This is a genomic window from Lysinibacillus sp. NPDC097287 (genome assembly GCF_044761695.1).
Classification (GTDB): Bacteria; Bacillota; Bacilli; order Bacillales_A; family Planococcaceae; genus Lysinibacillus.
The window spans coordinates 57672-115342 of the sequence record NZ_JBIWCX010000006.1 but is presented as its reverse complement, the minus strand read 5'-3'; the positions used below and the strand labels follow the sequence as shown (position 1 = coordinate 115342).

The following is a 57671-nucleotide window of genomic DNA, read 5'->3' as shown; positions in this document are numbered from 1 at the left end:
AGAGGATTTCCCAATTGGTGCTATTAAAACGGGCATGCTATTTTCATCGGACATTATTCAGAAAATCGCCAGTTTGATTACTGATTTGGAAGTCCCTCTTATTGTTGATCCCGTAATGATTGCAAAAGGCGGCGAAAACTTATTACAGCAAGAAGCCGTCCAAGCATTACGCACTCATTTACTACCAATAGCGACTGTACTTACGCCAAATATTCCAGAAGCAGAAGTGCTAACGGGCAGTAAAATTGAAAATGTTACTGATATACAGCAAGCTGCACAAGCACTTTTACAATTAGGCGTGCAATGTGTTGTTATTAAAGGTGGGCATTTAAGTGATGAAAAATACGCTACCGATTATGTATTTTTTAATGATGGACGAACATTTACAATGCAATCAAAGCGTATAAACACTAAAAATACACATGGTACAGGCTGTACATTTTCAGCAGCATTAACAGCTTTTATTGCACAAGAGTTGCCATTAGAACAAGCCATTGTAGAAGCAAAGAAATTTATTCAAATGGCAATTACACATGATCTGTATATTGGCAATGGTCACGGACCAACAAATCATTTTGCTTATAAAAAAAATATTGAAGCTTGTGAGGTGACCGTGCTTGAAGCGTGAGAATTTACAGCTTTACTTCATCATGGGTTCTGATAATGCTAAACAACGCGAACCATTAGCCATACTTGAAGAAGCCTTACAAGCTGGGATTACGATGTTTCAATTCCGTGAAAAAGGGCTCAATGCCTTCACTGGCTATACTTATGAAAAATTTGCGCGTGATTGTCAAAAATTATGTCAGCAATATCACGTGCCGTTTATCATCAATGATGATGTAGATCTTGCTATAAAATTAAACGCAAATGGCATTCATATAGGGCAAGATGATTTACACATTTCAATTGTTCGAGAAAAAATTGGCAACATGCTTCTCGGCATTTCTGTACATTCGGATGCTGAACTACAAGTAGCCTTACAATACGGCGCAGATTACGTTGGGATAGGACCAATTTTTGCAACTCGTTCTAAACATGATGCAAATGCGCCAAGTGGTACAGCTTTTTTACAGAAAGTGCGTTCACAGCATCCTGAATTACCCATTGTCGCCATTGGTGGCATAGATAACTCCAATGCACACACAGTAATCGAAGCTGGCTCTGATGGAGTAGCTGTTATTTCTGCGATTAGTGAAAGCAATGACATTCAACATACGGTTGTAAATTTTAAAAAAACTTTTCATTCATAAAATTGAGCCATTTAAGCAAACTAAAAACCAGTGCCTAAAAGGTCACTGGTCTTTAGCCAAATAATTACTCATAATTTGAGTTTTTATTTGTTATTGTTTTGGCATCCCTTTTAATTGAGATTCAGCCATTTGTACAAGACGTTTAGTGATTTCACCGCCGACGGAACCGTTAGCACGGGCTGACGCGTCAGCACCTAATTGAACACCAAATTCTTGTGCAATTTCGTATTTCATTTGATCAAGTGCTTGTTGTACACCAGGTACTGCAAGTTTGTTTGAACTGTTGTTGTTCGATGTCATGTTGCTCACCTCCTTTGTGAATATAGAATGTGCTTTATTAGATTTTTAATACGAAATAAATCAGAGGTAATATATGACTGCAAAGGAAAGTTTGATTTCATAAGAAAAGAACCGTCTCAATATTGCTTTTGAGACGGTTCTTTTCTTACTTATAGAAGATCTGCGAATTTATCGACTGGCTGTTCTTTTTTCGGGAAGATGTACACTTCACGGTTTTTGACAGCGCGTTCGATTAATTCATCGAAATCAGAGAAGCTTTCGTAGTGCTCGACTTTTTCAAGCTTCGGTTTTGTTTTAGGACTTGCTGGAGTAAATATTGTACAGCAATCTTCAAAAGGCTGTATTGATGTTTCATATGTGCCGATTTTTTCAGCAATATCAATAATTTCTAATTTATCACTTGCAATTAACGGGCGTAAAATCGGTGTATTCGTTACTGCATTAATAGCAGTTAAGCTTTCAAGTGTTTGACTTGCCACTTGCCCAAGACTTTCACCAGTAACAATTGCAAGTGCATCTATTTCTTCGCGAACTTGATCTGCAATTTTTAACATCATACGACGAGTCGTTGTCATAGAAACGTTTGACGGTACTTTATCTTTAATGAGTACTTGAATTTCTGTAAAAGGAATGACGTGTAGACGAATATTTGCACCGAACTTTGTTAATTCATTTGCTAATACCTTTACTTTTTCAAGTGAATTTTGACTTGTATATGGTGGGCTGAAGAAATGAATGGCTTCTAAGCGTACACCACGTTTCATCATTAAATAGCCAGCAACAGGGCTATCAATACCGCCTGATAACATTAGTAATGATTTACCATTCGAGCCGACTGGCATACCGCCAGCGCCAGGAATTACTTGTGCCATCATATATGTTGCATCATGACGCACTTCTACACGAAGTTCAACATCTGGTTTTTTTACTTTTACCGATAAATTTTGATACTGTGGTAACACGTGACCACCAATTTCACGTTGAATCCCATGAGAATCCAATGGGAAATTTTTATCTGTACGTTTAACTTCCACTTTAAATGTTAATTGTTCATCTTTAAATGTATCCATTATCGTAATTGCTAGAGCCTTCATTTCGTCCATATCTTTTTCACAAGCTGCTACTGGACTGAATGATTGAATCCCAAAAATTTTCGGTAACCCTTCAAGTAATACATCCATTTGTGCCTCATCTTGAATCGCGATAAACATACGATCGCGCTCTGTGCGGATGTGTAATTGACCTAAATCAGCAAAAGCATGGCGGATATTTTCACGTAGGCGACGGATAAAGTCCATTTTGTTGCGCCCTTTAGTCGATAACTCACCGTATCGAATTAAAATTTCTTTCCAAATCATTGTAAAAGCTCTCCTTTTAGTTCCATTAGTACTTCGTTTATTACAAGTTTAAACTTTACGATTTCTTCATTTGTAACATGTGCACCGAAGCTTACACGAATGACGCCATTTTTATAATGCTCATCCATATGTAAAGCTTCAACAACATGACTTGTTTTCGTTTGTTTCGATGAACAAGCACTTGATGTAGATACAATAACACCACGCTTTTGGAGGGCATTAATGATTATTTCACCTTTTAAATCACGCACGCTAAACGATAAAATATGTGCTGCACCTTCATTTGTTGATATAATATGCACCTCGTCACCATAACTTCTTAACGTTGCACAAATTTCATCATTCCACTCACGGAATTTTGCTGCATGTACAGCCATCGTTTCTACTGCCATACGTGCTGCTTTTGCTAGTGCTACTGCTTGTGGTACAGCAACTGTTCCACTACGTAAACCGAATTCCTGTCCTCCGCCAAGTGCATACGGTTCCCACTGCATCTTTTTGCGGAATGCTAGTACACCCGAACCTTTAAAGCCATGAATTTTATGACCAGAAATAGTGATGCAGTCTGGACCATCTTCATCGTTAAAGGCAATCGGTAATTTGCCGAAGCTTTGTACTGCATCGACATGGAAAGCTGCGCGACTCATCCCATGCACAATTTTTGCAGCTTCAAAAATTGGCTGAATTGCACCCATTTCGTTATTAACATGCATTATACTCACTAACACTGTATCTTTACGTACTTTTGCACGCAACTCTTCTAATGAAATAACGCCATTTTTCCCAACGTGTAAATACTCCACTTCAAAGCCTTCTTTTTCAAGTTGCTTCACTGATTCTAACACAGATGGGTGTTCAATGACTGTTGTTAATATATGTTTACCTTTATTTGTATTACCTCGTGCCAAACCAAGAATGGCTGTATTATTAGATTCTGTGCCACCTGATGTAAAAAGTATATTTTTTGCATCCGTATGCAAAATATCTGCAACTTGCTCTCGCGCACGCATCAATAGTTCATTTGATTCTACACCCATTGCATGTATTGAAGCAGGGTTGGCATAATATTGTTCATTGACCGCCAAAAATGTTTGCATCACTTCTTTATGCGGCTTTGTCGTTGCACTATTATCAAGATAAATCATTGTTCAACCTACTCACTTTTTATCGTAAATTTTTTATCTTCTCGTTTTTCATAAGAAAACCACCAACACGAATACAGTGTGGTGGTTGCTCTTTTTCTATACCATTATAACGTTTTTATGCATTTACGTATACTGTCTTGTTCCAGCTTAGCGCGAAAACAATTCTTCTGCAACAAGGGCTTGAATACGTTTTAATGCACCCGGCTCCATTTCTTCTACAGCCGTCCCTGCATCTTCTAACGCTTTAGCATAGCGGAATTGATGGAAAGCTTCTTCTGCTTCTTTTAAGCGCTCATTGAGTTTAGGATTCGTCGCTCTATGGCGATTACCGTATTGAATAATACGTTCAATCAGCATAACATTTTCAATCATTTCACGTGCTTTAGCATGTACTTCTTCAATACATAATTCAGTAGCAGCTAAATTACTATGTACAACGCCCATATTTAATGGTACTTCTTGCAGGCTTTGAATAACCACATAAATATGTTCTGCCGCCTCATCTAAACGCGCGTCCATTTCTTTTGGAATACCAGGCATATTCGCCTTGTTCAGTATTCGATCTGTTTCTTGTAACATTTTTTTCAGCTCTTCTACTTTTGCACGTGCTTTATTTTCATCGATACGCAAGTTCTTCATCGTATTCGATAAACGCTCTTGTTCCTCATGAATACGCTCTAGCTCTTCACTAATTTCCGTTAACTCTTCCTGCAAACTAGAATAAGCAGATTTTTCGTCTGCTACACGCATCGAAAGTAATTCATAACGTCGTTGCAATGCCTCTAAGCGCTTTAACGCCACTTTAGGTATTTCGACGTCCTTTTCATTTAAATGATAGCTTTGTTGTACGAATGACGCTTCATCACTGACAACTCTTGTCGAGCTAATAACATTAGTAATCGTACTAAGTAGTCGTTCACAATTTTGATCGACGTAATTTTTCGCAATTACTTCTTTTTCAAGTAAGTCATAGAAATTATCAATTTCTTCATTTATTTCAACGACTCGTGGCTTAACAACTGCTAAATTAAGTTGTGCAAGCTCTCCTTTTAATGTTACAAACTCTTTTTCTAATTCGTCGAGTGCCTCTGTCAGTTCTAGATGACGTAAATAGTAAGATTGTTCTTCCATTTCACGTTGACCACTACGTAATTCTTGGATAGCACCCGGTAATTTTACTTGTAGTTCTGTCAAAAGTGTTGGTACATCGTTGATATAATTAAATGTTTCTTGTGACTCATTGTTTAAGTTAATGACAATTTCACGTGCCTGTAAGTAATTTCCGTCTTTCGTTAATGTATCAAATTCTTCAAATTTCTGAACGAATACTTCTAATCTCTGCTCAAGTGCTGGCAACGCCACCCCAAATGAATGTTGGTGTGCAAGTAAAGTTTTACGAGCAGAGCGGTAATACTCTTTTAATTGTTCGATTTCAATACGGTTTTTTTCTTCACTACCAATTAGTTCATTTAGTTCATCTAATATCTTATTTTTTTCTTGCTCACATTTTACAATATAATCTTCAATTTCACGCTCGATTAACGTTGCTTTTTTAAAGCGCAGATGATTAATTTGATCCTCTGCATCAAAAAGTAAGGAATCGATTTTTGTCATATGGACATCAATGACTTCATCCCAGCTGTTACGCCAACGCTCAAACATTTCCTCTGTTTCACCGTTCATATTTAAAGATTTCACTTTTGAAATCTCTTCATTGATTGGATTATTTTGTATTTGTAATTTTTCATTTTCAAGTTGCTCAATGACTGCAGTATGTTTTCTTCTCATAGTAAATCCCACTATCACTAAAATTAATAGTAAGATAATCGGAATGATGATATACTCCATCGTAAGCCTCCTATTCCACAATAAACGAATTGGCTATTTATACTCATTATATACTATGTTTTCTCATTTGTACTAGATTTTAAGTGTTTTCACGAAAGAGTTATGGAAGAAAAGTACATTTTTACTCATCTACCCTTAATAAATTGCTTGCACTTTCGAGGTGAAGACACACTTTTGAGCCTTCACCAGACCCTTAAGTGGATAAGGCAAAAGCCTCGACACAAATAGGAAAGAATATACTTTCCTTTATATCGAAAAGATAAAGGAGAGTACACTTTATGAAAAGAGATGGGCATATACATACCCCCTACTGTCCGCATGGCTCAACCGATACATTGACACAATATATCGAAAAATCTATTGCTGATAATTTTACTGATATTACTTTTACTGAGCATGCTCCGTTACCTCAAGGCTTCATAGACCCAACACCTGATCAGGATAGCGGCATGAACCCTGATTATTTAATGCCCTATTTTAAAGAATTAAAACAACTACAAAAGAAATATGAGCAGGCTATCCGAATCCGTATTGGACTTGAGGTAGATTACATTACAGGCTTTGAAAAGGAAACAACACTATTTTTAGATAAATATGGCCAATTTTTAGATGATGCAATTCTTTCTGTCCACTTTTTACAATGGCAGGACACCTATGTATGTATTGATTATTCAGCAGAAACCTTTATAGAATTCGCAGAAAAGCTTGGTTCTGTTGAAGATGTGTATAATTTATATTATAACACTGTACAACAATCTATCCATGCTAACCTGGGACAGTTCAAACCAAAGCGTATTGGTCATCCTTCCCTTGTTCATAAGTTTCAACTAGCGCATAATGTAAAAATTGACGATACGGCACGTATTCAACAAGTTTTAGATGATATGAAAGAATTAGGGTATGAACTGGATTTAAATAGTGCAGGTTTAAGTAAAACTTTTTGTAAAGAACCTTACCCGCCATTTCCGTTAATTGACTATGCCAAGTCGATTCTCCTTCCTTGTGTATTTGGCTCTGATGCACATGCAGTAGTAGATTTACATCAACATTATAACGTTATACTTACAAAATAAACAGTTTTATCTGAGGTGTTTACTATGTTCACACAAATTAATTATAATGGTTCTGTTTCTGCTCAATATGATACATTAACAAAACAATTAGATGCTTTATTGTTAGGAGAAAATGATCGTATTGCGAATTTAAGCAATGCATCCGCTCTACTCAATCAATTTTTAACGAATATTAACTGGGTTGGTTTTTATATTATGCAGGATGGGGAGCTTGTATTAGGTCCATTCCAAGGTTTACCTGCTTGCGTTAGAATTCCAGTAGGACGTGGCGTTTGTGGAACTGCTGTTGCACGAAAGGAAACGCTTGTGATTGAAGACGTACATGCATTTCCTGGGCATATAGCATGTGATGCTGCTTCACAATCTGAAATTGTCATTCCACTTATCATTGACAATACCGTCATCGGTGTTCTTGATATTGATAGCCCGCTAAAAAACCGTTTTACTCCCGAAGACAAAATTGGTTTAGAACAATTTGTACAAAAGCTTTTATCTCATATTGCATAAAAAAACTGCCCCCTAATTGTTAGACATTCTAACAGTTACAGGGCAGTTTTAAATTTCCAGCTACTCTATGCATTTGTTTGTAATGTATGGTCATGCATACAAAAGCGATTTTTCCCACTATTCTTTGCTTCATATAAGGCATTATCAGCATGAAGAAATACAGATTGAAATGCAGGTCTATACTTCTGATTCCACGTGATTAGTCCAGCAGATATTGTTACCTGTGGGTTTGTCTTCATCGGAATAAGCTCTACTAGATCCTTAGCCAATTGTATAGCTTCCTCGTCATTAATATTCGGTACGTAGACAGACATTTCTTCTCCGCCCCATCGCGCACAAATACCTTTTGAACCTACAGTCTTTTTTAACTGTGAAGCAATTTGAACAAGAACTCTATCTCCTATTTGATGACCATATGTATCATTCACACGTTTAAAATTATCGATGTCGATGAGTAAAAACATACCGGAGTCATCTTTTTCAAGTGATTTTTCTACATATCGATCTAAGTAGTTACGCGCAAATAGTTTTGTTAAATGGTCTCGGTCCACCATTTCTTGCAATTGATCGCGTAAAATTGAGTTGGCTATTGCCAATGAGGAATGATGGATTAAAGATTGCATTAATTTAAAACTATCAAATGAGAAGAAATACGGTTCCTTGTGCAATACAATACTAAAGCCATTTATAGACTCTTCCATCAATAGCGGAATTGCCATAACCGAGCGATATTCTATCTTATCTGAAGCTAATCGGCTAAAATCCGCGATAAACAATGGATCAAATGTATTTTCAAAATGCTGCTCTACATGTCTAATATAAACGGATCCTTCATCTGTCTTGAAAAATGAAGTACTTGCTTCAGTTACTTCAAATTTATCATTATTTTTAAAAACAAAGCATACTTCCATCGGCTGGAAAGATTTCATCAATTGTTTTTGTAAAAATAATAGCATCTCTCTAATATCGATTCTCATGTTTAGACGATGTGACGTTTCATTGATTAGTTGTAAATCCCTTACTAGACGATGTGATTGATGATAGAGCTTTGCATTTTCAAGTGCATTTCCTGACGCTTGCGCGAGCATACGCACAAAATCTTTTTCACTTGATGAAAAAATATACGTCATCGGTGCATTTACTTGTAAAATCCCATAAATTGCCTGTCTACCTTTTATAGGAACATTTAGTAATCTACAACCTAAATCATTAGCTAGTTCCACTGTAAGCTCACCAGATACAAAGGCCTCTATTGTGGCGGGCCTTTCAGATAAATAATCGAAAAGCTTAATATCAATTGTGGTATGTCGGTCTTGATCATTTGACAAAATAAGCTCTACATTAAACTCCGGGAAGTTATCTTTAATATTTTTTAAGACATTTTCTAAAATTAAATCTATATCCATTGTTGAATGGAATAGATCAGTCATATTGTAAAGTTTCTTATATTGGTCTTCATTCAATTTCACTTTCAAATTTTCGCTAATCATTTGAATGATTTTTGTAAGTATTTCTACAAAATCTTCACCTGCATCAGAATTTATAAAATCAGTCCATAAATCTGTCGCTTCCACTAATAAAATTCCAAATGGGTCTTTATTCTCTATTTGAAATAGTGCCATATCAGTCATATCTTTAAAAGACTCAATTTCCTTTAGCATATAGGGAAGTTTCACTACCTTTTGCTGATAGAAGCTGGCTTCTATCATAGGCCATGGGATTGATTTTTGTCTTGCTTCTATTGTAATAGCCGTTGCATCCTCTAAAGGAACTAAAAGATTCTCCTCATAACTAAGGAAGATAGCATTTGAAACATTTAAGTGCTCCTTTAGACACTGCTTAAGTAAAAAAAAGTATTCACTAAAACTAGCCAGTTCCCCATTCGAACTCACCCAAAGGCTCAATACATCAGATTTTATATATTTTAGCGTTTGTAAATGGTCTGTCATGAAATCACCTTTTCTTTATAACGTCACAAATCAATTACTATTAACTTATATTTTATTATACATATTTTGAGTCATTTTGACTATGTAATTCTTCTTTATTTTTACAATTTACAATCATTACCTCAACTTTAACTATTGTAAATATGGAAATTTATATCTAAAGGACCTTTTCAACTATTTTTCATACAAAATTTTCATTATTTTTCGACTTCAAAATTTATATTAAAAGAACTACCCTTTGCAGAAAAATATCAGTTGTTATAATTGACGTATACGTAATAAAAAGTTACAATGATGGTTGTGTAAAATGAACGCAGCAGTGGTATGATCTTATCATTGTATTTTATTCCTCTATTATACTAAATGTTGTTGAACAATTTCTAAACATCCAATTAATAGATGGTGTATTACGTAACCTAAGGGCTGCATAGGCGAACATACATGAAAATAAAATGCTTATAAGAACGGGTACTACTGGTTTTTGTTTTACAACAAAAAAACCAAATTTAAAGGAGGAGACAACAATATGTCTCGTTATACAGGTCCATCTTGGAAAATTTCACGTCGTCTTGGTATCTCACTAAGCGGTACTGGTAAAGAAATCGAAAAACGCCCTTACGCACCAGGTCAACACGGCCCGAACCAACGTAAAAAATTATCAGAATACGGTTTACAATTACAAGAGAAACAAAAACTTCGTCATATGTATGGTATGACTGAACGTCAATTCCGTACTGTATTTGACCGCGCTGGTAAAATGAAAGGTGTTCACGGTGAAAACTTCATGATCCTTCTTGAAACTCGCCTTGACAACTTAGTTTACCGTTTAGGTTTAGCTCGCACTCGTCGTGGAGCTCGTCAATTAGTAAACCACGGTCACGTTATGGTAGACGGTAAACGCGTTGATATTCCATCATACAGCGTTAAACCAGGTCAAACGATTTCTCTTCGTGAAAAATCTCAAAACCTATCTGTAGTTGGCGAAGCTATCGAAGTAAACAACTTCGTACCTGACTACTTAGCATTTGATGCAGACAAAAAAGAAGGTACATTCACTCGCCTTCCAGAACGTTCTGAACTATCTGCTGAAATCAACGAAGCATTCATCGTAGAATTCTACTCTCGTTAATTTTTTAACGTTAGATTGTTTTGTTTTCTCAAGCCCCGCAACCTTGTTAATCAAGTGTTTGCGGGGTTTTTGCATTATTTGTAGGCTTTTCATTAATTTGAAATTGAAGATAAATTAAACCCTGGCAACATTAAATAATTTTTAAAAAATAGAGTTTATTTTGAAAGTTAATCACGTGTCTAGTAAGCTATTCCGACACGAGATTTCAAAAATTTCGTACTTTTAATTTGCTGATATGTAAATTCCGCAGTATCTCCGACAGTTATTACACTACCACCCTCAGGCAAAAAACTACGTTCTACCCGGTAATTACCCTTACATTCACCATCAGGTAAATATGTAGGACAAACAATCGTCCACTCAACTTCAGAGCGAGTAAGCATCTCAAAAACTCTATGATGTTCTTGTGCGGCGTGTGTTGACTTCCGTTTCGATTCACTTGACTGATAACGCAGTAAACTAGGCGTCACCCTACTTTGTAGAATGCCAGCGGTACCTACTGTTATTATTCGTTTAACATTTTCATTTTTCATCGCTTCTAAAATCAGTTGCATACTTTCAGATAGAGTATTGGTTCCGTCCGTATTTAATGTACTAATAACTATATCAACCCCTGACATCACAGATTCAATGTCATCCTTGTTCAAGACATCACCTTGAATAATATGTAAATTTTTATCATTTACTTGTATTTTATCTGGGGTACGAACTAATACTGTAACAACGTGCTCGTCAGCTAATGCATGTGAAACTATTCGGCTTCCAACCCTACCTGTTGCACCTAAAACTAAGATATCCAGAAGAATCACCTCTTTTTCAAACGATTATAACACATGTGATTTTTTAACTTTCGCCTCAGATAATACAGTGATTGAGCGTTTACAAGAATAAATTAAAGATCTTGTTTAATTAATTTCTCATTTATAACATCCTCCTAAATTTGTTTCTTCAAGAGAACCCTCACTTATCTCAATAAATACAAAATATATAATCCCCCTTTTACTTGTTAACCCAAAGATAGTTTAATGAAAAATCGCTACGTGATGTAAATTGATAATTTTATCATTCAACATCGTATCTTTTCACATATAATTACAATATATAAAAGATTTACACTATCTTTATAGTAGAAAAAAACTATATATATTTTTTTATTTTCATAAAAAAATGATTTCTTGCTATAAATAAATCCGCAATCGCATTTCTATTATAAATTTTGCATAAAATAAAATTAATAACCTTTTAGTACAATAATATCTACTAAAAATTTACATTTTTTTAGTAGAAAATGGTTGCACTTTTACAATAAATAGAATAATATGAATTTCGAAAGGTGATTCATCGCCATTCAAGCAATAACTAACATTGAAAAAGGGGTTGGAAACATGTCAGACGTTCTAAAGCAATTTGTAATGCCGACAACAAACTTATTTGGACCTGGTGCAATTCAAGAAGTTGGTAACCGCTTAAATGATTTAGAAGTGAAAAAGACATTGATCGTAACAGATGAGGGCTTACACAAATTAGGTCTCTCTGAACAAATTGCTAACATCATTACAGCTGCTGGAATTGAAGTTGCAATTTTCCCGAAAGCAGAACCAAATCCAACGGACAAGAACATTGAAGATGGTATCGCGGTGTATCATGCCGAGAACTGTGATTCAATCGTATCACTTGGAGGCGGGAGTGCACACGATGCAGCAAAAGGTATCGGAATTATTGCTTCGAATGGTGGACGCATTCATGATTATGAAGGCGTTGATCAATCGCAAAACCCATTAGTTCCATTAATCGCAGTTAATACGACAGCTGGTACAGCGAGTGAAATGACACGCTTTACAATTATTACAGATACAGCTCGTAGAGTAAAAATGGCGATTGTGGACAAACATGTTACTCCTCTTGTATCTATTAATGATCCAGAGTTAATGATTGGTTTACCACCGGCACTAACAGCAGCAACTGGTTTAGATGCATTAACACATGCAATCGAAGCATTTGTATCAACAAATGCAACACCAATTACAGATGCTTGTGGAGAAAAAGTACTTCAACTAATCCCTGAGTTTTTACCACGCGCTTATGCTAATGGTGCAGACTTAGAAGCACGTGAGCAAATGGTTTATGCTCAATTCTTAGCAGGGATGGCATTCAACAATGCATCTTTAGGTTACGTGCATGCGATTGCCCATCAATTAGGTGGCTTCTATAACTTGCCACACGGTGTATGTAACGCGATTTTACTACCACATGTATGCCGCTTCAACTTAACAGCACGCCAAGAACGCTTTGCTAAAATCGCTGAACTATTAGGCGCAAACATAGAGGGTCTAAGCAAACGCGATGCTGCAGAAAAAGCAATTTCAGTTATCGAAGGTCTATCAAAAGACCTAAACATTCCAAGTGGCTTCCGTGAATTAGGTGCGAAAGACGAAGACATCGAAATTTTAGCTAAAAATGCGATGTTAGATGTTTGCGCAGCTACAAATCCACGAAAAGCTACGCTTGAAGACATTAAACAAATTATCACTAATGCAATGGGACCTGTTGTTGAAGCAGCTAATCAACGCGAAACAGTAACCGTTTCATAGTATTCTAAGCATAAAAACCTTTGGAGATATTATCCTCCAAAGGTTTTTTGATTTGTTTGCATGACTAGTAAAAGCTATACTTTTCTTAAAAAGAATAGAGGAAACAATAATGCGCCTAATCTCAATTTGTCCAAGTAATACAGAACTAGTTGAATATCTTGGCTTAACTGATCACCTTGTCGGTGTCGATGATTTCTCCGATTGGCCTACATCTGTGCAGGATCTGCCGAAACTCGGACCAGACCTGTCCATCGATATGGATGCGCTAGAGTCCCTACAGCCAGATCTTGTGCTCGCATCACTTAGCGTGCCTGGTATGGAGAAAAATATTGCAGCGCTACAGGAAAGGAAAATCCCACATCTCGTCTTTAACGCCAACTCGCTACAGGAAATCGCAGAGGATTTACATACGCTCGGTATTGCCTGTGAAGTCGAAAACCGTGCGAAAGAAATTTCACAAGAATATTTACATTGTATTGAGCAGCTACGCAATATTGCACAAACCATCTCGTATAAACCCACACTTTATTGGGAATGGTGGCCTAATCCGATTTTCACACCCGGGATGACCAATTGGCTCACTGAAATTAGCCATATTGCTGGAGGACGTAATGCATTTCAAGATGTTGAGCTAGCAAGCGTCCAAACGGATTGGTCAGATATCATTAAGCGCAATCCAGATTATATTTTTATGGCATGGGTTGGTGTAGCTTATGAACGCATTAAGCCAGCACATTTATTGAAGCGACCAAATGCTCATGCTCTACGCGCAGTCAAGCATAACCAGCTTCACGTTATGGAAGAATGGCTTTACTGTCGCCCATCCCCACGTCTATTAGAGGGTGCGTTAAAGCTCGCGCAGTTACTCCACCCTGAAAAATATCGCCATATAAAGCTTCCCCATTTTCTAAAACAATAGAAAACGGGCTAATGAAAAATACAAAAATCCGGATCATCACCAAAAGTCAGGGATATCATTTGTTTAAAGAGCCGATTGATTTTAGATTACTGGTTGATTGGAGTGGAGGCCGGGCGAGAGTAGCTGACGGCATTCGCCTTTCGCTACACAAAACAGCTGTTGCCCCATAGCGGCTCATCGGACGCCCCCCGGAAAGCGCCCAGCCGGAACGGAAATCCACCCCACGTTATGGTGATGAGCCAAAAATCCCCTCGAAATGAAAATTCAAGGGGATTTTCGTATTTATAGAATTAGTTGAATTTCACCATATGGTATTTTTTCTTACCACGACGTACAATGCTAAATGCATCCTCAAGACGATCTTTTTCATCTACTGTATATGCAAGGTCTGTTACCTTTTCACCGTTTACACTGATTGCTCCGTTTGTAACATCTTCACGTGCTTGACGTTTAGAAGATGAGATTCCCGCTTCAACAAGTAGATCCACGATGTTTTTACTTTCTTTCACCATTTCAATAGAAGGAACGTCTTTAAAAGCATCTTTCATTTCTTCTGCTGAAAGTGCCTTTAAGTCACCTGAGAATAATGCAGCAGTAATACGGATCGCTTGGTCTAATGCTTCCTGACCATGGATAAGGCGAGTCATTTCTTCTGCAAGTGCTTTTTGTGCTTTACGTAAATGTGGCTCTTCCTCTACAGATACAGCTAACGCTTCAATTTCTTCACGCGTTAAGAATGTGAAGATTTTTAAGTATTTTATAACGTCTGCATCCGCCGCATTAATCCAGAATTGGTAGAATTCATATGGAGATGTTTTCTTACTATCTAACCATACTGCTCCACCAGCTGTTTTACCGAATTTAGTGCCATCAGCTTTTGTTACTAACGGAATTGTAATACCAAATGCTTTTGTTTCTTCTTTATGTGTTTTACGAATTACTTCAAGACCAGTAGTAATGTTACCCCATTGGTCTGATCCACCAACTTGAATACGGCAGTTGTAGTGGTTGTATAAGTGATTGTAGTCAATACCTTGGATTAATGTGTACGCAAATTCAGTAAACGAAATCCCTGTATCCAAACGTGACGCAATTGTATCTTTTGCTAGCATGTAATTGACATTGATTAATTTACCGTAGTCGCGTAAAAATTCGATTGTGTTTATTTCACCAATCCAGTCACGGTTGTTCACTAGCTGTGCACCATTACCATCTTCAGCGAATTCGAAAATACGCTCTAATTGTCCACGAATACCTTGTACATTTTTATCGATTTGTTCTACTGTTTGTAATTGACGCTCTTCAGAACGACCAGATGGATCCCCGATCATTCCTGTTGCACCACCCACAAGTAAGATTGGACGATGCCCTGCTTTTTGGAAACGACGCAGCGTTAAAAGTGGCACGATATGACCAATATGCATAGAGTCCGCAGTTGGGTCAACACCACAGTATAAAGAAACTGATTGTTCTTCTAATAATTTTGCCATACCTTCAGCATCAGTTTGTTGGTACAGCAGGCCACGCCATTCTAAATCTTGTAATAATTCGTTTGTCATCTTAATTCCTCCTAGTAATGTTTGTTATCTGTTACGTGCAAGGGTAATCTCTACAATAAAAAAGTCCCTACACGCAACAAGTTGCATGCAGGGACGTTAAAGTTCACTTAACGCGGTACCACCCGGCTTGAAGATGTCATCCATCTTCCTCTTCATTGACCGCCTTTATCGCAGGCGCGCACGTCTAAGCTCCAAGTACGTAATTCATCTCTACATTATGACTAGCTTTCACCAACCGCTAGCTCTCTAAACAGGGAATATAGAAACTACTTCAAACTTTTCATCACTAGAAAACTATAAACATTATTCTAAACGATTCTATTGCAAAGTCAATATCTATGTTCTAGTCAAAACAAAATATGCTATAATAGACCATGATTTTAGGAGGTCGATTACGTGAAAGATTGGATTGAAAAAATCAACGCAAAGATCGATAAGCTACTCGAACAAAAATGGATGAAGACATTACGTTTTTCAGGCAGTGTGACCTGGAACTTATTTTTACTATTTTTAATCTTTGTACTTGTTGGTGTAGTTTTTGTTGGCTCGGTAGGTGCAGGCTATTTTGCCTCCCTTGTTAAAGATGAGCCTCTTCGTTCGAAAGAAGAGTTACGTGAACTCATTTTCAATTATGAGGAAACGAGTGAAATTTACTTTGCCAATGATATTTACATTGGAAAATTGAGAACAGATTTAGATCGTCGTGAAACTTCACTAGGCTCAGTTTCGCCTTATGTGATTAATGCCGTTCTGGCAACTGAAGATGAGTATTTCCGCGAGCATAAAGGTATTGTGCCGAAAGCAGTGTTTCGAGGACTACTACAAGATGTCACAAACTCTTCGACACAAACAGGTGGCTCAACACTGACTCAACAGCTTATTAAAAACCAAGTGTTAACAAATGAAGTATCCTATGAGCGAAAAGCGAAAGAATTATTACTTGCGATGCGCTTAGAGCATTTCATGACTAAAGAAGAAATTTTAGAAGCCTACCTCAATATTATCCCTTATGGCCGTAATTCATCAGGACGTAATATTGCAGGTATTGAAACTGCAGCAGAGGGAATTTTCGGAGTGAAAGCGAAAGATTTAACACTTCCGCAAGCTGCCTATATCGCTGGTATTCCACAAGCGCCTTATGCATATACACCATTTACGAATACAGGTGTTTTAAAAAGTGAAAAAGCACTACAACCTGGGATTGATCGTATGAAGACGGTTCTATATCGTATGAAGGAAGCTGGGTATATTGATGAAACGCAGTACGAAGCTTCATTAGAATATGATATTACAGCTGATTTCCGTGCACCTGAATTACGTCCGGAAGACAAGTATCCATGGTTAACATATGAACTGGAAAATCGCGCTAAAAAAATCATTGCTGAAATTTTAGCAAAAAAAGATGGAATCGATCCTGAACGATTGAAAACCGAAGAAAAGCTTAATGAAAAATATATGATTTTAGCAGACCGTGATGTACGTTCAAAAGGCTATCGTATTTACTCGACTATCAATAAAGACATGTACGATGCAATGCGTAAAGCAGCGGATAACTTTAAATACTACGGTCATACGTATACTAGTAAAGGAAAAGACCCAGTGACTGGAGAAGAGATTGATATACAAATGCCTGTTCAAGCCGGCAGTATTTTAATCGAAAACAGCACTGGAAGAATTTTAAGCTTCCTTGGCGGTCGTGACTTCCAAACGACTGAATTAAACCATGCAACACAAGCTTATCGTTCAAATGGTTCAACGATGAAACCTTTACTCGTTTATGCACCAGCAATTGAATACGGTACAATTGGTGCAGGTAGCCCAGTAGTAGACGTTAAATTTTCTCTTGGTGGATGGAGCCCAAATAACTATTCCGCTAATGATGAACGTGGACTGATCCCTGCTCGCGAAGCATTAGCAAGCTCACAAAACTTATCTGCATTACGTCTATATCATAGTATTTTAAACAAACGTCCAGCACAGTTTTTAGAAAAAATGGATTTCTCAAAGTTACAGGCCCCTGACTATGAAAACTTATCGACAGGGATTGGAGCTTTAGAAGTTGGAACAACTGTCGAAGAAAATACAAATGCATTTGCAACATTTGCAAATGGTGGGCAGTTTATTGATGCTTATATGATTGAAAAAATTGTAGACCTTGATGGCAATATAATTTATCAACATGAAGTAGAACCTGTTCAAGTATATAGTCCTGAAACATCGTATATCATTACTGATATGATGCGTGATGTATTAAAATCAGGAACAGGGACAGAAGCCAATAGAACATTAAAATTCTCTTCTGATTTCGCTGCGAAAACAGGGACATCTCAAGAATATAAAGATGTTTGGTTTGTTGGCTATAACCCAAATGTTTCACTTGGTGTCTGGATGGGCTATGACAAACCGCGCTCACTTTATACATTTAATAACACGTACCTACAACCAAGTACACGTGTTAATAAATTATGGGGTACATTAATGAATGCTATGTATGATGTAGATGCTGAATTGATTGATGCTAAAACTAGCTTTAAAGCACCGAAAAATGTTGTTACTGCATCATTCTGTGGTATTTCTGGGTTAGCTCCTTCTGCAGCATGCCAAAGTGCTGGACTTGTACGTTCAGATTTATTTAATGCCAGCGTATTTTTACCTTCACAACCAGATGATAGCTTAACTGCATCGAGTGTGGTTACTATCCAAGGTAAAACGTACAATGCACATCCCAATACACCTACAGAATTCGTCAAAATGAGTGGAGCAGGGCTGAACCAAGCCTTTATCAAACGGATGCTTGGTCCACTTGGTGGTAATCCATCAAGTTTACTACCTAAAAACTCATCACTGTCCAAATCATCAGTAGCAGCGGTTGATTTCCCTGCTGATGGAAGTGCACCAGTAGCAGTAAATGCATCTCTTAATGGAAATACGCTATCTTGGACAGGTTCTTCAAATGATGTTGTTGGCTATCGCATTTATAACGTCGCAAATGGAAGTAACACGCTGATCAATTCAGTACTCGAATCGACGCAAAGTGTTACAGTTCCAAGTGGTGGATCATATGTTGTAGTCGCTGTAGATATTACTGGTTTATCATCCGCACAGTCTAATGTTGTAACTAACGCTGAGGTAACAGAACCAGATAATGAGCTAGAAGAAACACCACTACCTCCTACAGATGGTAGTGACTCAAGCGGAGAAAATGGATCTAACAATGGGAATTCAAATGGATCAAATAATGGAAACTCCAATGGGAATAGCAATTCTGGTGGCAATGGCTCCAATGGAGAAAATAATAACGGTGGTGGCGTAGTTCCAACTCCTCCTCCTACCGATGTACCCACCGAATAATTACTAAGTCATTCTCGCGTAAGACGCAGCCGACAAGCTTCCTGCAATCACTTTAGGATTGTAGGAAGCTTGTTTTTTTGTCATGATAGAGAAGACAAAAAATGGCTCATCATCAAAAGTCGGGGATGACATTTGGTAAAAGAGTATAACAATATTAGAATGCTTGTTGATTGGAGTGGAGGCTGGACGCCCCCCGGAAAGCATCCAGCCGGAACGGAAACAAACCCCGAGTCATGGTGAATAGCCCAAAAAAATGTTAGAGGTGGGAAGATGAATGAAAGTTTTAATATTAGGTGGGACACGCTTTTTCGGAAAAAAACTAGTAGAGCTGTGCATTGAAAATGGGCATGAAGTGACAATTTTAACACGTGGTCTAAGCACTAACCCTTTTGACAATCAGGTACAACAGCTTATTGTTGACCGCAACAATACTAAGGCTCTCGCTCAAATACTAGACGGGATGACGTGGGATATTGTCTATGATAATATTTGCTATTCCCCCAATGAAGCTCGTGATCTTGTAGAAATTTTACGAGGTAAAACAAAAAAACTAGTTTTCACCTCAACCCTTGCTACGTATGAGGCAGACGGCGTTATAAAAACAGAAACTGATTTCGATCCATATACGTATGAAATTCGCATGAGCAACAGAGAGGATTTCACATATGGTGAAGGTAAAAAACAAGCTGAAGCTGTCTTCTTTAAACATGCAACATTCCCAGTAGTTACTGTGCGTTTCCCTATCGTCGTTGGTGAGCATGACTACACGCGCCGTCTACATTTCCACGTTGAAAGAATTTTAAATGAGGAGCCCATTTCATTACCAAATGTTGAAGCGAAAATGAGCTTTATTAGAGATGTTGAAGCTGCTGCATTTTTATATTTTGCTGGCGTTTCTGATATTGAAGGTCCATTTAATGCAACAGCAACAGGTGCTATCTCTTTGAAAGATTTACTTGGATTAATTGAAGCAGCAAGTGGTAAGCTAGCGAAGATGGCACTTATCGGTGGGGATGACAACTCTCGTTCACCATATGGTATTCCTGCAGATTGGTATATGGCAACAACTAAAGCCGAAAAAGTAGGCTTTACGTTTAGCCAATTACATGATTGGTTACCTAGTTTAGTGCAAACACTAGTGAAACAAGTACAAAACGAAGCGTAATTAAAAGAGTTCATCCCGTCTTTCATAGACAGATGAACTCTTTTTTAGAAGCATACCTTTTACAGTAAAATTGTTTTCAAAATGGCAACAGCTTCGTCAATTTCTTTTTTTGTCACAGTTAGCGGTGGTAACAAACGAATAACATTTGGCCCTGCACCAACTAATAACAAGCCTTTCTCTTCCGCGGCTGCAATGTAAGTTGCCACTTCTGTGTCTCCACAACCTACACCAAGTAACAAGCCTTGCCCTTGTACTGTATAAGTAGCTGGTAAATGTACTTTTAATTGCTCAACAAAATATGTTGATAACTCTTGGACGTTTTGTAAAAATGTTGGCTCAAAAACATGATTCAGCACTGCTTCAGCTACACTCATTGCAAGTGGATTGCCACCAAAAGTTGTACCATGTGTACCTGGACCAAATGTATCGTAAAACTCAGCTGTACCAAGCATAGCCCCCACAGGGAATCCTCCGCCTAGACCTTTCGCTAATGTCACGATATTTGGCTTTAATACAGTTTGTTCATATGCATAACGAGTACCTGTACGAGCAATACCTGTTTGCACTTCATCAATGATTAGTAGAATGCCCTTATCTTCACAAATAGTAGCAATTGCTTGTGCAAATTCAGGTGTCACCGAATTGACGCCGCCTTCACCTTGAATCATTTCAAGCATGATCGCCGCTACCGAATCATCAATAGCTGCTTCAAGTGGTGCTACATCATTGAATGGCAATATCGTAAATTTATCCACTAGTGGGCCAAAACCGTTATGAATCTTGCCCTGCCCTGTTGCAGACATCGCTCCAAATGTACGCCCATGGAAAGACTTTTCAAAAGTGATGATATGATTTTTCCCTGTATGTTTACGTACTAATTTGATGGCAGCTTCATTCGCTTCCGCCCCACTATTACAGAAAAACGCATGGGAGAAATGTGTTTCAGCCATTAATTTCTCTGCAACCTTCTCTTGCCCTGGACTATCAAATAAATTTGAAATATGCCAAAGCTTCTCACTTTGCTCCTGCAAAGCTTTCACAATCGCTGGATGCGCGTGTCCAAGACTGACAACCGCAATCCCACTCGTAAAATCTAAATATTTTTTTCCTGAAGAATCTTCTACAATTGTCCCTTGACCTTTTACGATTTGCGCACGACGTTTCCCGTAGTTTCCAAATAACGCACTCATCTCACTAGCTCCTCACTTAAAATTGTCGTTCCCACTAGCGTATCTCCGACAATTTGTACTGTTGGGATGCCCGCATTTAAGCAATCCATTGCCCCTTGCACCTTTGGAATCATCCCACCGTAGATATGCCCTTCCTCAATCCACTTTCCAATTAAGGAAGGCGTTACTTCTGTTTGATATTCATCATCAATGCGAATACCTTTAACATCTGTTACAAGTAATAAGCTATCTGCGCCAACAGCAAGTGCAATTTCACTTGCCACTGTGTCGCCATTAATATTTAAAGCTTGACCTTCTGCATTCGCACCCACACAAGCGATAACCGGGACAAGCTTAGCACTAATTAATGCTTCTAGTAACGACGTATTCACCGCTTTTACTTCCCCGACAAAACCATAAACATCCTTGTCTAAAAAGTCAGCAGCAATCAACTGCCCATCAAAACCATTTAAGCCAACTGCTGCTATGCCTGCTGTTGTTAACTCATGCACAAGTGCTGGATTAACCTTCCCGATTAACGTTGACTGTACAATATCAATAGCTACCTCACTCGTAACACGAATACCATTTAATGCATGTGACTCCACTTGACGAGCAGCAAGTTCACGATTAATCGCAGGCCCACCACCATGAGTAATGATGAGCTCCACACCTTCATCTTGCAGCTTTTTAAAATTCACAAAAAACTCCTCATTTAAGCCTTCAAGCGTACTGCCACCCAGCTTAATAACCATACGCTTACGAGCGGTATGATGCGTTGATTTGAACGTAGTCATAAGTTAAGTCACATCCCCAAGCGTGCCCGTGGCCTTCCCCAACGCCAAGTGACACGTAGATTTTTACTTCGTGCATTTTTAAAATTTGAATTAATTCATCTTCAGAGAATTTAATTGGCTCGCCATTTTCAACCATTGTCGCGCCACCAATTTGAATCGTAATTTTATCTGGATCAACAGTAGCACCACTATAACCGACAGCGGCAATAATACGGCCCCAGTTTGCATCACAACCAAATACCGCTGTTTTTACAAGTGGTGACCCTACTACTGTTTTTGCTATTTTACGAGCCTCTTCATCTGAAATAGCACCTTCCACCTCTACCTCAATAAGCTTCGTCGCACCTTCTCCATCTTTCGCAATCATTTTTGCTAAGTCCTGCGAAACTGTTTTTAATGTGTAGTAGAAGTTTTGCCAATCTGGATGTGCTGGCGTTAACGGTTCATTGCCAGCTAACCCATTTGCCATTACAACTACTGTATCATTTGTAGATGTATCGCCATCTACTGTAATAGCATTAAACGTTAGATTCGTAATATCCGATAATGCGGCTTGTAATACGTCTGATTCGATATTTGCATCCGTTGTAATGAAGCCAAGCATTGTTGCCATGTTTGGCTCAATCATACCTGAACCCTTCGCTACACCTGCCATCACCACTTCTTTGCCATCAATAATTGTGCTGTAACTTGTATTTTTCATCACTGTATCAGTTGTCATAATGGCCTGTGCAAAATCAATCGCACTTTCTAAGCTATCTAACGGCTCTAATTGTGCAATTCCGCTTGATACAGGTGCCATGTTTATAATTTCGCCGATGACACCCGTAGAACAAACACCTACTAAATTAGCATCAATGCCTAATTTCTCAGCTGTTAAAAATTGCATTGCCTGAGCATCCTTAACACCTTGTTTCCCTGTACACGCATTAGCATTTCCAGAGTTCACGATCATCGCCTGCATTTTTTTCGTTGTGTAGACAACTTCTTTTGTTACTTTTAGTGGCGCTGCCTGTACAGCATTGGTCGTAAAAACTCCCGCAACACTCGCAGGGACATCACTCACTAATACAGCTAAATCTTTTTTCTTATGCTTTAAGCCACAATGCATACCTGCTGCTTTAAAGCCTTTTGGTGAAACAATATTTTTACTTGATAATTTTTTCATAATATTCGTTGATGCTGTTAATGTCATAATAATACTCCTCCTTGGGTTATATGAGATAAGAGAAGCACACAGCAATTTGCGGCGTGCTTACCAATTTTTTTAGATGAAAAATGGAACGACGTCTAGCCCTGTCGTTTGTGGTAAATCAAATTGAACGTTCATATTTTGAATCGCCTGCCCCGCTGCCCCTTTGACTAAGTTGTCAATGACACTAACGATCGTAGCCCGATTTGTACGGCTATCTACTTTGACAAAAATATCACAATAGTTAGAACCTTTTACACGGTTTGTTGCTAAGCCATTCACATCTGTCACAACTCGAACAAATGGATGTTCCTCATACTTCGCTTGTAAACAAGCAACTAATTGTGCCTCGGTCACTCCTGACATAACTGGTGCATAAGCTGTTGATAAAATACCACGCGTCATCGGCACTAAATGCGTATTAAAAGTAATCGTTGTATCAATACCAGCAAACATAGAAATCGCTTGCTCAATTTCTGGAATATGTTGATGTGTATTCGTTTTATATATTGAAAAATTATCGTTTGCCTCACTGTAATGCGTTGCTTGTGATGGCTTATTTCCCGCGCCAGAAATACCGCTTTTCGCATCAACCACTAAAAAATTCGGATCAATTAATCTTTCTTTTAATAATGGTAACAATGAAAGCAGGACAGCCGTTGGATAACAACCAGGATTCGCGATTAATGGTGCATGCTTTACGTTTTCAGCATTCCATTCTGTTAAACCATAGACACTTTTAGCAATAGCCTCAGCAGGTGCCGCTTCTTTTCCATACCATTGTTCGTAGCTTGCTGGGTCCTTTAATCGGAAATCTCCTGATAAATCAATAAGCTTCGGCCTTTTACCTACAAGTGGTGGTAACAGCTTGCTTGTCACACCTGATGGGGTACTTGTAAAAACTACATCAAATTTCTCTAATGCCTCATAATCGATTTTTTGTAGTGGCGTATCTGCAATATTGATTAGATGCCCAAACTTAGAAGAAAACACAACACCTTCTTCTGAAGATGTAAATAAATCAATTTGCTCCACTACTTTATGATTATGTAAAAAACGAATTAGCTCTAATCCGCCGTATCCTGTTGCGCCAATAATTCCTACTTTCATTGCATTCACCTCAAAAGTAATAAGTTCAAATTCGCCTCACCACCTATAGAAGTGAGAAAGTTCTGCCGAATTAAGTTAAAAATAGTATACTTCTGCATAATTATTAAGTCAACTGTATTTTTATTTAATTTTATTATTTTCTTAATAATCTATCAAAACCATTATTGTTCTCAACGATAAAAACGGTCTACTCTTTCATTTCATGTGAAATCAAAAAATAAGGTAGAAACTCTTTCGTTAAACGAATGAATATCTACCTTATTTTTATAAATTTTTTGTATAAATGAAATTAATCTTCCATTGTAGAAAGGTCACCTGTTGGTAAATCTAGCTCCCAAGCTTTTAACACGCGGCGCATAATTTTACCACTTCTAGTTTTTGGCAACTTCTCTTTAAACTCGATTTCACGTGGTGCTGCATGTGCTGATAAGCCTGTTTTCACGAAGTTACGAATGTCTTCAATTAGTTCATCTGATGGCTCAACATCCTCACGTAATGATACGAACGCTTTTATAATTTCACCACGTACAGGGTCAGGCTTACCAATTACACCCGCTTCAATTACATCTGGATGCTCTAGTAATTTGCTCTCAACCTCGAATGGACCAACACGTTCACCAGCCGTCATAATTACATCATCTACACGGCCTTGGAACCAGAAGTACCCTTCATCGTCCATATAAGCCGAGTCACCAGATACATACCATTCACCTTTTAAGAAATATGATTCATAACGGTCTGGATTACCCCAGATTTGGCGCATCATAGAAGGCCAGCCACGACGTACAGCTAAGTTCCCCATCGTAAATGGCGCTACTTCATTACCCGAATCATCAACAATTGTCGCATGCACACCCGGTAATGGTTTACCCATCGAACCAGGTTTAATGTCCATACTTGGATAGTTACAAATCATATGCGCACCTGTTTCTGTCATCCACCATGTATCATGAATACGATGTCCTAGCTCCTCAAAGCCCCAACGAATTACTTCAGGATTTAATGGCTCTCCAACAGATAATACGTGTCGTAATGAAGAAAGATCATAGTTTTCTAAAATACCGCTACCTGCGCCCATTAGCATACGGAATGCAGTTGGTGCACTATACCAAACCGTTACACTATAGTCTTCTATTGCTTGATACCAAGCTTGTGGAGAGAAACGTCCACCGACAATTAACATTGTAACGCCGTTTAACCACGGACCAAAAATACCATAAGATGTACCAGTTACCCAACCTGGGTCTGCTGTACACCAATAAATATCTTCATCACGTAAGTCAAGTACCCATTGTGTAGACTGATATTGTTGTAACATTGCATTATGAACATGTAGAACGCCCTTTGGTGCACCTGTAGAACCTGAAGTATAGTGAAGAATCATACCATCTTCACGGTCTACCCATTCAATGTCAAACTCCGGTGATGCTTCCTCTAGATGTTTATTGAAATCTAAAATTTGCTCTGACTCTTCGATGTTATCCCCCACAAGGAAAACTCTTTGCAAATTCGGTAATTTGTCTAGTGGCACACGACCGATAAGCTCTGGTGTTGTCACCAATACTTTCGCATTACTATCCGATAAACGGTCATATACTGCGCCTTCCATAAATGCTTCAAATAGCGGTCCTACAATAACACCCATTTTTAATGCGCCTAATAATGAGAAATAAAGCTCAGGAGACCGTGGCATGAAAATAAACATGCGGTCACCTTTTTCTAAATCTGTTGCTGATTTTAAAACATTAGCTGCTTTATTTGTGAATTTTTTCATTTCATTGAATGTATAGGACTCTTTACGTACCCCATCATTATAGTAAAGTGCAACTTTGTTTTTACGGTATGTCTCAGTATGACGGTCAATTGCCTCGTATGCCATATTGACATTTCCTGTCTCGTGCCAGCTAAATGCTTTCTCTGTTTCCGCCCAATCGTGAGTTGCAGCTGCATCCTCATAATTTGGTAAATTGTACTGCTCTGGTAAAGCTCTTAATCTCTCCATTGTTTTCATCCCCATGAAACTACCCCTTTCTTTACATTCGCCTTAACATTTGAAAAAAACATGTCTTCTATCGTCCTCAGTAGGACGTAATCCCCAATAGAACCTGTTTTTTCTGTTAACAGCATTCACGTTATTTCACCATTGTTATAGAACAGCAAAAACAATACGAATCAAGTGTTTACTGAATAATTCTATAAACTCTGTTAAATAACAGATACAATATAAAATCTATTTTACACGAATTCTCACAGAATGTCTCAATGTTTTTATTTTTCTAACAATTTAGTTATATTTCGTAAAATTAAGCGTATTTTCGCATAAAATCCGTTATAATGGAAATATAAAAGTCAGGTGGTGTATATATGGAACATAAAAAAACTTTTTTTTCTGTTACAAAGGAAACAAAGCATGGTACTGTGTATGTGGAAGGACCTGTTTCTCCAGAAAAATTAGCTGAGTATTCATTCCATGAGGACTTAGTTGCATTTAGGCCCCCAAACCAACAACATCAAGCCATCATTGAAATTGCTGGACTTCCAGAGGGACGAATAATTATTATTCGTAAAGACAATATCGTCGTGGGCTATGTCACCTATCTATATCCAGATCCACTTGAAAGATGGTCTGAAGATCCAATCGAAAATATGATTGAGCTTGGTGCTATCGAGGTAATCCCAGCATATAGGGGGACAGGAGCTGGTAAAGCTCTACTAGCCGTTTCATTTATGGGAGACGAAATGGAAGATTATCTTGTACTTACTACAGAATACTATTGGCATTGGGATTTAAAGGGGACGGGCTTAAATGTATGGGACTATAGAAAAATGATGGAACGTATGATGAGTTCTGCTGGCTTCGTGTATTTTGCAACTGATGACCCAGAAATCACATCGCATCCAGCAAACTGCCTGATGGCGCGCGAAGGGAAACGAGTTCTACCCGAAACAATGGAAAGATTCGATAGGCTGCGCTTTAGAAGCAGGTTCATGTATTAAAACCAACACAAAGGGGAAGAGTATATGATCGTTGAAGAAATTATGAATCACGAGCCATACACATTGGCTCCAACAAATACAGTGCGCGAAGCACTTAAAATGATGCGTGAGAAAAAAGTACGTCATTTACCAATCGTAGATGAAGAGTGTCATGTTCTTGGCGTTATCACTGAACGAGATATTAAAGAAGCATTACCATCTTCATTACAAGAAGAACCAAACTCACCTGTTTTTGAGGCAACAGTCGATGAAGTTATGGTGAAGAATCCACTCATTGGACATCCGCTAGATTTTGTCGAGGAAGTAGCACTTACTTTTTATGAATCTAAAGTAGGCTGTTTACCAATTGTGTCTGCTGGAAAATTAGTTGGCATCGTGACAACAACAGATTTGCTGTATACATATATCGAGCTAACTGGTGCTACCAAACCCGGTTCTAAAATCGAAATTCGTGTAACTGATACACCAGGAGTTTTATTTGAAATCACAAAAATTTTCTCTGATCACCATGTAAATGTTCAAAGCGTCTTAGTTTATCCAGATTCTGAAAATACTCATAATAAAATTTTGAGTGTCCGTGTTCAAACGTTAAACCCACTGGCTATGATTGAAGGTCTGCGCAAAGCAGGTTTTGATGTATTATGGCCAAACTTACCAGGCGTTCCGCTATGACGAAAAAATCCGTTTTTATCTATTCACCAGAGCAACTCGGATATAAATTTTCAGAGTCACATCCTTTTAATCATAAACGTTTGACGCTAACAATGGATTTACTAAAAAATATCGGTGCATTGGATGATGTTGATATCGTACCAGCACGGGTAGCAACCGATGAAGAACTACTGCTCGCTCACGACCCCAAATATATAGAAATCGTCAAAAAAGCTGGACGGGGCGAGATCACAGAAGCACAAGGTGAAAGCTACGGCATTGGAACAGAGGATACACCAATCTTTGAGAATATGCATGAAGCAAGTGCACAGCTAGTTGGTGGTACGTTAACAGCTGTCGACTATGTAATGGAAGGAAAGGCTGAACACGCACTTAATCTTGGAGGAGGTCTTCATCACGGCTTCCGCGGGCGTGCTTCTGGTTTCTGTATTTACAATGATAGTAATGTAGCAATTCGCTACTTGCAGGAAAAATATAGTGCACGTGTGCTATACGTTGACACAGATGCGCATCATGGGGATGGTGTACAATGGAGTTTTTATGACGACCCTAACGTATGCACATTATCCATTCATGAAACGGGGCGTTATTTATTCCCTGGGACAGGCAATATTACTGAACGAGGAAATGGTCAAGGCTATGGTACTTCGTTTAATTTTCCAATCGATGCTTTCACAGAGGATGAAAGTTTCCTAGATATATATGAAAAATCAATGCGTGAAATTTTCGAATTTTTCAAACCAGATGTCGTACTAACACAAAACGGTGCCGATGCACATTACTTTGATCCGCTTACGCACTTATATGGAACAATGAACCTCTATAAAGAAATACCAAAACTTGCTCATAAGCTTGCTCATGAGTACTGTGGAGGTAAATGGATTGCCGTAGGTGGCGGTGGCTATGATATTTGGCGCGTTGTTCCACGTGCCTGGTCTATGATATGGCTAGAAATGACTGACCAGCCTATGCCTACAGGATCATTACCACAAGCTTGGTTAGATCGCTGGCAATCTGAAGCTCCAGTGCCTTTTATTCCAACATGGGAGGATCCTAGTCCACTCTATGAGCCAATTCCTCGTAAAGCTGAAATTGAGGAAAAAAATGCTCAAATGCTCAGCAAAGCGCTACATATTATTCGCAACGAGACACGAGCATAAACGCAACAAAAACCACGTTACTCACACAAATTGGAGTAACGTGGTTTTTTGTTTATTTACATTTTACAGATTGTCGTTGTTCAATACGATACGGTAAAATTACCGCTTCTTCCTCAACCATTTCTTTGTTCATCAACTTTGTTAGTAATCGCATCGCTACAGCACCAATGTCATAAAGCGGCAATACGACACTTGTCAGTTCTGGACGTACCATGCGTGCCAGTTTCGAATTTTCAAAGCTAATTACTTCGATATCTTCTGGGACGTTTTTACCTGCATCTTGTGCACCATGAATAAGACCAATAGCTAGCTCATCACTCCCAGCAAAAAACGCTGTAGGCGGATTATCTAATAATGCTAAAGTCTCCCACGCTTCTAAGCCCGAATCATAGCTAGATTCCTCAGCCACAATCAAAGATTCATCCAATGTTAGACCTGCATCATGTAAAGCTTTTTTATATGCCTCTAATTTGAATTTACCATTAATTGTGTAAGATAGTGGTCCTGTCACGAAGCCAATTCGAGTATGCCCATTTTTTATAAGTAACGTAACCGCTTCATACGCGGCCTCAAAATAATCAATATTAACTGTCGCAATTGTTTGGGATTCATCCACTGAACCCGCTAACACAATCGGTACAGGTGAATGTTCCATCGATTGTTGCAATTTATCTGTTACTTCATCACTCATCATGACAATGCCATCTACTTGTTTTCCAAGCATTGTATCAAGAAGTTGTAACTCTTTATCTTCATTTTGGTCTGAATTGGCTAAAATGATATTGTAGCGATACATCGTCGCAATATCCTCCACACCACGTGCCAGCTCCGCGTAAACATTGTTTGCAATATCGGGAATGATCACGCCAACTGTTGTTGTTTTCTTACTTGCAAGCCCTCGCGCTACTGCGTTAGGACGGTATTCTAATCGTTCAATTACTTCTAATACTTTTTTTCTCGTTGCTGGCTTTACATTTTGATTGCCATTGACTACACGAGAAACCGTTGCCATCGAAACATTCGCTTCTCGTGCAACATCATAAATTGTAACAGTCATAGTACGCGCCTCCCTTTTTTCCTTATATAGCCTTATCATACGATAATATTTATATTACTTTCAATAATAAGTACGTATAGGACTTGAATTTTCGAACACCATTAGCCTTATTCTAGACATTTTTTTGTCACTTAACACAGAAAAGGACACTATTTCACTCCCACCTCAAAGAATTGAAAACTGTATGAAGAAATGTCGTCCAAATTTAGCTTTAATAATCTTTTCTTCTTTAAATAAATTAAAAAACCGCCTACCTAATTGGCAAGCGGTTCAAAATATTATTATGCGTGAATTTCATAATTTTTCATGAATTTTTGTAAAGTTTCGTAGAATGCATCGAATGTTGGAATATCCATTTGTTGTTGTGAATCTGAAAGTGCTACAGACGGATCTGGATGCACTTCAGCCATTACGCCATCAGCACCAATAGCAATTGCTGCTTTCGCACATGGTAGTAGTAAATCACGACGACCAGTAGAGTGCGTAACATCTACGAATACTGGTAAATGTGTTTCTTGTTTTAAAATCGGAACAGCTGAGATGTCTAGTGTATTACGTGTCGCTTTTTCGTAAGTACGAATTCCGCGTTCGCAAAGGATAATATTTTCATTACCTTTAGACATGATATACTCTGCGGCATGAATGAACTCATCAATCGTTGCTGCTAAACCACGTTTTAATAGAACTGGTTTGTTCGTAGCACCTGCTGCTTTTAATAATTCAAAGTTTTGCATATTACGAGCACCGATTTGAATAACATCAATGTAATCAAGTGCTTCTTCTAAATGACCTGGTGTCACGATTTCAGTAATAACACCTAGACCGAACTCATCAGATACACGTTTTAAAATTTTCAGACCTTCTAAACCAAGACCTTGGAAATCATATGGGGAAGTACGCGGTTTGTAAGCTCCGCCACGAATTAGTTTTTCGCCTTTAGCTTTAATTGATGCTGCTACGGCTGCAACTTGCTCGTAAGATTCAACTGCACATGGACCGAATACGAAAGATGGTTTTCCTTGGCCAATTAGCTCGCCATTGATGTTAATTACAGTATCTTCTGATTTTTTCTTACGTGATACAAGTAATTCTTTCTTTTTATCAGCCTCTAATTGTTTTAGTGCTGTTTTGAAGATTTGTTTAAAAATATAATCAACCGTCATTTGGTTTAACGGACCGTTGTTATGTTCTTTAATAAGGTCAAGCATGTGACGCTCACGCATTGGATCATAACGATTGACACCTTGTTTTTCTTTAATCTTACCGATTTCATCTACTACTGCTGCACGCTCGTTAATTAGACGCAAAATTTCTAAGTTCAATCCGTCAATTTGACTACGTAAGCTTTCTAAATCTTTTTGGCTCATACTTCTTGCTCCTCTCCCCTATGACAGACACTTTCAGAACTCTGAAATGTATGTTACATTTTTAGATATTAGCATTATTATAATCAATGTTGTTCAGAATGTCACGCATTTTTAATTTAGCGCTTCAACTCGCTAAATTATATTAAGCTATTTCGAGGAAGGAAGCGATTACATTGGGTTCAAAATTATTTGCGCTTGATATCGGTACACGTTCTGTTGTCGGCATTATTTTAGAGGAAAATCAGGATCATTTCCATGTCCAAGATATTTTAGTAAAAGAACATAAAGAGCGCGCGATGGTAGATGGTCAAATACATAATGTGCTGTATGTAGCCGAACTAATTAAAGAAATAAAACAAGAACTTGAAGATAAACACGGTACTTTAACAAAGGTAAGTGTCGCAGCAGCAGGTCGTTCTTTAAAAACCGAACAAGCTAGTGTGACAGTTAATATCCGGAATCGACCGATTTTCACTGAAGAAGATATTAGCCGATTAGAACTACAAGCTGTTCAACAGGCACAACAACAACTATTACAACAAAAAGAAGATGCCAAGACTAGCCACTATTACTGCGTGGGTTATTCTGTCTTATATTACCGCTTAGATGGTGAGGAAATTGGAAGCTTACTCGATCAACAGGGTGACGAAGCACAAATTGAGGTTATCGCAACGTTTTTACCACGTGTCGTAGTAGAATCATTGATTGCAGCTTTAAAACGTGCTGACTTAGAGATGGAAGCACTAACATTAGAGCCAATTGCGGCGATTAATGTACTTATTCCTCCTACAATGCGCCGCCTCAACGTTGCATTAGTGGATATTGGCGCAGGTACGTCAGATATCGCTATTACCGATAAAAGTACAATTGTAGCTTATGGTATGGTGCCAACAGCAGGCGATGAAATTACTGAAGCACTGAGTGACCACTATTTACTCGACTTTCCAGTAGCAGAAACCGCAAAGCGTCAACTACAAAAGGACGAGGAAATCTTAATTCAAGATATTTTGGGCTTCGACCAACACTTTCCGAAAACTGAGGTACTTGAAGCAATTGAACCTGCTGTGAAGCAACTTGCAAAAGCGATTGGTGAGGAAATTTTACGTTTAAATAATCAACATGCACCAAAAGCCGTTATGCTTGTAGGTGGTGGTAGTTTGACACCTAATCTGAGTGAAAAGCTTGGTGAGGTACTTGGTTTGCCAGCAAATCGTATTGCAGTACGTGGTGTCGATGCCATTCAAAACTTAACAAGAGAAGAGCATATAAAAGCGTCGCCAGAGCTTGTCACACCAATCGGTATCGCTATTGCCGCAAAAAAAATGCCTATTCAATACATGAGTTTAACTGTCAACGAACAAGTCGTAAGGCTATTTGAGCTAAAAGAAATGACAGTCGGCGATGCTTTCTTAGCTGCAAATATTCGTGCCAAACAATTGTATGGTAAGCCTGGACACGGTTTATCTGTCAGTGTGAATGGACAAGATATTTTCATTCCTGGCGGACACGGACAACCGGCACAGATTTTAGTAAATGGGCAACCAGCTTCAACAAAATCCGTAATCCAATCAGGCGCTACCATTCAATTAATTGAAGGTCAAGATGGACAAACAGCTACTGCGACTGTACGGGATTTAATTGATGGTGCGGCGGTAAAGAAAGTAACACTCCAAGATACAATGTATGTTGTCGAACCGAAAATTGTCTTGAATGGTAAGCCAGCTTCACTTGATACAGCACTGAAGGATCGTGACACTATTTTATTTGAACCTGCTGAAGCAATTGAAGATATTTTCAAGTTAACTAATAATATGGATTTACTGAAGAGACTCGAGTCATACTTTATTCATGTCGATGGCAAACCGTTATATTTACAAGAGCTTTCTGCATCGCTCTCTATAAATGGAAAGCCTTGCAAGCTTCAATATGCAGTACAAGATGGTGATATCATATCTTTCCAACAAGCTGCTTTACCATCTGTTCAAATAATCGCTAACCATATGAATATCCTGCTTGAAGATAAAATTATCGTGCACTTCCAAAACGAAATTTTAGAGCTAACAAAAATGGCGAATGAAATCTTGATTAACCAAGTTGTTATGTCACCATTATCTACAGTGCCAAACGGAGCAACAGTTTCTGTTAAAGAAAAAGAACAAAGCCGTTGGATTTATCAAGATGTTTTCCGCTTCTCTAATTGGCAACTACCTACAACTTTTAAAGGTAATTTCACAATTTTGCGTAATAACCAGCCAGCTAGCTTTGATACGGAAATATTCGGAGGAGACAAATTAGAAATTTTATTAGTAGAAACACCGATTTCGATTTAGAGCACCATTAAAAAAGGATGCGGTACGTCGTATACGACGTACCGCATCCTTTTTTCTATTGCATCATTAAGCACGAACTTCCTCGGCTTTTTCTTCCACTACCTCTTCTACACTATCTACTATCGCTTCGATAATATCATCAAGAGGTTCTTCGCCTTCTGAAGAAACTGTCCCATCATCAAAAACAGCTGGTGCCTTTGGTGATTTTAATGTTTTTACTTTCTCTACTAATTGAGTAGATTGCTCTTGAATTTGTTTTGATAGTTGTAACGTTTTATCTTTTGCTGTTGAAGAAAGATCTGCACTCTTATCTTTCAAATTAACAGCTTGCACAGCCACGTCACTTCGTAATTCTTTACCTGGTTTCGGTGCTAATAATAAGCCTGCAGCAGCCCCTACAATTCCTCCAACTAATGCGCCAATGACAAAATCTTTCATGTTCACATGCTCCTCTTCATAAATCGCTTCTTGCGGATTGTAAAGCTGTGGTAATGAACTTTCAAATTGTTGTTCTTTCACTTCATTAAAATTCGGTTTTTGTGATGTCATGCTACAATTCCTCCCCATTCTTAATTTCGTCTTGGTGTATTTGCCGCTGACGCATGCTTTTACGCAGACTGACAAGGCGTTTAAATATTGACTAGCTTAAGCACATGTCAACATCCGAGACACCACCCAAAGACATTTATTTTAATCAGCTAACGCTCTTTACGTAGCTGATTAAAGTTAAAAATTACTTTTTACGGCCCCATCTTCTCTTCTCTGTTATTGGTGTTGCTGTATCACAAGCATTTAAGTCATCTTCCACGGCTTCAAGAGCACGCTCGATAACTTTGCGCTGTTTCCACTTATCTGCAATTCCCATCGCAACATTACTCCATTGTACGACTTGAGCAATTTTATCTTCATTTTGCTCTACACTAGACGATATCGATGTAGTAATACGTTGAACAGATGTATTTAGACCATTTACAGAATCGCCAATCCCTTTGACTGCTTGTACAACAGTATTTAGCTGTTCAGATTTCCCTTGAATATCCTCAGCTAAGCTATTCGTTTTTGTCAATAATGAAGTGGTTTCACGTGTGATACCTTCCATTTGACCTTCAATCCCAGCCAATGTGCCGGCTAAGCTATTTAGAATCGATTTAAGCGAAAATAACGTCATACCGATGCTAATACAAAGCACTAAAAATCCAATTGCCGCAATAATCGCAGCAATGTATAAAATTAACTCCATAAATAGTCCTCCTACTAGTAAGAATTCACATTACTATTACTTAATAATTTCGACAAAAGACACTGAATCCCTTCTTTACTTTGAGAAAAAACAGCTTATCCCTTTCGGATTAAGCTGTTTCGTTGTCTCTTAATACATTCTCAAAAGCATCTTGGAATTTGTGAACATCGCCTGCACCCATGAATAAAAATACTGCACTTTCATGTTTTGTAAGTTCTGCAATACCTTCAGTCGTAACCACAGCGCTACCTTCGATAAGTGAGGCTAAATCATCAATCGATAAAGCTCCTTGTTGTTCCCTAGCAGAACCAAAAATATCACATAAATAAGCAGTATCAGCAAGACTCAAGCTTTCAGCAAAGTCTTGTAAAAATGCTTGAGTACGTGTAAATGTATGCGGTTGGAAAATTGCCACTAGTTCACGCTCAGGATACTTTTGTCTAGCCGATTGAATTGTTGCACGAATTTCCGTTGGATGGTGTGCATAGTCGTCGATTAATACATTATTCCCAATTTTAGTCTCAGTAAAACGTCTTTTCACACCTTTATATGTGTGTAAGCGTTCTTGAATTATTTCTGTAGGAATCCCTTCATATTGACAAAGTGTAATCACAGCTAAAGTATTTAAAATAGCATGATCACCGAATAGTGGGATAAAGAATGTGCTATAAAATTCATTACGTACAAACACGTCAAATGTTGTACCTTCAGTTGTTTTTTCTACATTACGTGCTTCAAAATCATTTTCTGCACCAAAGCCATAATACACGACTGGAACATTCGCTTGAATACGTTGTAAATGCTCATCATCACCACAAGCAATAATCGCTTTTTTCACTTGAAGTGCAAGTGATTGGAAAGCTGAATATACATCTTCAATATTGGCAAAATAATCTGGATGGTCAAAGTCAATATTCGTCATGACTGCATAGTCAGGATTATACGCTAAGAAGTGACGGCGATACTCACATGCCTCCATGACAAAAAAGTTAGCGTCTTCGTGCCCAGCACCAGTTCCATCACCAATTAAATAAGATGTCGGTTTATAGCCACCAACAACGTGTGCCATTAAGCCAGTTGTAGATGTTTTACCATGCGCACCTGTAATAGCAATCGATGTGTAGTTACCAATGTATTCACCTAAAAACTTATGGTAGCGTATCACTTCTGCGCCGATTTCTTGCGCTCGTACGATTTCAGGATGCTCATCAGGAAATGCATTTCCTGCAATGATCGTCATACCCTCTTTAACATTATCAGCATCGAACGTAAAGATTGGAATATTTCGATCACGTAACGGTTGTTCTGTAAAGAAATACTTATCAATATCAGAGCCCTGTACTTGTTCACCAGCATCAAATAAGATTTGTGCAAGTGAACTCATGCCAGATCCTTTTATACCTATGAAATGAAAAACTGTCATTAATTAAACCCCCCGGGAAATACAAAATCCCATCTATCATCTATTATGTGTATCGCATTTTCAAACGTTCGAATGTAGGTATTAATACCTTCTCGTTCGCAAAAAAGTGCATACTAACCAAAACATCTTGTCTATTATAGCACTATTTATGCATGAGGATAAATGTGCAACTTTTCCCAAAAATCATATTTTTGCCGAAAGTAAGTTAATCCATACTAAAACGCGTTATTTTTTACTCAAACATAGAAACTAAATCTTGTTCCGTAATATAACTTTCACGTGGCTTACTACCTCTTGCTTCAGATACAAAACCATTTGATTCAAGCATATCTACAAGTCGCGCTGCACGGTTGTAGCCAATATGGTACTTGCGTTGAATAAGCGATGTTGAAGCACCGCCTTGCTCATAAACAAATCGGCAGACATCCTCAAACAAATCATCCTGATCAGCTGATATTTCTGTTTTTTTCAGAAGCTCTTCTTGATCAAAAATATAATCAGGCTCACCTTGCCCGCGTACATATTCGATAATTGCCTCAATTTCATCGTCCGTCACAAATGTGCCTTGTAAGCGTACTGGTGCAGACATACCGTTCCCTAAATATAGCATATCTCCACGCCCAAGTAATCTTTCTGCTCCTTGCCCATCTAGTATCGTACGCGAATCGATTTGTGATGATACCGCAAAAGCAATACGTGTTGGAATATTCGATTTAATAAGACCTGTAATTACATCAACAGAAGGTCTTTGTGTTGCAACGATTAAATGAATACCACAAGCACGCGCTTTTTGTGCGATACGACAAATCGCCTCTTCTACGTCCGCAGGTGACATCATCATTAAATCGGCAAGCTCATCAATCACAATTAAAATATACGGTAACTTTAAACTATGCTCATTATTTTTATCTGCAATTGCATTGTAACGCGTAATATCACGAGCACCTGCATGTGCAAATAATTGATAACGACGCTCCATTTCTTCAACGGCCCATTTAAGTGCAGCAGTTGCTGCCTTCACATCTGTAATAACCGGGCTCACTAAGTGGGGGATATGATTGAATGGTGCAAGCTCAACCATTTTTGGATCGATCAACATTAACTTTAATTCATGTGGTGCAGCTTTATATAATAAGCTAACCAAAATCGAATTAATACAAACTGATTTTCCCGAACCTGTAGCTCCTGCAATTAACCCGTGTGGCATTTTTCGTAAATCAATTGTTACAGGCTTACCTGTCAAATCTAGCCCAAGTGCTGCTTCTAGTGGAGAATCTGATTCAATGAAAGATGCACTATTTGTTACTTCTGATAGGCGTACAGCACGTGACACACGGTTCGGAATTTCAATCCCAATTGAACTTTTACCAGGAATCGGCGCTTGAATTCGAATATCTTTCGCAGCTAAAGCTAGCTTTAAATCATCTGCTAAATTACGAATTTTACTAACTTTCGTGCCATGACTTACTGTTATTTCAAACTGCGTAACTGCTGGTCCTTGCATAATCGATTCAATTTGAGCAGATACTTGGAAATGCGAAAGTGACTCGACTAATGTTTGACCTTGCTCTTCCATCCACTCTGTATCTTGTGTTTCTTCTTCAGGCGGCTCTAAGAATTCATCAGTTGGCTTATGATATACACGCACTGGCTTCGCTGGCTTTTCTATAGCCTTTTCCTCTATAACAGGAATTTCAGCGTCTTGAAATGCTTCTTGCTGTATCGATTCTTCTGATACTACTTTAGATGTCAACTCAGTGTCTAGTGTAAGATCATTAGCAAAACTTTGTGGCTCTTGAGGTATTAGGTCTAATTGTTCTTCAACCATCATTGTTGTAGCTGAAATTTCATCTTCAACCAACATCTCAATGGCTGGTTTTTCTAATGTGGCAACAGGTGACATCGTTATAGACGAGACAGCTTCTGTTGTATGATTATTCGATGAAATAGCCTGAGGTGACTGAACTTGTATAGTTGGCCCCGCGACATTTATAGGACTCAATTCATCGACTATGATTTCTGTTGATTCGTTTGTTATATCTGTTTGTTTTGATGACGTAATTGCTGGCTGTACTTCTTCATTTATAGATGGTATTACAAATTGCTTTTGTTGACGATTTTGCCATTTTTCTTTATCTGACTTAAGCATTAATACGTTAAATGGAATACGACTCTTCTCTTGGATCGGTGTATGTTCTATAGCTTTCTCTTCAACATCATCTTGCACATCAGTCTCAGTAGATATAGGCTGTACAACTGTAACTCCACCAATATTGATAGTTGAATTTTCAATTTGTACTTGCTCAACAATCACTTCATTCACTCGTATGTCAGCTTCGTCGGCTGAAAGTTGATCCACGGCTAATTCCTGCTGAATAGCCGCCTTCACTTGATCCTCAAAATCAACCGCAAACGAAGTTGTTTTTGGTACCACTATTGGCTCTTTAGGCGCATCATTTTCTTCTGAGATATCTTCGAATTCCAATTGATCAAATGTTATCGCCTGTTCATTTACTGTCTCCGTTATATCCTGTATTTTTTCATGTTCTTGCATACTTTTTTCAGGTTGCTCTTGCTTATTAATTTGAGCTTTTTCTTCTATTGTATTTTCATTACCTTCATTTGATGTCGTTTCTTTTCCATCTGTAAAGATTGAGGTAGTGTCTTCTTGTCCTTCCTTACGCTTCATTAACAATGTTTCAATTGGGCTTGGTTTTGCAAAACCATAAACCGGTGAAGGAACATCCGTTGGTACAAAGCGTTTACGATTCGGCGGTAGACTATTTTCTACAGGACGTTCTTCTTTTATTGTAGATTCTTTCTTTTTAGGGTCATCATAACTTTTTGTATCCCGGAAAACTTTACGTGCTCTCGTACTAGACTCTTGTATAGATTGACTACGTGTAATCGTTGTTCTTCCTGTGCGTTTCGTACGATTCTCTAACAACTCGCGAATCCCTGAAATTTCTACATCATATACACTTGAATCGACTATATGATTATTTAAATGCTTTGGTAACGATAAATCTTCAGGTTGCCCATAATAGGTATCATTCATTTGATTAAAAACTTCTTTTTGCTTTGTATGATTAGAAGGGGCAACTTCTTCATCTTCGATTAGTGGAAAACGAAAGGTTCTTTGTTTTTGTTGAGTCGTGTTATCTGTTTGTTGTTGCTGCGGGAAATCTTGTTCATCTTCATATTCATCATACTGATCTTCGTAACTTTCAATATCTTCATTTTTATCTAATATTTTATTTATTTGTTTTTTAAACCAGTTCATGTTGATTCACTCATTTCTCTTACACATCATTTATAGTGTTGCATATGTTTTTAAAAGATTGACTTTTTGAAAAACAGAACGCATCTTCTATGTGAAAAGCATACCATAAAATTGATATAGAAACTCGTATTTATCGGCACAAAAACAACAAAAAATCGTTAAGACCGCTACTTTTTAGCGACTTAACGATTTTTCACAAAACCATATAGAAATTTAGCGAGTTGGTGCTTCAAATGCACTTCCGACTTCTGCATCTGCTGGTAATACTAAAATCCCCTTTTCAGATGGAGCGTTTGGAATTGCTAATTCACGAGCTGAACAAAGCATGCCGAAAGAATCTACACCACGTAAGTTTCCTTCTTTAATGAGCATACCTGAAGGCATAACAGCGCCAATTTTAGCGACAACTACTTTTTGGCCAGCCTCGACATTAGGTGCTCCACATACGATTTGTAGCGACTCTTCACCGATATTGACTGAACAAATGCTTAATTTATCTGCATTTGGATGCTTTTCTTTTGTTTCCACATATCCTACTACGAATTTTGGTGAGAAATCTACATCTAAGCTAATAGATGCACCATTTTTTGCAATTGCAGCTTCAATTTGTTCCACAAGTTCCGGTGTTACTTCGACGTTACCTTGCACTTCTGTTTTTACATAGCTGCTTGCATTAAATAAATTAAAGGCCTTAATTTCGCCTGTTTGTGCTTCTTTTAAAATCGCAATGTCGCCAGCACGTTCCACAACTGTTTTCACGATTGCTTCCGTTGCTAATTGTACTAATAATACATCTCCGACATATTTTTTGTTATAAAATACGTTCATGATTCCTCTTTCTCCTTTTTCACTTTGTTTTTTGCCAGTATAAAGATTGGTTCCAGTTCACCGTCTTCATAAATAAACGACAACGATGTAATCGGTACAGTACCTACTGTGAAGAAATGCATCGTCATCTGTGCTAATACATCATAACCTGTTTCGTTACGAATATCACCTATAATTAACACATCCTGATGAGGAACAGATACTGTCATATCACCTTCAATTTGTGCGCGCATATCTTTCAAAAAGCTTTCATTTAAAATGCGACTCGCATCGTAACCATCATTGGCATTCACAAAATAAAACAGATTACCAGCCACCTCATCTTTTTTATAAGTTACAGGTAATTGTTTCACTGAAAAACGCGCCATTTCTCGAATTTGCTCAACTGTTAATTGTAATGCCTCTAGCATAGATTCGTCTATAAAACGATAAGTTTTCCCCACATCAAGGGCATAGAAAATACGTGTTTCCGCTGTATGTTCTGTCGTAATAAATGCATGTCCTTCCTTAGAGGATTGTGGATAGGACGTCGCACGGATAACAGGATAAATTTGAGTAAAGCTGCTAAATCCCTGCTCCTTTTCTAACTCCATTGCGGAAAATGTTTGCTCGATTGTATAGACAACCTCATCAATTGCTGCATCTTTCTTTTCATTATATTTCGTTAAAATCCCAGGTAATGATAATTCCATCCCGTGTCCTAACTTTGTATGATTCAAGCGTAATTTATCGTATTTTTTATCAAACTGATAAGTAAAACGAGTATCACCTAAACGCGTTTTTAATAGAGAAACCAATTGCTCTGAATTCATTTGCTTCACTTATCTTCACACCCTTTCACAAAATGAGACGGCTCACAATTTGTGAACCGCCTTGTTCAAAACTATGCAATTACTTTATCTTAACCGAACGAACGATTTTCGTCATCTCTTCTAGATTATCCTCTACATCGTTCATTGGTGAAATGGTAGTCATTTTCACGCCACCGCTACTAACAACAAGTTCAAATTCTTCCTCATTCTCTGTTTTAAAAACTGCCGCGAATCCAAAAGCATTGTCTTTTTCATATGTTTTTTCGTCAATGATTTCCTTAGAGCTATCTTCCTTCAATAAATCATAGTACAGTTTACTATCTGGTTCTTCGCGATCATTGATAAAAAGAATATAGGATTGTTTTCCTTTGGAAACTAAAATATTGTATTTATCTGAGCTATCCTCAATTTTATATTTTGAAGGTAAAAATAATTGAACGTTACCAATTTTATCTGTATGAGTTTCTGGCTTTTCAGCAAAAATTGTTTCCGATTTTTGAAGTCCATTTTCAATTTGCTCATCGATTGATTGATTACAGCCAGTAAGTCCCAAAAGTAATAGCATTAATGCCGATGCTTGTAGCCATTTACGAGACATTTATATCTTCCTTTCAACTCTATTTTTTCTATTTTAAAGAAAAATCAAAAAAGATGCAAATTCACTATGTGATTTTAACTATATTAAACAGTCTAATCATGTGATAATTTGAACAAGTATTGTCCTACAAGAAGAGAGACAATATGCTCAAACATAGCCTGACGATCTACCAAACCTAGCGTAAAAATACCTACTGCACCTGCTTGTTGACGAATGTCTCGACGCTGTGTGAAAGCCTCCATTACTGGTCCAAGTTCTTTACCGCCCCTTATTTCCCGGGCAATTTCTTCAGGTAGTACAATCTGTGCTCCAGCTGCAGTAAATACTGTTCCATCCGCTAATACAAGCGCTCCCCAGTTACAAACATACATGCTATCTTCTATTTCCATAACACCGCCTTCTAGTCCAAAAGAAAGAGCTGATTCGGTTGCTGCCAATGTAGTTTTCGCCCGATTTATTGCACCTTTTCTTGTTTCTTCTGTTGTCATAGGCTGTTCAGAAACACCTGAAGGCGCTTTATAATATGTAAATTTAGCTTGTTCAAAAAACTGCTTGGCTATCACTTCTACAGCACTAATTTTAGCCTTATTAGTCGTACCAATTGCTATGTTCATGTAAAATCCTTCTTTCTTTGCATAGAAAAAGATGCCATTATAGGCATCTTTTTCATTTACTTTTTTGCATTCAATAAAAACAATTATACATTACTATGAATAGATGCTAAAGTCGAACGATCCATGTTCTTTACTAATTCCACAATCATTGCCTTTGCCGCCGCATAGTCATCGATATGAATGATAGATGCTGATGTATGGATATAACGGGAGCAAACACCAATCACAGCACTAGGAATACCATCATTTGACGTGTGCACACGGCCTGCATCCGTTCCACCTTGTGAAACAAAATATTGATATGGAATATTATTCGATTCCGCTGTATCTAAAATAAACTCGCGCATTCCACGATGTGTTACCATTGTACGATCGAAAATACGTAATAACGTCCCTTTACCCAGTTGACCAAATTGTTGTTTGTCTCCAGACATATCATTTGCCGGTGAGGCATCTAATGCAAAGAATATGTCCGGTTTAATCATATTTGCTGATACTTGTGCTCCTCGAAGGCCTACTTCTTCCATCACGTTGGCACCAGAATACAAATGTGATGCTAACTTTTCATCCTTAACTTCTTTCATCAATTCAATTGCAAGCCCACAGCCATAACGATTATCCCAGGCTTTTGCCATAATCTTTTTCGGATTTGCCATTGGTGTAAATGGACAATCTGGGATAATGGATTGACCAGGACGAACGCCCAGTGCCATTGCATTTTCTTTATTATCTGCTCCAACATCAATTAGCATATTCTTAATATCCATTGGTTTCGCACGCTCTGCATCCGTTAAAAGATGTGGTGGAATTGATGAAATAACACCAGGTATTGCACCGTTTTTTGTATATACTTCCACACGTTGTGCGAGCATCACTTGATTCCACCAGCCACCAAGCGTTTGGAAACGAATCAAACCGTTCTCTGTAATTGAAGTCACCATAAATGCAACTTCATCCATATGACCCGCTACTAAAATTTTCGGTGCATCTGCCACTTCACTATGCTTGACGCCAAAAATGCCTCCTAAATTATCTTGTACAATCTCATCTGAATATTTCTCCAATTCAGTACGCATGAATGCACGTACAGCATGCTCACTACCTGGTGCACCAGGTAATTCAGTTAAAGTTTTAAATAATTGTAATGTTTCCCCGTTCACGATACTCTCTCCCAACGAAGTAGTATTTTCTTCCTTACTAATTGTATCATATTCGTTTTTGAAGTCGAAATTTTGGCACTATGCAAGCTCTTTACCTTTAAAAATCGTGATTATGAAGGTGCATTCACTCAGGTAGCTATGATAAAATGAAAACATAGAAAAAGGAGGAAATAACTATGAAATTACGTGATTTTTTAATTGGTGTTGCCACTGGCCTAGCAGCCGCTGTCATTATTAAAGAAGCAAGTGAAAAAGTTTCTCCATATGTACCTGCAGGACAAGTGTTAGATAAAATAAAAAAAGAATTTAAAAAAGATGCCCCGATTGATGGCTCTTGGATTTATATGAAAACAGATGATTTTACAAATGGCTTTATGACAATTCCAGTATACCGTGGTGGTATTTCACGGATGAACGAAGGAGAAATGCAAACGTTTGAATTTGCTGCTGATGCTCGTTCTGGGGTTGTGGTGGAATTGGTAGAAGTTTAACTACAAGCGAAAAGAAAGAGCATGTGGAATCAATGATTCCACATGCTCTTTCTTTTGAATTATTCTTCTAACCCTTTATTGTTAAAGTACTTTTTATATTTACGGTAGTAGTTTAAGTTGTTTAATGTAAGTTTCACCCAACGTTTAGCATTCATATCTTCATTGAAGTATAAAGAGTTTGTATATTTACCTTCACGAATCAGTTTTTTCGCTTCTAGTTTAAGCTTTTCATTCGATGCATATTTAAACAGTACTCCTTTTGGAATGATCATCCATAAGTGCTTGTCCTCCACATATGTCAAATCTTGCTCGATATTCAACATATGGTCATCAGCTACATATTTCATTAAGTTATGCCCACTCGCTGTTACATAGTAGCTTGAACGGCCGTTGCGTAAGTTGATTTCGAACAGTTTGTATTGTTTATCACGCACATCATATTTCATATCGAAGTTGGCAAAACCAGTGTAGCCGATATCTTCAAGGAAATGACGTACTTGGTCCATTAACTCTTTATCATATGTCGTAACGATTGCAGCGTAACTACCGATACCTTCTGGAGAATGTTCTTCTAAAATCGGGTTCCCCAAGCACATTAGCTTTACTTTACCGTCTTTGCCAACATAGGCATTTAACACACGCATATACGAGTCATCACCTGGGATGAATTCTTGGATAATCATCGTATCTTGATATGTTGAGCTGTAGATCGCTTTTAGAATTGCAGTTTTTTCTGCTTCATCATGCGCTATGAATACTTTTTTCTTCCCTGGGAATGAACATGCCCAGTATTCAACAGAGTTTGAAGCTTTGATAATAATCGGATAATTAAAAGGCGGTGTAAAATTTTCATAGTTTTCTGCAGTTACAGTCGTCGTACCTGGGTATTTGAAGTTATACTTCTCACACATTTTATAAAAGTTTTCCTTCAATAAAATTTGGTCCATTAACGATTCGTCGATGTATGGTACCGTGAAATGTTCTTGCAATGCCGGTTTGTTTTTAATAATTAACTTTGCATAGTCATCCCCACAAGCGAGTAGTAGTAATTTTTGACCTGCATATTTTTTCGCAACTTCTGCAAGTGCAGGTGCGAACACATCTTGCTCATTTAAGCGATCGATTTCTTGGAAATTAAGGATATGACTATCTTGAGTGGCAGTTAAATGTGAACGGCCTAGTACAAGCGGTTTAATGCCATATGCTTCATAAAAAGCACGTGCCATACCATACGCATTCATATCTGATCCTAATAGTATTGGTAAAAATGGTTGTTCCATTGCCATTGGGTATTCAACTCTCTTTTGTGTTTTAGTATAATGTTTAGTGTATCATATTTTTCAACATGTTCACGAAAAAAAGCCCCCATAAGGAGACTTTTCCAACATCCATAATTCACTTTATAATTCTCTGAAGTAATCCATTTGAATTTTGTCGAGAATATACGTAGCAGAATCACGTACATAATGTAATATCGCTGATTAACATTGAGCTAACTTATGTACCTATTTTTTAGTTGATTGTAGCGGAGGGTGCTCAAGTGCTCCTGTCGCAGAGCAAGGCTTCCTACGGGAAACACAAGCGAACCGAGACCCTGCACGGAGCGTAGCGGAAATCAACTCCCACTTCAATAGTTATGGTAAAAATAGGTTAATCAATACACCTGTTAATTTATATCATTTAACTTTCTCTTTCATTACTCAAAAAAAGCGTGTGAGCTTATTTCACTCACACGCTTTTTCTCTTAGAATGTAATACTAGCTTGTCGGCTACGTTCTAACTTATCGACAATCTCTTTACCTGTCGCATCCCATTTAATCATGCGGTAGTACGCATCATGGTAGAAAATGAAGCCATAGCCTTTCGCTAACGCCTCTTTCATAATGCGTTCTTTTGCATAGACACTTGTCATCGGATAATCATCATATGCCATTACCCATAACGGATTTTGGTGCGCATGTGTTGGCATAATATCTGCCATATGTAGCAGAACCTCATCCTTTTGCGTTAGTTTAATGATGGCATGTCCATCACTATGACCACCTGTATGTATCATTTCGATACCAGGTGCGACTTCTAACGTACCTTCAAATGTTTCGACTAAGTGCTGCACAGGCTCCCAGTTTTCTTTCCAATACGTATTTTTCGAGCGAATATTTGGCGCGCGCATTTCATCCCACTCGATTTTGGATACATATATTTTTGCATTTGGGAAAGTCGGTACAAGTACTTCACCTTCCCACTGTGTTAAACCACCTGCATGATCAAAGTGTAAATGCGTCATGAGAACGTAGTCAATATCAGCAGTCGTTAAGCCAAGTTTTTCAAGGCTTGCTGCAAGCGTAGATTCCTCTGTTACACCGTAATTACGCATTTGTTTTTCGTTTAATTTATTAAAGCCAACACCTGAATCAACCACATAGTTTTTGCCTTCAAATTGAATTAATATCGGCTCTGTCGGCAACTCAATTTGATTGTTGTCGTTTACCGGATATTTGCGTGACCAAAGTGGCTTTGGCACGACTCCAAACATTGCACCGCCATCAAGGCAAGTGACACCCCCGTTTAGCCATGTCAGTGACATGTTGTGAAACTGTAGTTGATCCATACTTTCTCCCCCTAGATTATTACTCTTATCAAATTCGCCTTGGCGTATTTGAGTCCAGATTTTGAATCGTGCACGCACGGTTAACTCCTTTCAAAATCTGTAACATCCGCCAGAGGCTTCAACTACGTTCAGCAAGCGTTACTGTACCCGCTGTAAAGCAAGTACAATTACATTCATCCTGAATTCTATATAGATGTGGACTTCTGCTGAACGGTGTTGAATTGCGATTCTAGACGATAGATAGGTTGTCCCTTTGCAGAAAACTTTTGCTCGTACTCTGTCATAATGTTATCTTCTGGCATATTTGCATGTAGGTCGAGTGATACATACTTTAACAACATACCGTATTCAGACATACTGATTAGTGAATACTCGAAAAGGCCGCGGTTATCCGTTTTAAAATGAATTTCCCCATTATCTACTAAAATCGACTCATATAACTTCAAAAATCCTTCGTGCGTTAAACGTCGCTTTGCATGGCGAATTTTCGGCCAAGGATCTGAGAAATTCAGATACACACGGTCTACATCATTTTTCTCGAAATATTTATATAAATCTGCGCCATTTACTTTTAATAAACGTAAATTCGCTGGAGATTTAGCCTCTAAAATCTTTTCTAAAGCACAAACAATTACGCTATCATATAGCTCGATACCAATATAATTGATGTCTGGATTTTGTAATGCCATTCCTGTCACAAATTGACCTTTTCCTGTACCAACCTCAATATGCAGTGGATTGTCATTCCCAAAAACAGCTTTCCAATTCCCTTTAAAATCTTCAGGATTTGGAACCACAACCTCTGGATGATCTGCCAATAATTCCTCTGCCCAAGGCTTATTTCGTAATCTCAATTTTCTTCCTCATTTCTTTCTAAATAAATAATTGATTTCATTTATTATAGCGTAAAAACGTCAAATTCGCTCGAAATTATTGCGAAATGACGTTTTTTCATATCTGACTATGGACATTTTTCCATGCTTTCTGTGTAACCGTACAATGGATATTCGTATCACACTTCACTTCTCCAATATAATCACCATCGGTATGACACACCATTTTGTCAGCATGCACCGTAATATCAAATTTATCACTTTGCAGAAAAGTAATTTCTTTAAACTTCGTATGCTTCTCGAAAAATACTGTGGCAAAGACGACTAACAATTTAAAACGTGAAATGTTGTAAACAATCGTCACTTCAATTTTCCCATCATTCGGTTTAGACACTGGTGAGATTTTCATACCTCCGCCAAAATACGGGTTATTGCTCACAGCTACAAACCAAGCATGTTTAAAATACAGTTCCTCATCGTTAAAACAAACTGTCACATCAAAGCGAGGAAAAGTGAATAAGCCTTTTACGACGAAAGCCGCATAGGATAGCTTACCAAGCCCAACTTTATTTAAATAAAACTTGAAGCGTGATTTGTTCGCCAACTTCGCCACATACGCATCAAAGCCTACCCCTGCATTATTAACGAATATCTCTGCAGGTACTGCACCTAATTGAATACTGCCGATATCCATGAGGCACCCTTGATTTTCAGCATGCAGAAATGCCTCAATCTGCTTTGCATGACGGAACACCCGAAAATTCCTGGCAAAGTCATTACCAGAACCAGCTGCTACTACCCCTATGTTTACACGATCATTATAGACAACACCACTCACAATTTCATGAATCGTCCCATCGCCGCCAATTACAACAACTAACCATCGTTCATCATTAAGCTGTGTATATTGCCTAACGATCTCTTCACCATGCCCCTCATACTGTGTAAACGCAACATTGTAGTCTATTGTTAAATTTTGTTGAATACGGCGCCATACTTTTTTCCCTCTACCATTTCCAGCATGTTCATTGACAATAAACAAAAGCTGCATAGGCTAATCCTTAGCTACTGGCGTTGCTTGCTGCCAAATATCACGATTAAAGGACGTCGTTTGAACGTTGTTTAATACTGACTGAGCCGCACGAATTTGCATATGCTTCATTGGAGAAGACGATTTCGTCAATTGCTCCAACCATTCCCCGTAATTTCGATGATCTACTAATTGAATATTATATGGTGCACCAGGATAGTCGAAATAGCCATTACGTGTTAATACCACCTTGCGGATAGGCATATCCACTCCATCTTGCTTAAATAATTGTGTTAATACAGATTCCATACGCCCTAAATTAATCGTAGGATTTAGTAATTTCGAATCTTTTGTCCCTACTTTTTTTACCCAAAAACGCTCACTATTGCCAACGTACACTGCCTGATTTTCCGCTTCCAGTACAGTTACACAAATGCATTCAGTTGGTGACATTAACACAACATCCAGTTCAATCGGTGCCTTTTTCACTTTTATAATTGGATAATAGAATACTAAATAATTATCCGGCAAATTAAGTAATAATGTACGAAGTAATGTATCGCGCATAAACCGTGGATCGACATACGACTTCTCACGTAATGTTGAACTTGCCCATTTCATTTGAAAGTGGAAAAATTGATCCTTGAACATACGTTTTAACTCATGAATTGATTGTGGTGCATAGACAATTCTCGGCTCAAACGTCAACGTTGTTTCTTCTTCTGGTATTGCATCTTTGTCATCCATAAATTCATCGGAAACATCTACTAGTTCAATATCTTCTTCTACCTTTTGCCGTCCAGAAAATATTTTTTTAAAGAATGCGAAACGCTCTTTATCTTCAAATGGCTCGATATTTGTATCGTTGTCGTCATGTTGCCATTCTGTTATATCCTCACCTGATATCCATTGCCTTTTTACACGATCCCACTGGCTTTTCTTTAAACGAACAAATTGTGTTGGATATCTCGCCAAATCAATTTGATAACGCGAAACATAATCTTGTATTTTCACTAATTGCGCCAACTCGTTGTCACTCCAATCCTAGTGCGCATGTATTTTTTCTCGTCACATGCTACTATCCTATCTTTCTTATTTTACATGACGTAACACTAGAAAAACATCCATTTTTGTCCCTATAAAAAAAGAACTACCCGTTAAACTTAGTAGATAACCAAGTTTTGGGTAGTTCTTTTTTCAGTTGTCGCAACTTAAGAATTCACTGAAATTGGTAATTTAGCTTCGAATGCAGCTTGTAACTTTCTTGTCCATTCACCAACAGCACCTGTTCCAATTGCATGTCCATCTACATCAATTACAGGTGTTACTTCTGAAGATACAGATGAAACGATTATTTCATCCATGTTTAATAATTCTTCTTTTGTCATTGCTTCTTCAATCACTGGTAAACCGATTTCAGCAGCACATTTTAAAATAACTTGACGTGTAATACCATTTAAGATGAAGTTATTAGCCGGATGCGTGTATAGTGTGCCATCTTTAATGCCATAAACATTAGCCGACGAGCATTCTGTTACTGTATCGCCACGGTGTAAAATTGCTTCATAGCAACCTTTTTCAGATGCTTCTTGTTTTGCAAGTACAGCACCTAAAAGGTTCAATGATTTAATGTCACAACGTAACCAACGAATATCTTCTACTAAAGTAGCTTTTACACCGTTTTGGAAGTTTTCGATTGCACGTTCGCCTACTTTAACATTCCCTGTTAACACAGCAGGTACGCTAGCATCTGGAAATACGTGGTTACGAGATACAGCTCCACGTGTAATTTGGAAATAAACGTGACCATTTTCTAAGTTATTCGCTTCGATAAGATCATGTAATAATTTGTGGAGTACGTCTTTTGTATATGGGATGACAAGACGAATTTTATCGGCACTTGCGTAAAAACGATCAATATGCTCCTGTGCTGTGAACATTTGTCCGTTATAAACTTTAACTACTTCGTAAATACCGTCACCAAATTGGTACCCACGGTCTTCTGGTGAAACTGTAATAGATCCTTCTTCAATGATTTGATCATTCCATAATGTAAATGCCATTGTCTCTCATCCTTTTCTATTTTGTTTATTTGTTACTAGCAAGTTCAACAATTGCTTCTGCATAAATAGCTGCAGCCTTCACTAAATTTTCAACGATGACAAACTCATCTGCACGATGCGCAACATCAGGTTCGCCTGGAAATAGCATACCGAATGCAACACCTTTTTTCATGACGCGTGCATATGTACCGCCACCCGTAGAAAGTAAAGGCGTTTCATAATCACCTGTCTGACGACGATAAACACCCGCAAGCGTTTGGATAAGTTCATCATCCTCACTCACGTAATGAGGTTTAGAATCATCTTGAACATCTAGTGAAAATCCATTTTTCGCTGCTAAGCTTTGCGCTTCCGTAATTTTTTCATCAAATGGATACGATACGGAATAACGCATACTAATGATCATACTACCACCTTGTGACATATCATAGCTTACGATTCCAGGATTCAATGTTGTTTTTCCTGACATTTCATCCTCGAAATCAAGTGCTAGAGCGCTACCATAGTGATCGTTATGGAATACATCTGCAATAAAATCGACAAATTGCTTACTAGCTTCAGTCGTCAACTCTTGTTGTAAAAATGCTGCAAGATGAACAGCGGCATTGATTCCCTTTTCAGGTTCCATTGCATGAGCTGCTTTCCCTTTGATAGCTATTATATAGCGAGAGTCCTCATTTAATAAAGACCCTTCTAGCTGATTTTCTTGCAAAAATGTTTGAAAATTCTGTTCGAAGCGAGGTGGTAGAAGCTGAATTGTTGCTTCAGCTTGTTCAGGTACCATATTTGGGCGCTTTCCTGCATAAAATGTAAGGAGCTGTTCTTCTAACTTATTGCCCTTTTTATTTTGAGAGAACACAAGCTCTGCAATCCCTTTTTCGGCATTTATTAGTGGGAAATCTGCATCTGGAGCAAAGCCAATTGTAGGCATCTCTTCATGTTTGAAGTAATGATCGACACAACGGAAACCTGTTTCTTCATCTGTACCAATAATCATTCGAACACGTTTATTCAACTTAATGCCCGCATCTTTAACAAGCTTCATTGCCATCCACGCTGCTATAGTCGGGCCTTTATCATCAATAGCACCACGCGCAAATAATTTACCATCTGCTATAGTACCGCTAAAGGGTGGGTATGTCCAATTTGCTTCATCACCAACTGGTACAACATCTACGTGACATAAAATGCCGAGTAATTCTTCACCCTCACCCATCTCAATATGCCCTGCGTAGTTATCAATGTTTTTTGTCTGTAACCCTGCCTGTTGACCTTTTGTAAGTAACCATTCAAGTGCTTCTAGCGGACCATTACCAAAGGGCACTTCTGCTGTCGCAGAGCCTTCATCCAATACACTATTAATTTGCACAAGTTCCTGCAACTCTTGTACTAACTCATCTTGTCTTTCCTTTGCAGCTTGTAACCAATCCATTGCGATTACCTCCTTGTGGTTAATAAGATTATTCTACGCTTAACATGGAAAAATTCAATCAACTTTCTTCTGAATTATACGCGAATTTTATCGCTCGTACCTAGCACCACCATATATAGTGCCTTTTTTCGACAATCGCTACCAAATACAGTAGAAGCTTTATGTAAGTATTGTAAATTCCAATCTAATGCACTAGAAAAATGATACGTTTTTTTATATAATGAAGTTATCAGAATAATTGTTCTGATCATACCATTAGAAAAGGGGATGTCTAAGGCAGCAACTTAAGAGCCTAAGTGCACTCCGCACATATTGTCGTCCGCTAGTCTTTGCCAAGAGAATTAAGATGAAGGAGTGGTTCATTTAATGAAACCAACTACTGATCGAATGCTTAATCGTATTAAAGACGTGTACATGTTTATCTTAGACAAAGGGACAGTGTCTACACAGGATTTAGTCGAAGAGTTTAGTATCACTCCTCGCACCGTTCAAAGAGATTTGAACGTGTTAGCCTTTAACGATTTGGTAATGAGCCCAAGTCGAGGCAGATGGACAACGACGAGTAAAAAAGTTAAAATGACATCCTAGTTTTTGCGTAGTAATACGTAGAAGATTTTGTATTAGAAAAAGAATGACCTTTCGTCGGGGTCATTCTTTTTTTCGCCTATTTACAGCCTGCATTCATTCCGTTACACTCGAAACATTCTAGTTGTCAACGAGGGAGCGTTCTACATGAAGGTGACACAATTGTTTCATCCACTTGTTTGGATTATTTTAGGAGGCACTATTTTCACACGCATTGCAAGCTTTATGGCAATGCCTTTTTTAGCAATTTATCTACATAATGAGATTGGTGCATCACCGCTACAAATCGGTCTTACCATTGGTATTGCACCCCTTATTTCCACGTTCGGCGGTTTTTTTGGTGGTTATTTAACAGACCGTTTCGGTAGAAAAAGTGTCATTTTACTAACAATTCTTGTCTGGAGCCTCGTTTTCTTTGGCTTTGCTACTGCTACTGTCATTTGGACGTTCATCGCATTAAATGCTTTGAATGGATTATGTCGCTCTTTCTTTGAACCTTCAACACAAGCACTGATGATTGATTTTACACCAACAACAAAACGAAAAAGACTATTTTCATTACGTTATACAGCAATTAATATTGCTGCTGTCATTGGCCCGATTATAGGCGTTTACATTGCAAGCCTATCTAGTCCAAGCATACCGTTTATATTGACGGGCATCATGTATATTCTTTATGCCGGATTTTTATTGTTCGTTTTGAGTCATTATGAAATGCAACAACCACAAGAAAAGGCACCCAAAAAAATTCTGCATACTTTTATGATTCTATTTTCAAATCGCATACTTCTATGTTTTATTGTTGGAGGGATTTTAATCAACATCGGCTATTCGCAATTCGATTCAACACTTCCTCAACTGATTGAGCTCAAAATTGAAGTTGGTGCCAAGCTGTATTCTCTACTTATCTCACTGAACGCCGCTGTTGTATTGCTATTACAGTTACCCATTAGCATTTTTTCAGAGCGTTTTTCATCTACGTTAACGCTACTCGTCGGTATTGTATTCTTTGCAGTTGGTCTCGTTTTATTCGGTGTGTCTGATAGTTACCCGCTATTCATGATTGCAATGACACTGTTTACAATTGGTGAGATCTTCACCTTTCCAACAATGAATGTCTTGATTGATGAGATTGCACCGGATACCCAAAAGGCTACTTATTTAGGTGCCTCACAATTTAAAAATCTAGGTGGTTTTATTGGCCCAATTATTGGTGGTTGGCTACTAACTCATTATATAGATTCCATGTTTGTAATTATTGCATTACTTGTCTTATGTAGTTCTGTGTTTTACAAAATCGGAGCAAAATTTCGTCAATAGGTTCACAGCCCCTTCGTTTCGGTGATATTTTTTAAAAAAAGAATGACCTCTTGCAAAGGTCATTCTTTATTGCGTATTATCTTTAGCTGCAGCTACTTCATCGTAACTAGAAAATTGGTCTTTCCCCGCATTTTTTGATCGGTAAAGTGCTTGGTCTGCTCTTACAAATAAACTCATTTCAGACTCGACCATATTTTCATAAATTGCGCCACCCATACTCACAGATAATACATCCCAGCTCTTTGTATCCGTATATTTTAAACTACGGAAATTTTGTAGAATCGTATTTGCAAATCGCTGTATTTCATGGTCATCCGTATCATATAGCACAATTGCAAATTCATCACCACCTAATCGTACGACAAAGCCTTCATTTTTCACAGCCTGATTTAAAAGCCTCCCTGTTTCAATGAGCACCTTATCTCCTTCTGCATGGCCAAACTGATCATTTACTTGTTTAAAATTATCCAAATCAATTAATAATAAGCCAGGGGTATTTTCTTTACGCTTTTTCAACAAGCTTTCCATTTTGCTTATGTATGTTGCACGATTGTACACACCAGTTAATGCATCGTAAGTTGCTAAATTAATTGTTTTCGAAAGTAATTGTATAATTACAAGTAGCAGAATAAATGATGTCAACATTGCAATGACTAACAATAACCAAAATTGCTTTGTATTTTTAGAAAGTGCTGCTAGCTCACTAAGATTTCCATACTTCACATACACAATTCGATTTGTTGATTCTCCTCGTATCGTTTCAGCCTCGTATGGTAAAAAGCGAACCGTCTCTACATATCCATTCTCTAGTTGTTTTTTATATTCAGTCGGCTCCATTGTTTTTTTTGCTTTTTTATAATGCTTTTGGAACAATTCCGATTGATCACTTACAACAATACGAGTTTTTTGCGAATCGTCTAAAAAGACTCCCCCCGCTGTAATCGTTTTCACTTCTAATAAATCACTATATTTCTCTACTAACGAATTGGCGGTTTTTACAAAGTTAAACGTATGAAAAACAGGTACGTCATTTAAATTAACACTAAGTTCAAATAAATACTTTTGATCTGGTGTCCCTAAATAGCCAAACTTCCGAATAGCCCCTGTTGTCGTAGATACATCAATACCATCTGTGTAAAAATCTCCACTTTCTCTTCGCTCGTCCAATAAATTAGAGAAATTTTTACAACATTGCGAGAAACTTAACCCTTTATCTTCGGCAAATGTTGTATAAACAACCGTATTCGTTTGGTCTAATATGTATACATCCATCCCGTGCTTTTTTTTCATCTGCTGCAAATCCCACGTTGCGAAATCAGAGTTTTTCTCATAGTAAGACACTAAAGCATTTAACTCTAACTCCATCTGATCAGAAATATTTTTATCAAAATAAAAATGCGCATTATCTACAGTCTGCATATCATTAAGTATATGATCTTCAATCAATGTTTTATTAGTGGCTTCTTGCGCCTGAATGTCTATCAACAACATTTGCCTATTTACATACGACATGACAGCCACAAGTATTAGTGCAAATATTACAAGTGATAATAATAATTTAAACCGTAGTTTTTTCATTTTAGACTCCTTTCATAAAATCATCTACTGTTCTAAATACCCCCTAACCAGCTTCTTGTGAATTCTTGAATACACAATGCAACCATCAATACACTGATAATTCGAAATAATGAAATTCGCAATGAAAATACATAACATATTTATAATTATTTGGTTATAACAATATCATACAATTATATAGGTTAAAAGGGCGCATAATAAAAAACCTTTTGATAGTGCTTAAAACACTATCAAAAGGTTTTTATTCTCTATTTTGTAACGCTGCTAATTCTTCTGATGTTAGTTCGCGGTATTCACCAAGATCTAAACTTTCATCGAGCTTAAGGCTTCCCATCGATAGTCTTTTTAAGTATGTTACTCGTTTACCGACCGCTTCAAACATACGCTTTACTTGATGGAACTTCCCTTCTTGAATTGTCAGCTCTATTTCTGACTGCTCAGCAGATTTTAAAATAACTAACTTACCTGGTTTCGTAACATAGCCATCATCCAATTCTACACCCTGTGCAAATGCTTCACCATCAGCCTCAGTTACAACACCTTCAATTTGTGCATAATACACTTTCGGCACATGCTTTTTCGGTGACAATAAATTATGGGTTAGCGTACCATCATTCGTTAATAATAGTAAGCCTTCTGTATCTTTATCAAGGCGCCCTACAGGAAATGGCTCAAAATGCTGATGTAACGGCTCTAATAAATCTATAACCGTTGCCTCGCGTGCATCCTCTGTAGCAGAAATAACACCTGGAGGTTTGTTCATCATAAAATAAACAAACTCTGTGTAAATTACTCGTTCATCGTAAACCGAAACATCCTGCTTGTCTGGATCCACATGCATCGCTGCATCTTTAACATGAATTCCATCTACAGTAACCGCCTTCTGTTTGAGTAATTGTTTAACTTCTTTCCTTGAGCCATAGCCCATATTCGATAGTAATTTATCTAATCGCATAATGCCTCCTATTTAAAACCAAACTTACTTGTAATTCGTGTTATTCGTTCGCCCAATAGTTTTTGCGCAAGACCTAAACGTAGTGATAAATATCCGTAAACAGCAACGCCCACTGTTGTACAGATCACAGAAAAGACAATCGCCGAGAATTTACTGTCGACAGGTCCCATCACAAACTCTAACAATTTATAAGCAACTACTACATTTAGCGCCATAGTAGCAGTTAAGATAACGATCAACATCACACGACGTACTACCATTTCGGACTTGTAATTGAGTGTTTTCTTTAACACTAACATATTAATAATAATTGTTACACTATAGCCAATTGCCGTTGCTAAAATAGCCCCGTCTGCTTCCATCATGCGAATAAGCGGAATATTGAGCGCCAGCTTCACTAAGATCCCTGATAACAAACTGAACACGATCCACTTTTGGAAATCGATTCCTTGTAAAAGAGCAGCTGTCACTTGGAACAATGCAAACAAAATCGCAACTGGTGCGTAATGCGCTAAAATGGACGCACCCATCTCGCTTTGAGAATACAGTACGAAATATATTTCATTCGCTAATAGCGAGATACCAACAACTGCAGGTAGCGTAATGAAAATTAAAATTTGATATGTTTTATCCATCGCATGACGCAGTGATAAATATTCGCCTTGCGTAAAATATTTTGTAATCGTTGGCACTAATGCCATAGAAAATCCTGTAGCTAACATGACTGGAATGATGACAACCTTATGTGTCGTAAAGTTAATCATTGATAAGTATTTATCTGTTACTGCAGCCTTACCAATTGAATCCATCGCCCCATTAA

Annotated in this window: 49 protein-coding genes and 1 other annotated feature (2 of these 50 cut by a window edge); of the genes, 16 read left to right on the top strand and 33 right to left on the bottom strand. The window is 37.9% G+C overall.

Features of this window, described 5'->3' with window-relative positions:
- A protein-coding gene (gene thiD / locus ACIQ2D_RS10705; protein ID WP_402863606.1) for a bifunctional hydroxymethylpyrimidine kinase/phosphomethylpyrimidine kinase crosses the window boundary here: on the top strand, positions 1-628 show its 3' portion. It extends 197 nt beyond the left edge of the window; the window shows 628 of its 825 coding nt (coding positions 198-825); its start codon lies off the left edge, out of view; its stop codon occupies positions 626-628.
- The gene (thiE, locus tag ACIQ2D_RS10700) at positions 618-1253 is read left to right on the top strand and encodes a thiamine phosphate synthase (RefSeq protein ID WP_402863603.1); all 636 of its coding nucleotides are present in this window, start codon (positions 618-620) and stop codon (positions 1251-1253) included. Before thiD ends, thiE begins: the two co-directional genes overlap by 11 nt.
- 90 nt (positions 1254-1343) lie before the next feature.
- On the opposite strand, the gene ACIQ2D_RS10695 is transcribed toward thiE, so the two are convergent.
- The 4 genes from ACIQ2D_RS10695 to ezrA all read right to left on the bottom strand — a co-directional run bounded on the left by ACIQ2D_RS10695 (position 1344) and on the right by ezrA (position 5904).
- On the bottom strand, positions 1344-1553 hold the full coding sequence (locus tag ACIQ2D_RS10695) for an alpha/beta-type small acid-soluble spore protein (protein ID WP_402863600.1): 210 nt from the start codon (positions 1551-1553) through the stop codon (positions 1344-1346).
- Between the two features lie 149 nt (positions 1554-1702).
- Positions 1703-2911, bottom strand: a complete 1209-nt coding sequence (gene thiI / locus ACIQ2D_RS10690; protein WP_402863597.1) for a tRNA uracil 4-sulfurtransferase ThiI — start codon at positions 2909-2911, stop codon at positions 1703-1705.
- Positions 2908-4056 carry a cysteine desulfurase family protein gene (locus ACIQ2D_RS10685; RefSeq protein WP_402863594.1) on the bottom strand — a complete coding sequence of 383 codons (1149 nt, stop codon included), beginning with the start codon at positions 4054-4056 and terminating at the stop codon, positions 2908-2910. The genes thiI and ACIQ2D_RS10685 overlap by 4 nt, the downstream gene beginning before the upstream one ends.
- Before the next feature lie 147 nt (positions 4057-4203).
- Entirely contained in the window at positions 4204-5904 is a 1701-nt protein-coding gene (gene ezrA, locus ACIQ2D_RS10680) for a septation ring formation regulator EzrA (RefSeq protein ID WP_402863591.1), read from the bottom strand.
- A 278-nt stretch (positions 5905-6182) separates the two neighbouring features.
- On the opposite strand from ezrA, the gene hisJ reads away from it, so the two are divergent.
- Positions 6183-6977, top strand: coding sequence for a histidinol-phosphatase HisJ (hisJ, locus tag ACIQ2D_RS10675; RefSeq protein WP_402863588.1), 795 nt, complete (start codon positions 6183-6185; stop codon positions 6975-6977).
- Positions 6978-7001: 24 nt separating this feature from the next.
- Positions 7002-7484 carry a GAF domain-containing protein gene (locus tag ACIQ2D_RS10670; RefSeq protein WP_402863586.1) on the top strand — a complete coding sequence of 161 codons (483 nt, stop codon included), beginning with the start codon at positions 7002-7004 and terminating at the stop codon, positions 7482-7484.
- A gap of 65 nt (positions 7485-7549) precedes the next feature.
- On the opposite strand, the gene ACIQ2D_RS10665 is transcribed toward ACIQ2D_RS10670, so the two are convergent.
- Entirely contained in the window at positions 7550-9433 is a 1884-nt protein-coding gene (locus ACIQ2D_RS10665; RefSeq protein ID WP_402863583.1) for a sensor domain-containing diguanylate cyclase, read from the bottom strand.
- Between the two features lie 526 nt (positions 9434-9959).
- Here ACIQ2D_RS10665 and rpsD point away from each other — a divergent pair.
- Positions 9960-10562, top strand: a complete 603-nt coding sequence (gene rpsD, locus ACIQ2D_RS10660) for a 30S ribosomal protein S4 (RefSeq protein WP_402863580.1) — start codon at positions 9960-9962, stop codon at positions 10560-10562.
- A 179-nt stretch (positions 10563-10741) separates the two neighbouring features.
- Here the strand turns inward: rpsD and ACIQ2D_RS10655 are convergent, their stop codons facing one another.
- Positions 10742-11362, bottom strand: coding sequence for an NAD(P)-dependent oxidoreductase (locus ACIQ2D_RS10655; protein WP_402863924.1), 621 nt, complete (start codon positions 11360-11362; stop codon positions 10742-10744).
- Between the two features lie 585 nt (positions 11363-11947).
- Between ACIQ2D_RS10655 and ACIQ2D_RS10650 the strand changes: the two genes are divergently transcribed.
- Together ACIQ2D_RS10650 and ACIQ2D_RS10645 are read left to right on the top strand one after the other, a co-directional pair.
- Positions 11948-13153, top strand: coding sequence for an iron-containing alcohol dehydrogenase (locus ACIQ2D_RS10650; RefSeq protein ID WP_402863577.1), 1206 nt, complete (start codon positions 11948-11950; stop codon positions 13151-13153).
- Positions 13154-13262: 109 nt separating this feature from the next.
- Positions 13263-14072, top strand: coding sequence for a cobalamin-binding protein (locus ACIQ2D_RS10645; protein WP_402863574.1), 810 nt, complete (start codon positions 13263-13265; stop codon positions 14070-14072).
- Between the two features lie 290 nt (positions 14073-14362).
- Here the strand turns inward: ACIQ2D_RS10645 and tyrS are convergent, their stop codons facing one another.
- Positions 14363-15631, bottom strand: coding sequence for a tyrosine--tRNA ligase (gene tyrS, locus ACIQ2D_RS10640; RefSeq protein WP_402863572.1), 1269 nt, complete (start codon positions 15629-15631; stop codon positions 14363-14365).
- Between the two features lie 86 nt (positions 15632-15717).
- Positions 15718-15924 (bottom strand) — a binding site (T-box leader).
- 103 nt (positions 15925-16027) lie between these two features.
- On the opposite strand from tyrS, the gene ACIQ2D_RS10635 reads away from it, so the two are divergent.
- Together ACIQ2D_RS10635 and ACIQ2D_RS10630 are read left to right on the top strand one after the other, a co-directional pair.
- A complete protein-coding gene (locus tag ACIQ2D_RS10635) occupies positions 16028-18982 on the top strand; it encodes a transglycosylase domain-containing protein (RefSeq protein ID WP_402863569.1) in 2955 nt (984 codons plus the stop codon).
- 274 nt (positions 18983-19256) lie between these two features.
- Complete coding sequence (locus tag ACIQ2D_RS10630; RefSeq protein ID WP_402863567.1) at positions 19257-20147, top strand: NAD-dependent epimerase/dehydratase family protein; 891 nt, start codon at positions 19257-19259, stop codon at positions 20145-20147.
- A 59-nt stretch (positions 20148-20206) separates the two neighbouring features.
- Here ACIQ2D_RS10630 and ACIQ2D_RS10625 read toward each other — a convergent pair whose 3' ends face one another.
- From ACIQ2D_RS10625 to acsA, 5 genes are all read right to left on the bottom strand, one after another.
- Complete coding sequence (locus tag ACIQ2D_RS10625) at positions 20207-21337, bottom strand: acetylornithine transaminase (protein WP_402863564.1); 1131 nt, start codon at positions 21335-21337, stop codon at positions 20207-20209.
- Complete coding sequence (gene argB, locus ACIQ2D_RS10620) at positions 21334-22113, bottom strand: acetylglutamate kinase (protein ID WP_402863561.1); 780 nt, start codon at positions 22111-22113, stop codon at positions 21334-21336. Before argB ends, ACIQ2D_RS10625 begins: the two co-directional genes overlap by 4 nt.
- Entirely contained in the window at positions 22076-23308 is a 1233-nt protein-coding gene (gene argJ / locus ACIQ2D_RS10615) for a bifunctional glutamate N-acetyltransferase/amino-acid acetyltransferase ArgJ (protein ID WP_402863558.1), read from the bottom strand. Before argJ ends, argB begins: the two co-directional genes overlap by 38 nt.
- 72 nt (positions 23309-23380) lie before the next feature.
- Complete coding sequence (gene argC / locus ACIQ2D_RS10610; protein WP_402863555.1) at positions 23381-24415, bottom strand: N-acetyl-gamma-glutamyl-phosphate reductase; 1035 nt, start codon at positions 24413-24415, stop codon at positions 23381-23383.
- A 289-nt stretch (positions 24416-24704) separates the two neighbouring features.
- Positions 24705-26432: an acetate--CoA ligase gene (gene acsA / locus ACIQ2D_RS10605; RefSeq protein WP_402863552.1), complete on the bottom strand. Its 1728-nt coding sequence runs from the start codon at positions 26430-26432 to the stop codon at positions 24705-24707.
- A 347-nt stretch (positions 26433-26779) separates the two neighbouring features.
- Here acsA and ACIQ2D_RS10600 point away from each other — a divergent pair, with 347 nt between their 5' ends.
- Genes ACIQ2D_RS10600 through ACIQ2D_RS10590 form a run of 3 tightly spaced genes read left to right on the top strand, consistent with a single transcriptional unit; the run spans position 26780 to position 29244 of the window.
- Positions 26780-27412 (top strand): GNAT family N-acetyltransferase, encoded by a 633-nt coding sequence (locus ACIQ2D_RS10600; protein WP_402863549.1) that lies wholly within the window; start codon positions 26780-26782, stop codon positions 27410-27412.
- 24 nt (positions 27413-27436) lie between these two features.
- Positions 27437-28084: an acetoin utilization AcuB family protein gene (locus ACIQ2D_RS10595; RefSeq protein ID WP_402863546.1), complete on the top strand. Its 648-nt coding sequence runs from the start codon at positions 27437-27439 to the stop codon at positions 28082-28084.
- Positions 28081-29244, top strand: coding sequence for an acetoin utilization protein AcuC (locus ACIQ2D_RS10590; RefSeq protein WP_402863543.1), 1164 nt, complete (start codon positions 28081-28083; stop codon positions 29242-29244). The genes ACIQ2D_RS10595 and ACIQ2D_RS10590 overlap by 4 nt, the downstream gene beginning before the upstream one ends.
- Before the next feature lie 52 nt (positions 29245-29296).
- Here the strand turns inward: ACIQ2D_RS10590 and ccpA are convergent, their stop codons facing one another.
- Both ccpA and ACIQ2D_RS10580 read right to left on the bottom strand, forming a co-directional pair.
- Positions 29297-30301, bottom strand: coding sequence for a catabolite control protein A (gene ccpA, locus ACIQ2D_RS10585; protein ID WP_402863540.1), 1005 nt, complete (start codon positions 30299-30301; stop codon positions 29297-29299).
- A 281-nt stretch (positions 30302-30582) separates the two neighbouring features.
- A complete protein-coding gene (locus tag ACIQ2D_RS10580; RefSeq protein WP_402863537.1) occupies positions 30583-31668 on the bottom strand; it encodes a bifunctional 3-deoxy-7-phosphoheptulonate synthase/chorismate mutase in 1086 nt (361 codons plus the stop codon).
- Positions 31669-31841: 173 nt separating this feature from the next.
- On the opposite strand from ACIQ2D_RS10580, the gene ACIQ2D_RS10575 reads away from it, so the two are divergent.
- Entirely contained in the window at positions 31842-33998 is a 2157-nt protein-coding gene (locus tag ACIQ2D_RS10575) for a cell division protein FtsA (RefSeq protein ID WP_402863534.1), read from the top strand.
- Positions 33999-34064: 66 nt separating this feature from the next.
- Here the strand turns inward: ACIQ2D_RS10575 and ACIQ2D_RS10570 are convergent, their stop codons facing one another.
- From ACIQ2D_RS10570 to ACIQ2D_RS10530, 9 genes are all read right to left on the bottom strand, one after another.
- Positions 34065-34547, bottom strand: coding sequence for a YtxH domain-containing protein (locus tag ACIQ2D_RS10570; RefSeq protein ID WP_402863531.1), 483 nt, complete (start codon positions 34545-34547; stop codon positions 34065-34067).
- Positions 34548-34731: 184 nt separating this feature from the next.
- Positions 34732-35238, bottom strand: a complete 507-nt coding sequence (locus tag ACIQ2D_RS10565; RefSeq protein WP_402863528.1) for a DUF948 domain-containing protein — start codon at positions 35236-35238, stop codon at positions 34732-34734.
- A 109-nt stretch (positions 35239-35347) separates the two neighbouring features.
- Complete coding sequence (gene murC, locus ACIQ2D_RS10560) at positions 35348-36661, bottom strand: UDP-N-acetylmuramate--L-alanine ligase (protein WP_402863526.1); 1314 nt, start codon at positions 36659-36661, stop codon at positions 35348-35350.
- 232 nt (positions 36662-36893) lie between these two features.
- Positions 36894-39944: a DNA translocase FtsK gene (locus ACIQ2D_RS10555; RefSeq protein ID WP_402863523.1), complete on the bottom strand. Its 3051-nt coding sequence runs from the start codon at positions 39942-39944 to the stop codon at positions 36894-36896.
- Positions 39945-40157: 213 nt separating this feature from the next.
- Positions 40158-40772 (bottom strand): YtpR family tRNA-binding protein, encoded by a 615-nt coding sequence (gene ytpR, locus ACIQ2D_RS10550; RefSeq protein WP_402863520.1) that lies wholly within the window; start codon positions 40770-40772, stop codon positions 40158-40160.
- Positions 40769-41593 carry a DUF1444 domain-containing protein gene (locus ACIQ2D_RS10545; protein ID WP_402863517.1) on the bottom strand — a complete coding sequence of 275 codons (825 nt, stop codon included), beginning with the start codon at positions 41591-41593 and terminating at the stop codon, positions 40769-40771. Before ACIQ2D_RS10545 ends, ytpR begins: the two co-directional genes overlap by 4 nt.
- 70 nt (positions 41594-41663) lie before the next feature.
- A complete protein-coding gene (locus ACIQ2D_RS10540) occupies positions 41664-42182 on the bottom strand; it encodes a hypothetical protein (protein WP_402863514.1) in 519 nt (172 codons plus the stop codon).
- A gap of 92 nt (positions 42183-42274) precedes the next feature.
- Positions 42275-42796, bottom strand: coding sequence for a DUF84 family protein (locus tag ACIQ2D_RS10535; protein ID WP_402863511.1), 522 nt, complete (start codon positions 42794-42796; stop codon positions 42275-42277).
- 83 nt (positions 42797-42879) lie between these two features.
- A complete protein-coding gene (locus ACIQ2D_RS10530; protein ID WP_402863508.1) occupies positions 42880-43956 on the bottom strand; it encodes a M42 family metallopeptidase in 1077 nt (358 codons plus the stop codon).
- Positions 43957-44132: 176 nt separating this feature from the next.
- Here ACIQ2D_RS10530 and ACIQ2D_RS10525 point away from each other — a divergent pair, with 176 nt between their 5' ends.
- Entirely contained in the window at positions 44133-44447 is a 315-nt protein-coding gene (locus ACIQ2D_RS10525; RefSeq protein WP_402863505.1) for a hypothetical protein, read from the top strand.
- Positions 44448-44506: 59 nt separating this feature from the next.
- Here ACIQ2D_RS10525 and ACIQ2D_RS10520 read toward each other — a convergent pair whose 3' ends face one another.
- The 7 genes from ACIQ2D_RS10520 to pepV all read right to left on the bottom strand — a co-directional run bounded on the left by ACIQ2D_RS10520 (position 44507) and on the right by pepV (position 52413).
- Positions 44507-45733, bottom strand: a complete 1227-nt coding sequence (locus ACIQ2D_RS10520) for a carboxylate--amine ligase (protein ID WP_402863502.1) — start codon at positions 45731-45733, stop codon at positions 44507-44509.
- 458 nt (positions 45734-46191) lie between these two features.
- Complete coding sequence (locus tag ACIQ2D_RS10515; protein WP_402863500.1) at positions 46192-47055, bottom strand: YtnP family quorum-quenching lactonase; 864 nt, start codon at positions 47053-47055, stop codon at positions 46192-46194.
- A gap of 185 nt (positions 47056-47240) precedes the next feature.
- Positions 47241-47909: a tRNA (guanosine(46)-N7)-methyltransferase TrmB gene (gene trmB, locus ACIQ2D_RS10510; RefSeq protein ID WP_402863497.1), complete on the bottom strand. Its 669-nt coding sequence runs from the start codon at positions 47907-47909 to the stop codon at positions 47241-47243.
- A gap of 97 nt (positions 47910-48006) precedes the next feature.
- The gene (locus tag ACIQ2D_RS10505; protein ID WP_402863494.1) at positions 48007-48939 is read right to left on the bottom strand and encodes a diacylglycerol/lipid kinase family protein; all 933 of its coding nucleotides are present in this window, start codon (positions 48937-48939) and stop codon (positions 48007-48009) included.
- A gap of 3 nt (positions 48940-48942) precedes the next feature.
- On the bottom strand, positions 48943-49944 hold the full coding sequence (locus tag ACIQ2D_RS10500; protein WP_402863491.1) for a nuclease-related domain-containing protein: 1002 nt from the start codon (positions 49942-49944) through the stop codon (positions 48943-48945).
- 185 nt (positions 49945-50129) lie between these two features.
- A complete protein-coding gene (gene dat, locus ACIQ2D_RS10495) occupies positions 50130-50981 on the bottom strand; it encodes a D-amino-acid transaminase (RefSeq protein WP_402863488.1) in 852 nt (283 codons plus the stop codon).
- A 25-nt stretch (positions 50982-51006) separates the two neighbouring features.
- Positions 51007-52413, bottom strand: a complete 1407-nt coding sequence (gene pepV / locus ACIQ2D_RS10490; protein WP_402863485.1) for a dipeptidase PepV — start codon at positions 52411-52413, stop codon at positions 51007-51009.
- Between the two features lie 366 nt (positions 52414-52779).
- Here pepV and ACIQ2D_RS10485 point away from each other — a divergent pair, with 366 nt between their 5' ends.
- Both ACIQ2D_RS10485 and ACIQ2D_RS10480 read left to right on the top strand, forming a co-directional pair.
- On the top strand, positions 52780-53001 hold the full coding sequence (locus tag ACIQ2D_RS10485; RefSeq protein WP_053582402.1) for a DeoR family transcriptional regulator: 222 nt from the start codon (positions 52780-52782) through the stop codon (positions 52999-53001).
- A gap of 144 nt (positions 53002-53145) precedes the next feature.
- Entirely contained in the window at positions 53146-54318 is a 1173-nt protein-coding gene (locus ACIQ2D_RS10480) for an MDR family MFS transporter (protein ID WP_402863480.1), read from the top strand.
- Positions 54319-54384: 66 nt separating this feature from the next.
- On the opposite strand, the gene ACIQ2D_RS10475 is transcribed toward ACIQ2D_RS10480, so the two are convergent.
- The 3 genes from ACIQ2D_RS10475 to ACIQ2D_RS10465 all read right to left on the bottom strand — a co-directional run.
- Positions 54385-55896, bottom strand: coding sequence for a GGDEF domain-containing protein (locus ACIQ2D_RS10475; protein WP_402863477.1), 1512 nt, complete (start codon positions 55894-55896; stop codon positions 54385-54387).
- 241 nt (positions 55897-56137) lie between these two features.
- Positions 56138-56851 (bottom strand): pseudouridine synthase, encoded by a 714-nt coding sequence (locus tag ACIQ2D_RS10470; protein WP_402863474.1) that lies wholly within the window; start codon positions 56849-56851, stop codon positions 56138-56140.
- Positions 56852-56859: 8 nt separating this feature from the next.
- On the bottom strand, positions 56860-57671 hold the 3' portion of the coding sequence (locus ACIQ2D_RS10465; protein WP_402863471.1) for a putative polysaccharide biosynthesis protein. 802 nt of this gene lie beyond the right edge of the window; only the last 812 of its 1614 coding nucleotides appear in the window; its start codon lies off the right edge, out of view; its stop codon occupies positions 56860-56862.

Bases quoted from the DNA above. Each gene is read 5' to 3' on its own strand.
- ACIQ2D_RS10695 (WP_402863600.1), bottom strand. From the start codon at position 1,553: ATGACATCGAACAACAACAGTTCAAACAAACTTGCAGTACCTGGTGTA.
- thiI (WP_402863597.1), bottom strand. From the start codon at position 2,911: ATGATTTGGAAAGAAATTTTAATTCGATACGGTGAGTTATCGACTAAA.
- ACIQ2D_RS10685 (WP_402863594.1), bottom strand. From the start codon at position 4,056: ATGATTTATCTTGATAATAGTGCAACGACAAAGCCGCATAAAGAAGTG.
- ezrA (WP_402863591.1), bottom strand. From the start codon at position 5,904: ATGGAGTATATCATCATTCCGATTATCTTACTATTAATTTTAGTGATA.
- hisJ (WP_402863588.1), top strand. From the start codon at position 6,183: ATGAAAAGAGATGGGCATATACATACCCCCTACTGTCCGCATGGCTCA.
- ACIQ2D_RS10670 (WP_402863586.1), top strand. From the start codon at position 7,002: ATGTTCACACAAATTAATTATAATGGTTCTGTTTCTGCTCAATATGAT.
- ACIQ2D_RS10665 (WP_402863583.1), bottom strand. From the start codon at position 9,433: ATGACAGACCATTTACAAACGCTAAAATATATAAAATCTGATGTATTG.
- rpsD (WP_402863580.1), top strand. From the start codon at position 9,960: ATGTCTCGTTATACAGGTCCATCTTGGAAAATTTCACGTCGTCTTGGT.
- ACIQ2D_RS10650 (WP_402863577.1), top strand. From the start codon at position 11,948: ATGTCAGACGTTCTAAAGCAATTTGTAATGCCGACAACAAACTTATTT.
- ACIQ2D_RS10645 (WP_402863574.1), top strand. From the start codon at position 13,263: ATGCGCCTAATCTCAATTTGTCCAAGTAATACAGAACTAGTTGAATAT.
- tyrS (WP_402863572.1), bottom strand. From the start codon at position 15,631: ATGACAAACGAATTATTACAAGATTTAGAATGGCGTGGCCTGCTGTAC.
- ACIQ2D_RS10630 (WP_402863567.1), top strand. From the start codon at position 19,257: ATGAAAGTTTTAATATTAGGTGGGACACGCTTTTTCGGAAAAAAACTA.
- ACIQ2D_RS10625 (WP_402863564.1), bottom strand. From the start codon at position 21,337: ATGAGTGCGTTATTTGGAAACTACGGGAAACGTCGTGCGCAAATCGTA.
- argB (WP_402863561.1), bottom strand. From the start codon at position 22,113: ATGACTACGTTCAAATCAACGCATCATACCGCTCGTAAGCGTATGGTT.
- argJ (WP_402863558.1), bottom strand. From the start codon at position 23,308: ATGACATTAACAGCATCAACGAATATTATGAAAAAATTATCAAGTAAA.
- argC (WP_402863555.1), bottom strand. From the start codon at position 24,415: ATGAAAGTAGGAATTATTGGCGCAACAGGATACGGCGGATTAGAGCTA.
- acsA (WP_402863552.1), bottom strand. From the start codon at position 26,432: ATGGGGATGAAAACAATGGAGAGATTAAGAGCTTTACCAGAGCAGTAC.
- ACIQ2D_RS10600 (WP_402863549.1), top strand. From the start codon at position 26,780: ATGGAACATAAAAAAACTTTTTTTTCTGTTACAAAGGAAACAAAGCAT.
- ACIQ2D_RS10595 (WP_402863546.1), top strand. From the start codon at position 27,437: ATGATCGTTGAAGAAATTATGAATCACGAGCCATACACATTGGCTCCA.
- ACIQ2D_RS10590 (WP_402863543.1), top strand. From the start codon at position 28,081: ATGACGAAAAAATCCGTTTTTATCTATTCACCAGAGCAACTCGGATAT.
- ccpA (WP_402863540.1), bottom strand. From the start codon at position 30,301: ATGACTGTTACAATTTATGATGTTGCACGAGAAGCGAATGTTTCGATG.
- ACIQ2D_RS10580 (WP_402863537.1), bottom strand. From the start codon at position 31,668: ATGAGCCAAAAAGATTTAGAAAGCTTACGTAGTCAAATTGACGGATTG.
- ACIQ2D_RS10570 (WP_402863531.1), bottom strand. From the start codon at position 34,547: ATGACATCACAAAAACCGAATTTTAATGAAGTGAAAGAACAACAATTT.
- ACIQ2D_RS10565 (WP_402863528.1), bottom strand. From the start codon at position 35,238: ATGGAGTTAATTTTATACATTGCTGCGATTATTGCGGCAATTGGATTT.
- murC (WP_402863526.1), bottom strand. From the start codon at position 36,661: ATGACAGTTTTTCATTTCATAGGTATAAAAGGATCTGGCATGAGTTCA.
- ACIQ2D_RS10555 (WP_402863523.1), bottom strand. From the start codon at position 39,944: ATGAACTGGTTTAAAAAACAAATAAATAAAATATTAGATAAAAATGAA.
- ytpR (WP_402863520.1), bottom strand. From the start codon at position 40,772: ATGAACGTATTTTATAACAAAAAATATGTCGGAGATGTATTATTAGTA.
- ACIQ2D_RS10540 (WP_402863514.1), bottom strand. From the start codon at position 42,182: ATGTCTCGTAAATGGCTACAAGCATCGGCATTAATGCTATTACTTTTG.
- ACIQ2D_RS10535 (WP_402863511.1), bottom strand. From the start codon at position 42,796: ATGAACATAGCAATTGGTACGACTAATAAGGCTAAAATTAGTGCTGTA.
- ACIQ2D_RS10525 (WP_402863505.1), top strand. From the start codon at position 44,133: ATGAAATTACGTGATTTTTTAATTGGTGTTGCCACTGGCCTAGCAGCC.
- ACIQ2D_RS10520 (WP_402863502.1), bottom strand. From the start codon at position 45,733: ATGGCAATGGAACAACCATTTTTACCAATACTATTAGGATCAGATATG.
- ACIQ2D_RS10515 (WP_402863500.1), bottom strand. From the start codon at position 47,055: ATGGATCAACTACAGTTTCACAACATGTCACTGACATGGCTAAACGGG.
- ACIQ2D_RS10505 (WP_402863494.1), bottom strand. From the start codon at position 48,939: ATGCAGCTTTTGTTTATTGTCAATGAACATGCTGGAAATGGTAGAGGG.
- dat (WP_402863488.1), bottom strand. From the start codon at position 50,981: ATGGCATTTACATTATGGAATGATCAAATCATTGAAGAAGGATCTATT.
- pepV (WP_402863485.1), bottom strand. From the start codon at position 52,413: ATGGATTGGTTACAAGCTGCAAAGGAAAGACAAGATGAGTTAGTACAA.
- ACIQ2D_RS10485 (WP_053582402.1), top strand. From the start codon at position 52,780: ATGAAACCAACTACTGATCGAATGCTTAATCGTATTAAAGACGTGTAC.
- ACIQ2D_RS10480 (WP_402863480.1), top strand. From the start codon at position 53,146: ATGAAGGTGACACAATTGTTTCATCCACTTGTTTGGATTATTTTAGGA.
- ACIQ2D_RS10475 (WP_402863477.1), bottom strand. From the start codon at position 55,896: ATGAAAAAACTACGGTTTAAATTATTATTATCACTTGTAATATTTGCA.
- ACIQ2D_RS10470 (WP_402863474.1), bottom strand. From the start codon at position 56,851: ATGCGATTAGATAAATTACTATCGAATATGGGCTATGGCTCAAGGAAA.